49 protein-coding genes and 1 tRNA gene (1 of these 50 only partly in view) are annotated in these 50,385 nt (G+C 66.0%); 37 read left to right on the top strand and 13 right to left on the bottom strand.

The features are described 5' to 3' along the window. The 7 genes from ZRA01_RS04960 to ZRA01_RS04990 all read left to right on the top strand — a co-directional run. Positions 1 to 160: the 3' end of an LPS-assembly lipoprotein LptE gene (locus ZRA01_RS04960; RefSeq protein ID WP_141349882.1), read on the top strand. It extends 374 nt beyond the left edge of the window; only the last 160 of its 534 coding nucleotides appear in the window; its start codon lies beyond the left edge, outside the window; the stop codon is at positions 158 to 160. Beyond that, a complete protein-coding gene (holA, locus tag ZRA01_RS04965; RefSeq protein ID WP_141349884.1) occupies positions 157 to 1,182 on the top strand; it encodes a DNA polymerase III subunit delta in 1,026 nt (341 codons plus the stop codon). Before ZRA01_RS04960 ends, holA begins: the two co-directional genes overlap by 4 nt. 27 nt (positions 1,183 to 1,209) lie before the next feature. Further along, on the top strand, positions 1,210 to 2,487 hold the full coding sequence (locus ZRA01_RS04970) for a glutamate-5-semialdehyde dehydrogenase (protein WP_141349886.1): 1,278 nt from the start codon (positions 1,210 to 1,212) through the stop codon (positions 2,485 to 2,487). A 131-nt stretch (positions 2,488 to 2,618) separates the two neighbouring features. After that, on the top strand, positions 2,619 to 3,209 hold the full coding sequence (locus ZRA01_RS04975; RefSeq protein ID WP_218028654.1) for a chalcone isomerase family protein: 591 nt from the start codon (positions 2,619 to 2,621) through the stop codon (positions 3,207 to 3,209). Positions 3,210 to 3,278: 69 nt separating this feature from the next. Further along, positions 3,279 to 3,764, top strand: a complete 486-nt coding sequence (locus ZRA01_RS04980; protein ID WP_141349888.1) for a methylated-DNA--[protein]-cysteine S-methyltransferase — start codon at positions 3,279 to 3,281, stop codon at positions 3,762 to 3,764. Between the two features lie 193 nt (positions 3,765 to 3,957). Continuing rightward, on the top strand, positions 3,958 to 4,449 hold the full coding sequence (ybaK, locus tag ZRA01_RS04985; protein WP_141349890.1) for a Cys-tRNA(Pro) deacylase: 492 nt from the start codon (positions 3,958 to 3,960) through the stop codon (positions 4,447 to 4,449). Positions 4,450 to 4,588: 139 nt separating this feature from the next. Then, a complete protein-coding gene (locus ZRA01_RS04990; protein WP_141349892.1) occupies positions 4,589 to 4,978 on the top strand; it encodes an H-NS histone family protein in 390 nt (129 codons plus the stop codon). Between the two features lie 28 nt (positions 4,979 to 5,006). Here the strand turns inward: ZRA01_RS04990 and ZRA01_RS04995 are convergent, their stop codons facing one another. Next, positions 5,007 to 5,402: a dihydroneopterin aldolase gene (locus ZRA01_RS04995; protein WP_141349894.1), complete on the bottom strand. Its 396-nt coding sequence runs from the start codon at positions 5,400 to 5,402 to the stop codon at positions 5,007 to 5,009. Between the two features lie 52 nt (positions 5,403 to 5,454). Between ZRA01_RS04995 and plsY the strand changes: the two genes are divergently transcribed. Beyond that, the gene (gene plsY, locus ZRA01_RS05000; protein WP_141349895.1) at positions 5,455 to 6,072 is read left to right on the top strand and encodes a glycerol-3-phosphate 1-O-acyltransferase PlsY; all 618 of its coding nucleotides are present in this window, start codon (positions 5,455 to 5,457) and stop codon (positions 6,070 to 6,072) included. A gap of 27 nt (positions 6,073 to 6,099) precedes the next feature. On the opposite strand, the gene tsaD is transcribed toward plsY, so the two are convergent. Beyond that, positions 6,100 to 7,134 (bottom strand): tRNA (adenosine(37)-N6)-threonylcarbamoyltransferase complex transferase subunit TsaD, encoded by a 1,035-nt coding sequence (tsaD, locus tag ZRA01_RS05005; protein WP_141349897.1) that lies wholly within the window; start codon positions 7,132 to 7,134, stop codon positions 6,100 to 6,102. Between the two features lie 129 nt (positions 7,135 to 7,263). Here tsaD and rpsU point away from each other — a divergent pair, with 129 nt between their 5' ends. From rpsU to ZRA01_RS05030, 5 genes are all read left to right on the top strand, one after another. Beyond that, positions 7,264 to 7,476 (top strand): 30S ribosomal protein S21, encoded by a 213-nt coding sequence (gene rpsU, locus ZRA01_RS05010; RefSeq protein ID WP_079432811.1) that lies wholly within the window; start codon positions 7,264 to 7,266, stop codon positions 7,474 to 7,476. 140 nt (positions 7,477 to 7,616) lie between these two features. Then, positions 7,617 to 8,063 carry a GatB/YqeY domain-containing protein gene (locus ZRA01_RS05015; protein WP_141349899.1) on the top strand — a complete coding sequence of 149 codons (447 nt, stop codon included), beginning with the start codon at positions 7,617 to 7,619 and terminating at the stop codon, positions 8,061 to 8,063. Positions 8,064 to 8,102: 39 nt separating this feature from the next. Then, positions 8,103 to 9,938, top strand: a complete 1,836-nt coding sequence (gene dnaG / locus ZRA01_RS05020; protein ID WP_141349901.1) for a DNA primase — start codon at positions 8,103 to 8,105, stop codon at positions 9,936 to 9,938. Positions 9,939 to 10,014: 76 nt separating this feature from the next. Next, complete coding sequence (gene rpoD / locus ZRA01_RS05025) at positions 10,015 to 11,973, top strand: RNA polymerase sigma factor RpoD (RefSeq protein WP_141349903.1); 1,959 nt, start codon at positions 10,015 to 10,017, stop codon at positions 11,971 to 11,973. 35 nt (positions 11,974 to 12,008) lie between these two features. Beyond that, a tRNA-Ile gene (locus tag ZRA01_RS05030) sits at positions 12,009 to 12,085 on the top strand. Positions 12,086 to 12,463: 378 nt separating this feature from the next. On the opposite strand, the gene ZRA01_RS05035 is transcribed toward ZRA01_RS05030, so the two are convergent. From ZRA01_RS05035 to icd, 3 genes are all read right to left on the bottom strand, one after another. Next, on the bottom strand, positions 12,464 to 15,220 hold the full coding sequence (locus ZRA01_RS05035; protein WP_141349905.1) for a DUF2339 domain-containing protein: 2,757 nt from the start codon (positions 15,218 to 15,220) through the stop codon (positions 12,464 to 12,466). Between the two features lie 213 nt (positions 15,221 to 15,433). Beyond that, positions 15,434 to 17,671 carry an NADP-dependent isocitrate dehydrogenase gene (locus tag ZRA01_RS05040; RefSeq protein WP_141349907.1) on the bottom strand — a complete coding sequence of 746 codons (2,238 nt, stop codon included), beginning with the start codon at positions 17,669 to 17,671 and terminating at the stop codon, positions 15,434 to 15,436. 231 nt (positions 17,672 to 17,902) lie between these two features. Then, positions 17,903 to 19,147: an NADP-dependent isocitrate dehydrogenase gene (gene icd / locus ZRA01_RS05045; RefSeq protein ID WP_141349909.1), complete on the bottom strand. Its 1,245-nt coding sequence runs from the start codon at positions 19,145 to 19,147 to the stop codon at positions 17,903 to 17,905. A 340-nt stretch (positions 19,148 to 19,487) separates the two neighbouring features. Between icd and aceK the strand changes: the two genes are divergently transcribed. Beyond that, a complete protein-coding gene (aceK, locus tag ZRA01_RS05050) occupies positions 19,488 to 21,278 on the top strand; it encodes a bifunctional isocitrate dehydrogenase kinase/phosphatase (protein WP_141349911.1) in 1,791 nt (596 codons plus the stop codon). Positions 21,279 to 21,405: 127 nt separating this feature from the next. Continuing rightward, positions 21,406 to 24,057 (top strand): 3-hydroxybutyrate oligomer hydrolase family protein, encoded by a 2,652-nt coding sequence (locus tag ZRA01_RS05055; RefSeq protein WP_218028655.1) that lies wholly within the window; start codon positions 21,406 to 21,408, stop codon positions 24,055 to 24,057. A 73-nt stretch (positions 24,058 to 24,130) separates the two neighbouring features. On the opposite strand, the gene ZRA01_RS05060 is transcribed toward ZRA01_RS05055, so the two are convergent. From ZRA01_RS05060 to coaBC, 3 genes are read right to left on the bottom strand one after another with little or no spacing between them, the layout of a single operon-like run. Next, positions 24,131 to 24,559, bottom strand: a complete 429-nt coding sequence (locus tag ZRA01_RS05060; RefSeq protein WP_141349913.1) for an NUDIX hydrolase — start codon at positions 24,557 to 24,559, stop codon at positions 24,131 to 24,133. Next, positions 24,559 to 25,008 (bottom strand): dUTP diphosphatase, encoded by a 450-nt coding sequence (dut, locus tag ZRA01_RS05065; protein WP_141349915.1) that lies wholly within the window; start codon positions 25,006 to 25,008, stop codon positions 24,559 to 24,561. The genes ZRA01_RS05060 and dut overlap by 1 nt, the downstream gene beginning before the upstream one ends. Before the next feature lie 26 nt (positions 25,009 to 25,034). Further along, positions 25,035 to 26,225, bottom strand: coding sequence for a bifunctional phosphopantothenoylcysteine decarboxylase/phosphopantothenate--cysteine ligase CoaBC (coaBC, locus tag ZRA01_RS05070; protein ID WP_141349917.1), 1,191 nt, complete (start codon positions 26,223 to 26,225; stop codon positions 25,035 to 25,037). A 49-nt stretch (positions 26,226 to 26,274) separates the two neighbouring features. Here coaBC and radC point away from each other — a divergent pair, with 49 nt between their 5' ends. The 3 genes from radC (at position 26,275) to rpmG (ending at position 27,502) form a co-directional block, all read left to right on the top strand. After that, positions 26,275 to 26,952, top strand: coding sequence for a RadC family protein (gene radC / locus ZRA01_RS05075; RefSeq protein WP_141349919.1), 678 nt, complete (start codon positions 26,275 to 26,277; stop codon positions 26,950 to 26,952). A 119-nt stretch (positions 26,953 to 27,071) separates the two neighbouring features. After that, a complete protein-coding gene (gene rpmB / locus ZRA01_RS05080; protein ID WP_141349921.1) occupies positions 27,072 to 27,308 on the top strand; it encodes a 50S ribosomal protein L28 in 237 nt (78 codons plus the stop codon). Positions 27,309 to 27,334: 26 nt separating this feature from the next. Then, a complete protein-coding gene (gene rpmG / locus ZRA01_RS05085; RefSeq protein ID WP_141349923.1) occupies positions 27,335 to 27,502 on the top strand; it encodes a 50S ribosomal protein L33 in 168 nt (55 codons plus the stop codon). 205 nt (positions 27,503 to 27,707) lie between these two features. On the opposite strand, the gene ZRA01_RS05090 is transcribed toward rpmG, so the two are convergent. Continuing rightward, positions 27,708 to 27,911, bottom strand: coding sequence for a cold-shock protein (locus ZRA01_RS05090; protein WP_141349925.1), 204 nt, complete (start codon positions 27,909 to 27,911; stop codon positions 27,708 to 27,710). Positions 27,912 to 28,301: 390 nt separating this feature from the next. Here ZRA01_RS05090 and clpS point away from each other — a divergent pair, with 390 nt between their 5' ends. The 7 genes from clpS (at position 28,302) to ZRA01_RS05125 (ending at position 35,359) form a co-directional block, all read left to right on the top strand. Then, the gene (gene clpS / locus ZRA01_RS05095; RefSeq protein WP_141349927.1) at positions 28,302 to 28,610 is read left to right on the top strand and encodes an ATP-dependent Clp protease adapter ClpS; all 309 of its coding nucleotides are present in this window, start codon (positions 28,302 to 28,304) and stop codon (positions 28,608 to 28,610) included. Position 28,611: 1 nt separating this feature from the next. Continuing rightward, a complete protein-coding gene (clpA, locus tag ZRA01_RS05100) occupies positions 28,612 to 30,888 on the top strand; it encodes an ATP-dependent Clp protease ATP-binding subunit ClpA (RefSeq protein WP_141349929.1) in 2,277 nt (758 codons plus the stop codon). A 78-nt stretch (positions 30,889 to 30,966) separates the two neighbouring features. Next, entirely contained in the window at positions 30,967 to 31,446 is a 480-nt protein-coding gene (rraA, locus tag ZRA01_RS05105; RefSeq protein WP_141349931.1) for a ribonuclease E activity regulator RraA, read from the top strand. 310 nt (positions 31,447 to 31,756) lie between these two features. After that, on the top strand, positions 31,757 to 33,070 hold the full coding sequence (gene aceA / locus ZRA01_RS05110) for an isocitrate lyase (protein WP_141349933.1): 1,314 nt from the start codon (positions 31,757 to 31,759) through the stop codon (positions 33,068 to 33,070). Between the two features lie 144 nt (positions 33,071 to 33,214). Next, positions 33,215 to 34,078 (top strand): DMT family transporter, encoded by an 864-nt coding sequence (locus ZRA01_RS05115; RefSeq protein ID WP_141349935.1) that lies wholly within the window; start codon positions 33,215 to 33,217, stop codon positions 34,076 to 34,078. 62 nt (positions 34,079 to 34,140) lie between these two features. Next, positions 34,141 to 34,494, top strand: a complete 354-nt coding sequence (locus ZRA01_RS05120) for a SpoIIAA family protein (protein WP_141349937.1) — start codon at positions 34,141 to 34,143, stop codon at positions 34,492 to 34,494. 13 nt (positions 34,495 to 34,507) lie between these two features. Beyond that, complete coding sequence (locus tag ZRA01_RS05125) at positions 34,508 to 35,359, top strand: sulfurtransferase (protein ID WP_141349939.1); 852 nt, start codon at positions 34,508 to 34,510, stop codon at positions 35,357 to 35,359. Positions 35,360 to 35,408: 49 nt separating this feature from the next. Here the strand turns inward: ZRA01_RS05125 and ZRA01_RS05130 are convergent, their stop codons facing one another. Beyond that, the gene (locus ZRA01_RS05130; RefSeq protein ID WP_141349941.1) at positions 35,409 to 35,882 is read right to left on the bottom strand and encodes a YidB family protein; all 474 of its coding nucleotides are present in this window, start codon (positions 35,880 to 35,882) and stop codon (positions 35,409 to 35,411) included. A gap of 171 nt (positions 35,883 to 36,053) precedes the next feature. Between ZRA01_RS05130 and rpiA the strand changes: the two genes are divergently transcribed. From rpiA to ZRA01_RS05145, 3 genes are all read left to right on the top strand, one after another. After that, complete coding sequence (rpiA, locus tag ZRA01_RS05135) at positions 36,054 to 36,716, top strand: ribose-5-phosphate isomerase RpiA (protein ID WP_141349943.1); 663 nt, start codon at positions 36,054 to 36,056, stop codon at positions 36,714 to 36,716. A gap of 65 nt (positions 36,717 to 36,781) precedes the next feature. Next, positions 36,782 to 37,480, top strand: coding sequence for a phosphate signaling complex protein PhoU (phoU, locus tag ZRA01_RS05140; protein WP_141349945.1), 699 nt, complete (start codon positions 36,782 to 36,784; stop codon positions 37,478 to 37,480). A 160-nt stretch (positions 37,481 to 37,640) separates the two neighbouring features. Beyond that, the gene (locus tag ZRA01_RS05145; protein ID WP_141349947.1) at positions 37,641 to 38,405 is read left to right on the top strand and encodes a flagellar brake protein; all 765 of its coding nucleotides are present in this window, start codon (positions 37,641 to 37,643) and stop codon (positions 38,403 to 38,405) included. Positions 38,406 to 38,592: 187 nt separating this feature from the next. Here ZRA01_RS05145 and fliE read toward each other — a convergent pair whose 3' ends face one another. The 3 genes from fliE to ZRA01_RS05160 all read right to left on the bottom strand — a co-directional run bounded on the left by fliE (position 38,593) and on the right by ZRA01_RS05160 (position 41,514). Then, positions 38,593 to 38,913: a flagellar hook-basal body complex protein FliE gene (gene fliE / locus ZRA01_RS05150; protein WP_141349949.1), complete on the bottom strand. Its 321-nt coding sequence runs from the start codon at positions 38,911 to 38,913 to the stop codon at positions 38,593 to 38,595. A 63-nt stretch (positions 38,914 to 38,976) separates the two neighbouring features. Then, on the bottom strand, positions 38,977 to 40,374 hold the full coding sequence (locus tag ZRA01_RS05155) for a sigma-54-dependent transcriptional regulator (RefSeq protein WP_141349951.1): 1,398 nt from the start codon (positions 40,372 to 40,374) through the stop codon (positions 38,977 to 38,979). Positions 40,375 to 40,407: 33 nt separating this feature from the next. Further along, positions 40,408 to 41,514 (bottom strand): sensor histidine kinase, encoded by a 1,107-nt coding sequence (locus ZRA01_RS05160; protein WP_141349953.1) that lies wholly within the window; start codon positions 41,512 to 41,514, stop codon positions 40,408 to 40,410. A gap of 155 nt (positions 41,515 to 41,669) precedes the next feature. Here ZRA01_RS05160 and fliF point away from each other — a divergent pair, with 155 nt between their 5' ends. From fliF to fliN, 9 genes are all read left to right on the top strand, one after another. Beyond that, on the top strand, positions 41,670 to 43,373 hold the full coding sequence (gene fliF / locus ZRA01_RS05165) for a flagellar basal-body MS-ring/collar protein FliF (protein WP_141349955.1): 1,704 nt from the start codon (positions 41,670 to 41,672) through the stop codon (positions 43,371 to 43,373). Continuing rightward, positions 43,357 to 44,358 (top strand): flagellar motor switch protein FliG, encoded by a 1,002-nt coding sequence (fliG, locus tag ZRA01_RS05170; protein ID WP_141349957.1) that lies wholly within the window; start codon positions 43,357 to 43,359, stop codon positions 44,356 to 44,358. The genes fliF and fliG overlap by 17 nt, the downstream gene beginning before the upstream one ends. Positions 44,359 to 44,382: 24 nt before the next feature. Next, positions 44,383 to 45,102, top strand: coding sequence for a flagellar assembly protein FliH (locus tag ZRA01_RS05175; protein WP_246093283.1), 720 nt, complete (start codon positions 44,383 to 44,385; stop codon positions 45,100 to 45,102). Beyond that, positions 45,102 to 46,505 (top strand): flagellar protein export ATPase FliI, encoded by a 1,404-nt coding sequence (gene fliI, locus ZRA01_RS05180; protein WP_141349962.1) that lies wholly within the window; start codon positions 45,102 to 45,104, stop codon positions 46,503 to 46,505. The genes ZRA01_RS05175 and fliI overlap by 1 nt, the downstream gene beginning before the upstream one ends. Before the next feature lie 84 nt (positions 46,506 to 46,589). Next, on the top strand, positions 46,590 to 47,039 hold the full coding sequence (gene fliJ, locus ZRA01_RS05185; protein ID WP_141349964.1) for a flagellar export protein FliJ: 450 nt from the start codon (positions 46,590 to 46,592) through the stop codon (positions 47,037 to 47,039). 71 nt (positions 47,040 to 47,110) lie between these two features. Then, positions 47,111 to 48,199 (top strand): flagellar hook-length control protein FliK, encoded by a 1,089-nt coding sequence (locus ZRA01_RS05190; protein WP_141349966.1) that lies wholly within the window; start codon positions 47,111 to 47,113, stop codon positions 48,197 to 48,199. Between the two features lie 94 nt (positions 48,200 to 48,293). Next, positions 48,294 to 48,863, top strand: coding sequence for a flagellar basal body-associated FliL family protein (locus ZRA01_RS05195; protein WP_141349968.1), 570 nt, complete (start codon positions 48,294 to 48,296; stop codon positions 48,861 to 48,863). Positions 48,864 to 48,877: 14 nt separating this feature from the next. After that, positions 48,878 to 49,876, top strand: a complete 999-nt coding sequence (fliM, locus tag ZRA01_RS05200) for a flagellar motor switch protein FliM (protein WP_141349970.1) — start codon at positions 48,878 to 48,880, stop codon at positions 49,874 to 49,876. 3 nt (positions 49,877 to 49,879) lie between these two features. Continuing rightward, positions 49,880 to 50,338: a flagellar motor switch protein FliN gene (gene fliN / locus ZRA01_RS05205; protein ID WP_141349972.1), complete on the top strand. Its 459-nt coding sequence runs from the start codon at positions 49,880 to 49,882 to the stop codon at positions 50,336 to 50,338. Positions 50,339 to 50,385: the final 47 nt, after the last annotated feature.

Raw genomic sequence — 50,385 nt, forward strand, 5'->3', positions numbered from 1 at the left:
GATCTTCCTCTACCGCGACCTAGCCTTCGACGACACCCAGCTGCTCGCCAAGGAACAGGAAGAAATCCTGCTCTACCGCGACATGCAGAACGACCTGGTGCAGCAGCTGCTGCGCCGGCTCGCCGCCGCCAAAATGCCGGCCGCGGCACCCAAGCCGTGAACCTGCGCCCCGAGCAGCTCGCCGCCCAGCTCGACAAGCCGCTCGCCCCGCTCTACGTCCTCCACGGCAACGAGCCTCTGCTGGTGCTCGAGGCCGGTGACGCGATCCGCGCCGCCGCCCGCAAGCAGGGCTACGCCGAGCGCGAGGTGCTGGTGGCTGGCCAGGGTTTCCGCTGGACTGAACTGCAATCCGCCGCCGGCAACCTGTCGCTCTTCGGCGCCAGCAAGCTGGTCGACCTGCGCATCCCCAACGGCAAGCCCGGCCGTGACGGCGGCGAAGCCCTGCAGCGCTACGCCCGCCACCTCGACGACGGCGTCGTCACCCTCATCACCCTGCCCGAGATCGACTGGGCGACGCGCAAGGTCGGCTGGTTCACCACCCTCGTAGAGGCCGGCATCGCCGTCGAACTCAACGCCCCCGAGCGCGACCGCCTGCCCGACTGGATCGCCCAGCGCCTCGCGCGCCAGCAACAGCGGGCGCCGGCCGACGCCCTCGGCTTCATCGCCGATCACGTGGAGGGCAACCTCCTCGCCGCCCACCAGGAGATCCTCAAACTCGGCCTGCTCCACCCGCCGGGCGACCTCAGCCTCGACGATGTGCGCGGCGCGGTGCTCAACGTGGCCCGCTACAATGTGGACAAGCTCCGCCAGGCCCTGCTCGACGGCGATCCGGCCCGCTGCGCCCGCCTCCTCGAAGGCCTGAAGGGCGAAGGCGAGGCCCCGCTGCTCGTACTGTGGGCCCTGACCAGCGAGATCCGCAGCCTCGCCAACCTGCGCCAGGGCCTCGACGACGGCCAGCCGCTGCCGGCGCTGCTGAAGGCCGAACGCGTCTTCGACGAACGTCGCAAGCAAGGCGTGCAGCGCGCCCTGCCGCGCCTGCCCTCAAGCGCCCTGCGCACCGCCATCTTGCACGCAGCCAGGATTGACCGGATGATCAAGGGCCTGACCGGCGGCGACGTGTGGGACGAATTCCTCCAGCTGTGCCTGCGCATCACCCGCAGCCCGGCCCCCGCAGGGCGCTGACGCCGCACCACCACGAGACGAAAGACGATGGACATCAAGACCTACATGCAGACCGTCGGCCGCCAGGCCCGCAGCGCCTCGCGCAGCGTGGCCGCCGCCTCGACCGACGCAAAAAACAAGGCCCTCCTCGCGATGGCCGCCGAGATCCGTGCCCGCGCCGCGCAGCTCCTGGACGCCAACGCCCGCGACCTCGCCGAGGCCCGCGCCAACGGCCTCGAGCCGTCGATGATCGACCGCCTCACGCTGTCCGCCAAGGGCATCGAGGCGATGGCCGTCGGCCTCGAGCAGGTCGCCGCGCTGCCCGACCCGGTCGGCGAGATGACTGATCTCAAGCGCCGTCCGTCCGGCATCACCGTCGGCAAGATGCGCGTGCCGCTGGGCGTCATCGGCATCATCTACGAGGCCCGCCCCAACGTCACCGCCGACGCTGCCGCCCTGTGCCTCAAGTCGGGCAACGCCGCCATCCTGCGCGGCGGCAAGGAGGCCCTGCACTCCAACCAGGCCATCGCCGCGTGCGTCCGCGCCGGCCTCGCCGCCGCCGGCCTGCCCGAGCTGGCGATCCAGGTCGTCGAGATCACCGACCGCGCCGCTGTCGGCGAACTCATCGCGATGCCCGAGTTCGTGGACGTCATCGTCCCCCGCGGCGGCAAGGGCCTCATCGAGCGCATCTCCCGCGACGCTCGCGTGCCGGTCATCAAGCACCTGGACGGCAACTGCCATGTTTACGTGGACGAATTCGCCGATCCGGCCAAGGCCCTCGCCATCGTCGAGAACGCCAAGACCCAGCGCTACGGCACCTGCAACACCACCGAATCGCTGCTGGTAGACGCCACCGTCGCCCAGGCCCAGCTGCCCGCCATCGGCCACATGCTCGCCGGCAAGGGCGTCGAAGTGCGCGCCTGCCCCGCAACGCTCGCCATCCTGCGCGAAGCCGGCATTGCCGACAGCCAGCTCAAGGAAGCCGTCGAATCTGATTGGTCCGAGGAATTCCTCGCCCCGATCATCGCGGTAAAGGTGGTCAATGGCCTCGACGCGGCCATCGAGCACATCAACCGCTATTCGTCCGGCCACACCGAGGCCATTGTTTCCGAAAACTACACCCGTGCGATGCGTTTCCTGCGCGAGGTCGATTCCGCCTCGGTGATGATCAACGCCTCCACGCGCTTTGCTGACGGTTTCGAATACGGCCTCGGCGCCGAGATCGGCATTTCCACCGACAAGATCCACGCCCGCGGCCCGGTTGGCCTCGAAGGCCTCACCAGCCAGAAATGGATCGTCTTCGGCGACGGCCAGGTACGCGGCTGATGCCAGCCTGACCCACCGCAAAAGTCTCCCTCCCGGAAAACATCCCGGGTAAGATTCAAACGCCCGTTCGAAATCGCATACAAATACGACGGACGGGCGTTTGCACATCCACGCCAATAAAGGAGACCGCCATGCACACCACCCTGCGCCGCCTGCTGCGCCCAGCCCTGCTCGCCGCAGCCCTCGGCATCACGCTTCCCGCCACCGCAGCCGATGTCGCCGGCGTCCGTTTTGACGACAAGGCCAGCCTCGCCGGCAGCGAGCTCGTCCTGAATGGCGCGTCCCTGCGCACCCGCTTCATGCTCAAGATCTACGCGATCGGCCTCTACCTGCCCCGCAGCGGCAATAGCGCAGAAGCCGTCATGGCCAGCAGCGGGCCAAAGCGCATCCAGATCACCACCCTGCGCGAACTCGGCGCGAGCGAATTTGCCGACGCCCTCGTCGACGGCCTCAAGCGGAATCACTCGGACGCAGAGCTGGCAAAACTGCAGCCCCGCATCGACGATTTCCGGAATGCCATCATCGCCCTCAAATCGACGCCGGCCGGCAGCCAGATCCGGCTCGAATGGCTGCCCGGCAGCGGCACGCGGCTTTCCGTCGGCAACGAGGCGCGCGGAAAGGATATTCCCGGTGAAGATTTCTATCGTGCCCTGCTGCGCATCTGGATCGGTGAAAAGCCCGTCGACCAAGACCTGAAGAACGCCCTCCTCGGAAAAGCCTGAAAAAGCCGACCCTTGCCGCAAGGCCGGTGGCGGGCGCAGAATTCATTCATGTCAGCGCCCGCACCCTATATGCAAAACCTCACCGGCAAGCCCCCCTTTTCGGCGATCCTGCCAACCCCGTTCGGCGCGCTGGGCATCATCGCAGATGCCGAATATCTTCGCGAAATCATCTTCCTGCCGGGCAGTGCCGCCGCGCTGCAGCCATCCGGCATTCCCGCCGAAAAGGCCGTCGAGCAATTGGCCCGTTACCTCGCCGACCCCGACTACCGGTTCGACCTCCCGCTCGCTGAGCAGGGGAGCCACTTCCGGCGCCGCACCTGGGCTGCAATAGGCGAGATCCCCCGCGGGGAGACACGCACCTACAGCCAGCTCGCCGAATCGCTCGGCAGCGTCGCCCGCGCCGTCGGCCAGGCCTGCGGAGACAATCCGTTTCCCATCGTCACGCCCTGCCATCGTGTCGTCTCGGCCCGAGGGATAGGCGGCTTTGCCCATCACGCCGAGGGATTTCTGATCGACACAAAACGCTGGCTTCTACAACACGAAGCCGCCGCTTGAGGCGGCACGCATTCAATCCTATTGCGACCGCCGATCACTTTCGCAGACCGCTATTGCGCACGGACTCCGGCTTTGCACTTTCTTTCGCCGCCCGCCGTCGGGTGCCGACACCACGCGCCGATGCGACGTTGAACTGCCGTTTCAAGTCCGAACACGCAGCCGACACTCCATAACCCACCCATCCGGAGCCGCCATGTCACGTACTCCAGGCAATACACCAGAAACTCCCGCCACGCGCTTCCTGCGCGAGCATCGCGTCGCCTTTTCGAGCCACCCTTATGCCTACGAGGAGCACGGCGGCACCAAGGTTTCGGCGCGTGAATTGAATGTCCATGAGCATTCAGTGGTCAAGACACTCATCATGGAAGACGAAGGCCGTCACCCTCTCGTCGTCCTGATGCACGGCGACCGCAAGGTCTCCACCAAGGAGCTCGCAAGGCAATCCGGCCACAAGCAGATCAGCCCCTGCGACCCCGCGGTGGCCCAACGCCACACGGGTTATCTGGTCGGGGGCACATCGCCCTTCGGCACCCGCAAGGCACTTCCGGTATTCATGGAGCGCAGCATTCTCGATCTGCCGCTCATTTACATAAACGGCGGAAAAAGAGGCTTCCTTGTCGGCGTCCATCCCCATGACATCGTCCAGACACTCAAACCGCAGCTGGTCACCGTGGCGATCGACTGAATTGCAATAAAACACTTGCAAACACTTGCCAAGCCACCGGGCATTGGTGGCAAAATAAGCGCGTAAATAAAACCCGGGCCGACGAGCTTATTGATCAGTCGGTTCCTGCCACCAGAACAGCAAATCAAGGAAACACACCATGGATCTGTCTTCACTTTCCGTTGCGGAATTGCGCCGCCTCCAGACGAAAGTCGAAACCGAAATTCGCCGCCGCTCCGACACCGCCAAAAAAGATCTGCTGAAGCGCATGCAGAAGCTCGCCGCGGAACACGGCATGAGCCTCAATGAAGTGATCGGCCAGGAAGCCGAGAAAGCCCCCGCCGCCGCCCCGGCAACCAAAAAAGCGGCCGCAGCCAAGCCGGCCAAGAAAGCCAAGGCCGCTTCGGTGATCAAGTTCCGCCACCCGGAGAACTCCGCCATCGGCTGGACCGGGCACGGTCGCAAGCCCCAGTGGGTCATCGACTGGCTGGCCCAGGGCAAGGCCCTCGACGACCTGCGCGCCGACGCGGCAGCCGTCACCGCAGCCTGAGCCTGGCAGCGCGCAAGGCGCTGCCCGCTCAGCCGGGCAGGCCTGCCGTCGGCACGTGAGCGGGTGGAGACACCCCATTGCGGCCGCGCTCGATGAATACCCCCACACGCCGCACATCCTTCATCACGCCGATCTTGGCAATCGCCAGCTTCACCCACGGTGCACCGAATTCATCGAACAGCAGCTTTACGATGAACTCGCCGAGCGTTTCGATCAGGTTGAATTGCTGAACCGCCAGCTCTTCCCGAATACGCGCGATCACCTGCGCGTAGTCGATGGTATCGGCGATATCGTCGTGTTCGGCTGCCGCGTCGGGCACGCCAAAAGTCAGATTCAACTCCAGGGTTTGTTCGGCTACCCGCTCCCGCGGATAGATGCCCACGCGCGACTTGACCCGCAGCGCCTCGATAAAAATGAAATCCATTGCTCGTCCCGGCTAAAATCGCGCTCATTCTAGCTCGCTCCTCCACGAAACAATGCAACTCGCTCTTCTTCTTGTCGCCGCCTACCTTCTTGGCTCCGTGCCTTTTGCGGTCGTGGTGAGCCGTCTTTTCGGCATGGCCGACCCGCGCAGCTACGGCTCGGGCAATCCAGGGGCCACCAACGTGCTCCGCAGCGGCAACAAGCTCGCCGCCGTCCTCACGCTGGTGGGCGACGCCTTCAAGGGCTGGCTGGCCGTATTTGCCGCAGCAAGCCTGGCTCCGGCCATGGAGATCAGCGCCATCGCCGCACCGGCCGCCGGCCTGGCCGCCTTCCTGGGGCACCTGTTTCCGATTTTCCTCGGCTTCAAGGGCGGCAAGGGCGTCGCCACCGCCGCCGGCGTGCTGATCGGCGCCAACGGCTGGCTCGGCCTCGCAACCCTGGGGGTGTGGCTGGGGGTCGCCTTCACGCTGCGCTACTCATCCCTGGCCGCCCTCTGCGCAGCCCTCGCGGCGCCAGCCGTCGCCTTCGTGCTCGGGCTCGACGCTTACTGGGTGCTCGCCTGCAGCGCCATGTCAGCCCTGCTGATCTGGCGCCACAAGGACAACATCAAGCGCCTCGTCGCGGGCCAGGAAAGCCGCATCGGCAGCAAGAAGAAAAGCCCCGGCGCCTGACGCGGGCCGGCGCGCGCCAGTTATTGATCACGCTGCGGCCTGCGGCGGCGTGATCTCCTGCAGGCTCCAGCGCGGCCGCACCGCAAAGCGGCCGTCCGAGGCCTCCACCTGCTCGCCGGCCATCAGGCGCATGGCCCCCGCAAAGGCAATCATCGCGCCGTTGTCGGTGCACAGTTCGAGCTCCGGGTAGAACACCCTCGCCTTGCGCTTCGCCGCCGCAGCGTCGAGGGCGGCACGCAGGGCCAGGTTGGCACCCACACCACCGGCGACCACCAGCTGGCGGAGACCACAGTGGCGGAGCGCCGCCATCGCCTTGGCGACCAGCACCTCCACCGCCGCTGCCTGAAACTCGGCGGCCAGATCAGCCCGGTCTTCCGGCGCAAAACCCGGCGCCGTCGCGGTGGTCAGCACCGCCGTTTTAAGGCCGCTGAAACTGAAATCGAAATCCTTGCTGTGCAGCATCGGGCGCGGCAGCTTGAAACGCCCGGGCGTTCCCTCGAGGGCCAGCTTTGCCAGCACGGGCCCACCCGGATACGGCAGGCCGATGAGTTTCGCGGTCTTGTCGAAGGCCTCGCCGGCGGCATCGTCCACGGTTTCGCCCAGGAGCGCGTAATCACCCACACCCGAGACCCGCATCAGTTGCGTATGGCCGCCCGAGACCAGCAGCGCTACGAAGGGAAACGCCGGCGGATCGGCCGACAGCAGCGGCGAGAGCAGGTGCCCTTCCAGGTGATGCACCGGCAGGGTCGGGATGCCGAGCGCCACGCCCAGCGCCTCGGCCACGCTGGACCCCACCAGCAGCGCACCGGCCAGCCCCGGCCCGGCGGTGTAGGCGATCGCGTCCACGTCACGCATCGAAAGCCCGGTCAGGGCCAGGGTTTCCCGCAGGAGCAACGGCAAGCGACGGACATGATCGCGGGACGCCAGCTCAGGCACCACGCCGCCGTAGGCCGCGTGGAGGTCGATCTGGGAGTGCAGCCGGTGGCCGAGCAGGCCCTTGTCGGTGTCGTAGACGGCAACACCCGTCTCGTCACAGGAGGTTTCGATACCCAGAACGCGCATGATCGGCCCGCACAAAAATCGGATTTTACCTGCCTATCGACAACAAAGCTAAAAAGGGGCTTGGTAGTCGCTGGGGACTTCGTTATACTCTTCGCCTTTCCGTCAAAAGAATTTTCGAGGAAGCACGCAATGCCGGGTATCCGCGTCAAAGAAAACGAGCCGTTTGAAGTTGCCATCCGTCGCTTCAAGCGCACCATCGAGAAAGTGGGCCTGCTGCCCGAACTCCGCTCCCGCGAGTTCTACGAGAAGCCGACCGCCGAACGCAAGCGCAAGCTGGCCGCCGCCGTCAAGCGCCATCACAAGCGCCTGCGCAGCCAGACCCTGCCGCCGAAGATGTACTAAGCAACACCCCGAGTACACGCTTCCCAACCGCCACGCGATACGCGCTTTTGCGCGAGCGCGTGGCGTTTGCGTTTTGGTTTGCGTCACACCACCACAGCGCCCGCCCATCTCGTAGCCCTTCGCCAGGAACCTCATCCACCATGTCCCTGAAAGTCCGCATCAACGAAGACATGAAGGCCGCCATGCGCGCCAAGGAAAGCGCCCGCCTGTCCGCCCTGCGCCTGCTGCTCGCAGCCGTCAAGCAGCGGGAGATCGATGAGCGCATCGAGCTGGACGACGCGGCCGTGCTCGCGGTGGTGGACAAGATGCTCAAGCAGCGCCGTGACTCCGTCGCCCAGTACGAAGCTGCCCAGCGCTTCGACCTGGCCAACGCCGAGCGCTTCGAGATCGACGTGCTGTCGGCCTACAAGCCCGCCGGCCTGAACGCCGACCAGATCGCCGCCGCCGTCGACGAAGCCATCAAGGCCACCGGCGCCAGCGCTGCCGCCGACATGGGCAAGCTGATGGCCGTGCTCAAACCCCAGCTGGCCGGCAAGGCCGACATGGCCGAGGTCTCCAAGCTGGTGAAATCGCGCCTGAGCAACTAGGATTCATGAGTACGGCGCCCTCCGCGCCGGCCGCCCTACATGATCCCGCAATCCTTCATCCAGGATCTGCTCGCTCGCGTTGACATCGTCGAAGTCGTCGAACGCTACCTGCCGCTCAAAAAGGGCGGCGCGAACTATTTCGCCTGCTGCCCCTTCCACGGCGAAAAATCCGCCTCCTTCTCGGTGAGCCCCACCAAGCAGTTCTACCACTGCTTCGGCTGCGGCGCCCACGGCAGCGCGATCAGCTTCCTGATGGAATACAGCGGGCTCGGCTTCATCGACGCGGTCAAGGAGCTCGCCGGCACGATCGGCATGGAAGTCCCCCAGGACGACTTCAAGCCCGACCTCAACCACGCCCGCAACCAGTCGCTGACCGAGCTCATGGCCCAGGCAGCGCGTTTCTACAAAGATCAACTGAAGCGCAGCCCGGTAGCCATCGACTACCTCAAGCAGCGCGGGCTCACCGGCGAGATCGCCGCCCGCTACGGACTGGGCTACGCTCCCGAAGGCTGGCAGGCGCTGCAGGCCGCCTTCGCCGACTACAAGGCCGCCGGCCTGCTCGAATGCGGCCTCGTCCTGGAGAACGAGGACGGCCGCCGCTACGACCGTTTCCGCGACCGCATCATGTTCCCGATCCAGGACCAGCGCGGCAACGTGATCGGCTTCGGCGGCCGCGTCCTCGGCAAGGGCGAACCCAAGTACCTCAACTCCCCCGAGACGCCGCTCTTCGAGAAAGGGCGCGAGCTCTACGGCCTCGTGCATGCCCGCCAGAGCGTCCGCGACCAGGAATGCGTGCTGGTGGTGGAGGGCTACATGGACGTGGTCGGCCTCGCCCAGTTCGGCGTCGCCAACGCCGTGGCAACCCTCGGCACCGCCGCCACGCCGCACCACATCCAGAAGCTGCTGCGTCTCACCGACAGGGTCGTATTCTGCTTCGACGGTGACGCCGCCGGCCGCCGCGCCGCCGGGCGGGCCCTCGAGGTCAGCCTCGAACACCTGGCCGACAACAAGACGCTGAGCTTCCTGTTCCTGCCCGAAGAGCACGACCCGGACAGCTTCGTCCGCGCCGAAGGGCCCGACGCCTTCCGCGCCGCAATGAACCGCGCGCTGCCGCTGGCCGAATTCCTGCTCGCCGAACTCAAAAAAGACGTGGATCTCGGCACCGCCGAAGGCTGCGCCAGGCTCATCCACGAGGCCAAGCCGCTGGTCACCCGCATCGCCGCCCCGCTGCTGCGCCTGCAGGTCATCAAGATGCTGGCCGAGGCCGCCGGCTTCACCCAGGCCGAGGTCGAGCAATCCTTCGGCCTCAAGGCCGCCGCGCCGCCGCGCCGCTTCGACGACAACCCACCCTTCGAAGGCGGCTTCAAGGGGCGGCGCGACTTCAACGGCCGCCAGGGCCGCAACGCCCTGCCCCGCCTGGCGCCGCGGCAGCGCCCACTGTCGGCCATCGAGACTCTGCTCAAGCTGGTCATCCAGCACCCGGTGTGGGCCGCCCGCCTACCCATCGACCTGCTCCCCGACGACAGCCCCGAAGGCCTGGCACTGCGTGCCATCGTCGACGCCCTGAGCGTCGGCGACCTGCCCACCCACGGCATCGGCGCCCTGCTCGAACACTACCGGGGCAGCCCCCACGCCGAAGCCATCGACCGCATGGCCGGCCAGCTCGCCGACAGCCCCTTCGACGAGGCCACGATTGAACCCTTGCTCAACGACACACTCAAGAAGCTGGAAGCGGATGCCGTCAGTCGCGAGATCGATGCATTGAACGCCCAGGAGCGGGAACGAGGACTGAACGCAACGGAAAGACGTCACCTCGCCGAATTATTTGTGCGCAAACAGAAACTTCAAGCCCGCACAAAAGCACAAGATTCGTAATATAATTTTCGGTTTCGCGAAATTCGCTCGCCGAGACCTACCAGACAACAGCTCGGACGACCAATCGAGGACAACCATGACCACGGAAAAGCCCAAAACACCGCGCAAAGCGCCTGCCAAGCCGCGAGCAGCGAAGGTCAAGGACAAACTTGCCCCGATGATCGCCGAGGCGCCCACCGCTGAAGAGGCAGAAGTCCGCCGCACGCGGCTCAAGACCCTCATCGCGCTGGGCAAGGAACGCGGCTACCTCACCTACGCCGAGATCAACGACCACCTGCCCGACGACCTCGTCGACGCCGAGCAGATCGAGTCCATCATCAGCACCTTCAACGACATGGGCATCCAGGTCTTCGACGTGGCCCCGGCCGCCGAAGACCTGCTGATGTCCGAAGTCGCGCCCACCGTCGTCGACGACGAGCAGGCCGAAGCCGAAGCCGAGCAGACCCTCTCGGCCGTCGACTCCGAGTTCGGCCGCACCACCGACCCGGTGCGCATGTACATGCGCGAAATGGGCACCGTCGAGCTCCTCACCCGCGAAGGCGAAATCGAGATCGCCAAGCGCATCGAGGAAGGCCTCAAGCACATGATCCAGGCGATCTCCGCCTGCCCCACGACGATCGCCGACATCCTCGAGGCCGCCGACAAGATCTCCAAGGACGAGATGCGCATCGACGAGCTGATCGACGGCCTGATCGATCCCAACGCCGTCGAGGACATCGAAGCCATGTCCGAGAGCGAAGACCTGGACGTGGACGAAAGCGAAGAGGAAGACGAAGAAGCCGACGGTGACGGCGGCGGCGCCCAGTCGGCCTCGCTGATCAAGATGAAGGCCGAAGCCCTCGAGCGCTTCGCCAACCTGCGCAGCCTCTACGAAAAGATGGCCACCGCCCTCCAGAAAAAGGGCTACCAGGACAAGGCCTATCTCAAGCTCCAGGAGCAAGTCTCCACCGAGCTGATGAACATCCGCTTCACCGCACGCACCACCGAACGCCTGTGCGACGCCGTGCGGCACATGGTCGACCAGGCCCGCAGCCACGAACGCAAGATCCTCAACCTCTGCGTCGACAAGGCCGGCATGGGCCGCCCGCACTTCATCAAGAGCTTCCCGGGCCGGGAAACCGACCTCGACTGGCTCAAGAACGAAATCGCCGCCGGCCCGGCCAACTCCGCCGTGCTGATGCGCATGCTGCCCGCCGTCCTCGAGGAGCAGCAGAAGCTGATCGACCTCGAGGCCCGCATCGGCATCCCGCTCAAGGAACTCAAGGACATCAACAAGCAGATGTCCACCGGCGAAGCCAAGGCCCGCCGCGCCAAGCGCGAAATGACCGAGGCCAACCTGCGCCTCGTGATCTCGATCGCCAAGAAGTACACCAACCGCGGCCTGCAGTTCCTCGACCTGATCCAGGAAGGCAACATCGGCCTGATGAAGGCCGTTGATAAGTTCGAATACCGTCGCGGCTACAAGTTCTCCACCTACGCCACGTGGTGGATCCGCCAGGCCATCACCCGTTCGATCGCCGACCAGGCCCGCACCATCCGTATTCCGGTGCACATGATCGAGACGATCAACAAGATGAACCGCATCTCGCGCCAGATCCTGCAGGAGACCGGCAACGAGCCCGACCCCGCGACCCTGGCCGAGAAGATGGAGATGCCCGAGGAGAAGATCCGCAAGATCCTCAAGATCTCCAAGGAGCCCATCTCGATGGAAACCCCCATCGGTGACGACGACGACTCCCACCTGGGCGACTTCATCGAAGACAACGCCACCCTGGCCCCGGCCGAGGCGGCGCTGTACTCCAGCCTGCGCGACGCCACCAAGGAGGTGCTGGATTCCCTCACCCCGCGCGAGGCCAAGGTCCTGCGCATGCGCTTCGGCATCGAGATGAACACCGACCACACGCTGGAAGAAGTCGGCAAGCAGTTCGACGTGACCCGCGAGCGCATCCGCCAGATCGAAGCCAAGGCCCTGCGCAAGCTGCGTCACCCCAGCCGCTCCGAGCGCCTGCGCAGCTTCCTCGACAACGAGGCGTGACACACCGGGCCGCCGCCGCGGCCCCACCGTTTTTCGGGCCCATAGCTCAGTTGGTTAGAGCAGGCGACTCATAATCGCTTGGTCGCGGGTTCAAGTCCTGCTGGGCCCACCAGCAACATCAAGCACTTAGGCCAGCCTCACGAGGGCTGGCCTTTTGCTTTTCAGCCCCGGGGAAGAACAGGGTGAGGAATCGAGAAAGTTGGCCGAAATTCGGCACCACCGCCATGTGTCGCAAGCCTTGAGGGCGAAGAGCCCCAACGAGCGGCCGAGGGCCATCATCAACGAGGTGCGAGCCATCAACAGAAGCGTCATGAGGCAGGCCGAGACGCTTGAGTGGGAAACATGGCTCCCATGCAACCATGGTCGGCCGGGCGTCGCCCTTACAAGGCGAATGTCGGCGGCGTGCCGACATGGCGCCGAGCGCCGCATGCATCGCAGCCATGGCGCAGAGCCACGGAAGCCTGCAACGCAAGACTGGCAGAAGCTCGCGTCACCCTCGCGCCTGCTCCGGCGGGGCCTCCGCCCGGGGTGGCAGCGGGGAAAAATAGCTTGCGGCCAACACCAACAGCGCGACGCCGATCAGGGTTAGCGTCCAGGTCACGGTGCCGCGTCCGCTGGCATCGAAGAGCAACAGCTTGCCCCCCACCACGGCCAGCAACGCAAAGCCGGCGAACCACTGCTCCCGCAGGTGGCGACGGGAAGCGTGGATCATTGTGGCGATCGCCGTAACCGTCCAGAAGAGTGTCAGCACCGCCTGGAAGAGGCTGGAAGCCATCAGTGCCGCAAGTTCGAAGGGCACGCTCCCGAAATGATGGGCAAGCCGTCCCGCCAGCGCCGACAGCCACAGGAAGGCGAGCGCCATGATGCCCATTCGTGATGCCCCGCGCCACGCAGGAGCAAGCTGCCGGGCAGTGAGCGACAGGGCCGCGAAGCCGATGCCCTGGACCAGGTCGAAGACGCTGAGCACCGGCAGATAGGGCACTCCGCTACCCCCCCCCGACAGGCTGAGGTTGCCCCACCCCAGCAACAGCGCCAGGCCGGGTACCAGCGGCGCGACACCCAGCGGCACGTAGCGGGCCGCCACCACCCGGAACGGCCACCAGCCGCGCGCCTGACCGATCAAGGCCCCGCCCAGCGCAGCGCCTGCGGCAAGCGTCCAGATCACCCACGACCACAGCTCGACACCCGGCGCGAGCCGCCCGACCCGCCAGTCGAGCTCGGCGGGGAGCAGCCAGACCAGCAGCCACCAGACGCTCAGATGCCGGAACATCACGAGGTCTTCGAGAAGAACCGCGACGGCCGGCTCTGCGGGCTGCTCGGCCCCCCGCTCGTGGGCCCGCAGCAGCAAGCCATGGACGACGATCGCAGCCGGCAGCGCGGCAGCCATCCAGCCGGCCAGCGGATGCCCACTCCGCACCACGCTGAGCATCACCGCCATCAGCAGGCCCGCCGGCAACAGCGCCGCTCCGGCTCGGAGCCCGCCCCAACGCCACCCACGGGCCAGCCCCTCCAGGATCAGCACCGTCAGCGTGACGAAGCCGAGCCCGATCGGCGCCTGCAGATCGGCCGGTGCAAAACGCTGGATCTCGTCCACAGCCCCGCCGAACCACCAAAGCAGCGCCCACGCCAGCGGCAGCCAGGCTGCGACAAAAGGCTGCGCCACACCGCGCAGCACACGGGCGGAGAACAGCCCGGCAACGGACAGCAGCAGCGCGCCGAAGACTGCATCGTTGGCCACCGGCAGGCGGCGCGCGAGGACGTCCCAGTCGAGCAATAGGGCCGCCCCGGCCAGGATCTGCACCCCCAGCCCTGCCGCCTGCACCAAGGGCCGCCCTTGACGCGCGCCGAGCCACAAGACGGCGGAGCCCTCGAGCGCCCACAGGGCAGAGGTCAGCAGCGCCCCGAAGGCCAGCGGCACGGCGATCGTCAGCAACACCCCCGCAATGCCCAGGCAGGCCTGCTCAAGGAGCGCATTCGCGGGCGCCCGCCTGCGCAGCAGCAGGCCACCGAGCATGAAATACCACAGTGAGCCGACCAAGGCGCTCCAGGCGAGGCCATACTCCAGATCGCCTACCAGGGCCACCTGCAGGCCAACCCCTGCCAACGGCACGCCAAACAGCAGGATGCCCTCATGCCAGGCCGCCAGCCCGGGCACCTGCAGAAGCGCAGTCGCGACGGGCATCGCCGAGTAGGCTGCCAGGAAGAGCACCACAAACGCCTGGGTGACGAGATAGTGACTGAGCCGATAGTGGTCCACACCCCAGGCCATGCCGATCAGCAAAGTCAGCACGAAGCCCGCGATATTGAGCGAACGCCACGCCTTGAACCAGTTCACCCCCAGTACGAAGACATTGAGCAGCGTGAAATAAGAGAACAAGGGCAGCGGCGTGTCGCTGCGCCCTCCCGCCAGAACCGGCGCCAGGAAGGCGCCGGAGATGCCGAGCACCGCCAGCGCAGGCCCGTCCTGGCGAGCCGCCAGCAGGACGCAGGCCACGCCGAGCACGGCGAACAACACGAAGGCAGGCCCCTCGCTCAGCATGCCGTAGCGGGCGAGCATGAAATAGCCGGTCAGGTAGAGCACCGCAAAGCCGCCCCCTTGCAGCGCCAGGCCGAAGCCGCGGTGGGCCGCTTCACGGGCCTTGCGAAAGCCGAAGGCGATCAGCACCACACCAACCACGGCCACCAGCGCGAGCCGCAGCCAGACCGGAAAAAGGCCGTGCTCGATGGCCAGCTTCAAGCCCGATGCGACCCCGAAGAACAGCAGCACGACGCCGATCTTGGCGAGCGGATTGCCGGCAGACAGACGAGACAGCCACCCGGGTACCTCGATCGCCCGCCCCCGGTCCTCATCCTCCTGCCGCACGGGCTGGGGCTGGGGCTGGGGCGCTGGCGGCGATATCGCGACGGCGTCAAAAGCTGGCTCGAGCGGCGCGGCAAGCGCCGGAACGGGCTCCGACTCAGGCGCGCTCGCGGCGGGAATCGGCTCGGGCTCGGCTGCAGCGCCGACATCCTCGTTCGCAGCGGGCGCTCCACCGCCCCGCAAACGTTCGACTTCGTGACGCAGCCGCCGGACGTCCTCTTCGAGCACCGCGACCCGGCTTTCGAGCTCATCCTGCGGCGTCGGCACCAACCTCGTTTTCAGGAAATGGGCGGCGAAACCGCCGGCCAGCGCCCCGACGAGCAAACCCGAATCACCGAGGACCAGACCTCCAAAAACGAGCCCGAGCAAGGCACCGAAAAACCACATTGAAATTCTCCCCCGCCGATCGGAGCAAACCCCAAAGCATGACGATAGGCTCAACCCGGGAGATGGGCAACCGTGTTGCAGCAGCGGCGAGCGCGATTACGGCACGTTGCGGGGCTGCCGAGGGACGAAAAAAACCCGCCTCGCGGGCGGGTTGAGCTTTGTGGGCCGGGCCGACGGATTCGCCGGCCCGGCGCAGCAAGGCTTAAACGCAGCTCAGACGCGGGCGGCCTTCAGCGCGGCGTTGAGCGTCGGGCTCGGACGCATCACGGCCTTGCACTTCTCGGAGTCGGCCTTGTAGTAGCCACCGATATCCACCGGCTTGCCCTGCACCGTCTTCAGCTCGGCCACGATCTGGGCTTCGCTGTCGGTCAGCGCCTTGGCGAGCTTGGCGAAGTGGGCGGCCAGTTCCAGGTCTTCGGTCTGGTTGGCCAGCTCCTGGGCCCAGAACATCGCGAGGTAGAACTGGGAGCCACGGTTGTCGAGCTCACCGGTGCGCGGCGACGGCGACTTGTTGTTGTCGAGCAGCTTGCCAGTGGCGGCGTCGAGGGTCTTGGCGAGGAGCTTGGCACGCGGGTTGCCGTCCTTGATGCCGAGGTCTTCGAGGGACACGGCCAGCGCCAGGAACTCGCCGAGGGAATCCCAGCGCAGGTGGTTTTCTTCGGTGAGCTGCTGGACGTGCTTCGGCGCAGAGCCGCCAGCGCCGGTCTCGTACATACCGCCGCCGTTCATCAGCGGGACGATGGACAGCATCTTGGCCGAGGTGCCCAGCTCCATGATCGGGAACAGGTCGGTCAGGTAGTCACGCAGGATGTTGCCGGTCACCGAGATGGTGTCGAGGCCACGGATGACGCGCTCGAGGGTGTAACGCATCGCGCGGACCTGGGACATGATGTGGATGTCGAGGCCGGTGGTGTCGTGCTCCTTGAGGTACTGGGTGACCTTCTTGATGAGCTCGTTCTCGTGCGGGCGGTACGGGTCGAGCCAGAAGACGGCCGGGGTGTTGGAGTTGCGGGCACGGGTGACGGCCAGCTTGACCCAGTCGCGGATCGGGGCGTCCTTGACCTGGCACATGCGCCAGATGTCGCCGGCTTCGACGTTCTGGGTGAGCAGTACCTCACCGGTGTCGACGTCGACGATGTTGGCGATGCCGTCCTCGAGGATCTCGAAGGTCTTGTCGTGGGAGCCGTATTCTTCGGCCTTCTGGGCCATCAGGCCGACGTTCGGCACGGAGCCCATGGTCTTCGGGTCGAAGTTGCCGTTGGTCTTGCAGAAGTTGATCATCTCCTGGTAGATGCGGGCAAAGGTGGACTCCGGCATCACGCACTTGCTGTCGTACTGCTTGCCGTCGGCACCCCACATCTTGCCGCCCTGGCGGATCATCGCCGGCATGGAGGCATCGACGATCACGTCGTTGGGCGAGTGGAAGTTGGTGATGCCCTTGGCGGAGTCGACCATCGCCAGCTTGGGGCGGTGCTCCTGGCAGGCGTGCAGGTCGCGGATGATCTCGTCGCGCTTGGATTCGGGCAGGCTCTTGATCTTCTCGTAGAGATCGACCATGCCGTTGTTGACGTTGATGCCGAGTTCGTTGAACAGGTCGCCGTGCTTCTCGAAGGCTTCCTTGTAGAAGATCTTGACGCAGTGGCCGAAGACGATGGGGTGGGACACCTTCATCATCGTCGCCTTGACGTGCAGCGAGAACAGGATGCCGGACTCGCGGCAGTCCTCGAGCTCCTTCTCGTAGAAGTCGCACAGCGCCTTCTTGCTCATGAACATCGAGTCGATGATCTCGCCTTCGAGCAGCGCGACCTTAGGCTTCAGCACGGTGATCTTGCCGCCGTTGGCGATCAGCTCCATGCGCACGGTGCGGGCCTTGTCGAGGGTCATCGACTTTTCGCCGTGGTAGAAGTCGCCGCTGTGCATGTGGGAGACGTGGGTACGCGACCACTGCTTCCATTCACCCATGGAGTGCGGGTTCTTACGGGCGTAGTTCTTGACCGCGAGGGGCGCGCGGCGGTCGGAGTTGCCTTCGCGCAGCACCGGGTTGACCGCGGAGCCCAGGCACTTGCCGTAGCGGCTGGCGATGGACTTCTCCTCGTCGGTCTTCGGGTCTTCCGGGTAGTTCGGGATGGCGTAGCCCTTGGCCTGCAGTTCCTTGACGCAGGCTTTCAGCTGGCTGACGGAGGCGCTGATGTTCGGCAGCTTGATGATGTTGGCGTCCGGCTCGAGGGTCTTGGCGCCCAGTTCGGCCAGGGTGTTCGGCACTTTCTGCTCATCGCTCAGGTACTCGGAGAACTCGGCGAGAACGCGGGCCGAAACGGAGATGTCCGCCTTTTCGATCTCGATCCCGGCCGGGCCGGTGAAGGTCCGGATGATGGGAAGAAATGCGCATGTAGCCAGGAGCGGCGCCTCATCCGTGAGCGTATAAATGATCTTCGATTTCCCTGCAGCCATTTAACTTCCCTCTATTTTCATTATCCAAGGACCAAAGCAGCGGTGATCCGTTGTCTCCGCGTAGATGGGCTCGCATCGGGTACGCGCCCAACCATAGAAAATATCATGGATTTAACTACCCTGCAGCGAAACCGCGGCGGGCGCGAACCCGCCCGGCTGGAGCACGGCGCATGGGGCAGCGGCCCCTCGCATCCCTGTCGGGCGCGAAGGGCCGCCGCGGCCACGAGATGCCTACATTCTGGCGATCATCGCGTCACCGAAGGCCGAGCATGAGAGCTCGGTGGCGCCATCCATCAGGCGGGCGAAGTCGTAGGTGACCTGCTTGTCGCCGATGGCGGCCTCCATGGATTTGATGACCAGCTCGGCGGCCTCGCGCCAGCCGATGTGGCGCAGCATCATCTCGGCCGAGAGGATCAGCGAGCCGGGGTTAACCTTGTCCAGGCCGGCGTACTTGGGCGCGGTGCCGTGGGTGGCCTCGAAGCAGGCGTACTTGTCGGAGATGTTGGCCCCCGGCGCGATACCGATGCCGCCCACCTGGGCCGCCAGGGCGTCGGAGATGTAGTCGCCATTGAGGTTGCAGCAGGCGATCACGTCGTATTCGGCCGGGCGCAGCAGGATCTGCTGCAGGAAGGCGTCGGCGATGGCGTCCTTGATGACGATCTCGCGCCCGGTGTTCGGGTTCTTGAACGAACACCACGGCCCGCCGTCGATGGGCTGGGCGCCGAATTCGGTCTGGGCCAGCTTGTAGCCCACATCGCGGAACAGGCCCTCGGTGAACTTCATGATGTTGCCCTTGTGCACCAGGGTCACGCTCTTGCGGTCGTTGTCGATGGCGTGCCTGATCGCCGCCCGCACCAGGCGCGAGGTGCCCTCCACCGACACCGGCTTGATGCCGATGCCGCAGTGCTCGGGGAAGCGGATCTTCCTGACCCCCATCTCGTCCTGCAAAAACTTGATGACCTTCACCGCGCCGTCCGAGTCGGCCTGCCATTCGATGCCGGCGTAGATGTCCTCGGTGTTCTCGCGGAAGATCGCCATGTCGGTCTTGGTCGGGTCTTTCAGGGGCGACGGCACGCCCTTGAAATAACGCACCGGGCGCAGGCACTGGTAGAGGTCGAGCTCCTGGCGCAGGGCCACGTTGAGCGAGCGGATGCCGCCGCCCACCGGGGTGGTCATCGGGCCCTTGATCGACACCGAATACTCCTTGAGCGCGTCGAAGGTCTCCTTGGGCAGCCACTCGTCGGGGCCATACAGCTGGGTGGATTTTTCGCCCGCGTACACCTCCATCCAGTGGATCTTCTTCTTGCCGCCGTAGGCCTTTTCAACGGCCGCGTCGATGACCTTGATCATCACCGGGGTGATGTCGACGCCAATGCCGTCGCCTTCGATGAAGGGAATGATGGGGTTGTCGGGAACCGCCTGACCGGGAATGATTTTCTGGCCGCCTGCAGGTACCTTGATGAATGAAGAACTCATTTCAACTCCCTCGAATGGATCACGCGTGTGTGGATGTAGCGGCCGGCTGAAGGCAGGCACCGTGCAGCTGCCAAGGGGCAAAACTGCACGACGGCCCTGCTGCGCCCTGCTCGTGTCCGACACCGCCCAGCGAAGGGCGGCAACCGGTTTTTTGATTATGGACGAAACCGCAAAGCGCTAAAAGCGCAATGGCAACAGGGATTTACGACGCTGCAGCGCAGCATGAGGCAATCCGTTCCAGGTACGCGGGCCGGTGCTAGTATCTGCAGCCACAAGCGGGCGGGAGCAGCCCGGCGATCACACGCGGCACATCCGGCAAGCCGCTAGTGGAGGAGCACCCATGGACGTCCAGCGCAACGAAAACCCGGTCGCCCTGGCCATCGCCCAGGCGATGATCGAAGGCTTCAACAAGCACTACCGGATCTTCCGCGAGACCTCCCGGCGGGCCAAGGAGAGCTTCGAGGCCGCCGACTGGCAGGGCCAGCTGGCCGCGGTGCGCGACCGGGTGCAGTTCTACGACGACCGGGTGAACGAGGCAGTGCAGCGCCTGCACGAAGAGTTCGACGCCGCCTCCATCGACGACGCCACCTGGCAGGCCGCCAAGCTCCAGTACATCGGGCTCTTGATCAACCACAAGCAGCCCGAGCTCGCCGAGACCTTCTTCAACTCGGTCACCACCAAGATCCTGCACCGCGACTACTTCAACAACACCTACCTGTTCGCCCGGCCGGCGATCTCCACCGACTACATCGAATCCTTCCCGCCCACCTACTCCAGCTACTACCCGGCCGACGAGGGCCTGCGGGCAACGATCCGCCGCCTCATCGAAGACTTCGACTGGCAGCGCGCCTTCGAAGACCTCGACCGGGACATGGACTACCTGATGCGCACCGTGCAGGCCCACCTCGGCGGCGCGTGGCCGAAGATGGAGGTCAACTGCCAGATCCAGGTGCTGTACTCGGCCTTCTACCGCAACAAGACCGCCTACATCATCGGCAAGGCGATCAACGGCTACGAGGAAACGCCCTTCGTGATCGCCGTACGCCATGGTGCGTCGGGCATGCTCTACCTCGACACGGTGCTGCTCGACCGCTGGCGGATCTCGCTGCTGTTCTCGCTGTCCCGCGCGTACTTTCTGGTGGACATGGAGGTGCCCTCCGGCTACGTGCAGTTCTTGCGCAGCATCATGCCCAACAAGCCGCGCTCCGAGCTTTACACCATGCTCGGCCTGGGCAAGCAGGGCAAGACGAACTTCTTCCGCGACCTCATCGCCCACCTGCGCCATTCCAACGACCAGTTCATCGAGGCACCGGGCATCCGCGGGCTGGTGATGCTGGTGTTCACGCTGCCGTCCTACCCCTACGTGTTCAAGATCATCAAGGACAAGTTCGGCAGCTCGAAGAACATGGACCGCGCCACCGTCAAGCGCAAATACCAGCTGGTGCGCCAGGTCGACCGGGTCGGGCGGATGGCCGACACCCTCGAATTCTCCAACGTCGCGCTGCCCCGCAGCCGCTTCCACCCCGACCTGATCGCCCAGCTCCGCGAGCTCGCCCCGTCGGTGATCGAGGAAGTCGGCGACTCGCTGGTCGTCAAGCACGTGTACATCGAGCGCCGCATGACGCCCCTCAACATCTACCTCGCCAAAGCCACCGACGCGCAGATCGAAGAGGCCGTGCGCGAATACGGCCAGGCCATCAGCGAGCTGGCCATCGCCAACATCTTCCCGGGCGACATGCTGTGGAAGAACTTCGGGGTCACCCGCTACGGCCGGGTGGTTTTCTACGACTACGACGAGATCGAGTACATGACCGACTGCAACTTCCGCAAGATCCCGCCGGCTCCCAACGAGGAGGCCGAGATGTCCAGCGAGCCCTGGTACAGCGCCGGCCCGATGGATGTCTTCCCCGAAGAGTTCGCCACCTTCCTGCTCGGCCAGCCCAAGATCCGCAAGGCCTTCCTGCAGCACCACCGCCAGCTGCTCGACCCCAGGTTCTGGCAGGACGCCCAGGCCAAGATCCGCAGCGGCTATGTGGAAGACTTCTACCCCTACCCCGCCGAACTGCGCTTCTGCAACGCCTTCGCAGGCGACACCCCGGCGGCGGGCCAGCCCCCCACCGCCCACACCTGAGCCCCGCGTCGGGAGCGCCGCCCGATTCACGTAAACCCCAGTGTCATCCCTTGCCGGCAGGCCGCAACATGCCAACAGGAAGTGGCCACTCCGGGCCGCCTCCAACACCACGACAAGGAGGAGACACATGGATAAGCATTTTCGTCTTCGGGCCCTGACCCTGGCCGTCAGCGGCGCACTGATCCTGGCTGCCTGCGGGGGCGGCGAGGGCAGCGCCAGCGCGCTCAGCGGCACCGCCGCCGAAGGCCTGGCCATCGCCAACGCCACCCTCACCGCGCGGGATGCCGTCGGCAACACCCGCAGCACCACCACCGATGCCAGCGGCAACTACAGCCTCGACACCGCCGGCCTCCGCTTTCCGCTGATGCTGCAGATCACCGGCAGCAAGGGCGTCTGGCATGCGCTGGTCAGCACCGATGACACGGGCCGCACCGCAAACGTCAACAACGCCACCGACAGCGTGGCCCTCCTCGCCCTCGGGCTCGGCTCCAGCGCGGCCCTGCAGAACGCATTCACCAACGGCAGCTTCCGCGAGGTCAGCGCCGCCCGCATCGCCGAGGCCGACGCCAGGCTCCTCGACGCCCTCGAACAAGAACTCGGCACCCGCCCGGCCAGCCTGCGCAGCGCCCGCTTCACCCCCGCCACCGACGACAGCCCCGGCGACGAGACCGACCGCCTCCTTACCCTCGTGGGCACCCGGCCGCAGGGCGCCGGCTTCGCCACCTACAACCTGATGCCCGAGAACGTGTGGGCCGACAGCTACACCGCGCAAACCTACGACGGCAGCAGCGACGACCTGCTCACCGCCGGCCTCGGCAAGACTGGCCTCGCCAGCGCCACCGCGCCGGCCTACGCCAACGCCGCCGCCCCCACCGCCGCCGAACTGCGCCGCAATGCCATCTACAACAACTACCGGGCGCTGGTAGACGCCAACAAGGGCACCGGCGGCTATGGCAGCCTGTATGGCCCCAACATCGACACCCGCGGCGCCGACACTCTGGGCGAAGGCAAGATCGCCGGCCTCGAAGCCATCGCCTACTCTGGCGACCGCAGCGGCAAGCGCAAGGCCGTGCTGATGGTCCAGGTGCCTGCCAGCTTTAACCCTGCCCAGCCCTGCATCGTCACCGCCACCTCGTCCGGCTCCCGCGGCATCTACGGCGCCATCGGCACCGCTGGCGAATGGGGCCTCAAGCACGGCTGCGCGGTGGCCTACACCGACAAGGGCAGCGGCAACGGCATGCACGACCTGGCCCGCGACACCGTCAACCTGCTCGACGGCACCGTCGCCGGCGCCTCCCAGGCCGGCAAGCACGCCCACTTCAGCGCCGGGCTGTCGGCCACCGAGCGCGACGCCTTCAACCAGAGCTTCCCCAGCCGCATCGCCTACAAGCATGCCCACTCCCGCCAGAACCCCGAGAGGGACTGGGGCCGCAACACCCTGGACGCCGTCGCCTTCGCCTTCTACGTGCTCAACGAGAAGTACGCCACCGCCGACGCCAGCGGCAAAAAACCCCGCCTGATCCGCCCCGCCAATACCCTGGTGATCGCCTCGTCGGCCTCCAACGGCGCCGGCGCCGCGCTCATGGCCGCCGAACAGGACAAGCTCGGCCTCATCGACGGCGTGGCGGTGAGCGAACCGCAGATCCAGCCGAAGAGCCTGGGCAGCCTGGCCATCAAGCAGGGCAGCACCACCGTGAGCACCGCCGGCAAGCCGCTCCTCGACTACTTCACCTACGCCAACCTCTACCAGCCCTGCGCGGCCCTCGCCGCCACCGGCTCGCCGGGCGCCGCCTTCATCGCCGGCTATGCCACCAACCGCTGCACCGCCCTCAAGGCCAAGGGCCTGCTGAGCGGTGCCGACACCGCCGCCCAGGCCACCGAGGCGCTGCAAAAACTCCACGCCTACGGCTGGAGCGCCGAGCACGACGTCTTCCACGCCTCCCATCACGCCCTCGCCACGCCGTCCATCGTCGTCACCTACCTCAACACCTACGGGCGTTTCAGCGTCACCGACAACGTCTGCGGCTTCAGCTTCGCCACCACCGCACCGGCCGGCACGGTAACGGCGACCAGCGCGGCGGTTCAGGCCGGCATCTTTGCCGTGGGCAACGGCGTGCCGCCCACCGGCGGGATCAACCTGGTCTACAACGACGCCAGCGGTGGTGCCAAACGGGACGTGCTGGCGGTGTCACCCTCCACCGGCCTCGCCGACGCCGCCCTCGACGGCGCCCTGTGCGCCCGGGCGCTGGTCACCGGCAGCGACCCGGTCAGCGGCGCCGCGCTCACCGGCACCCTGCTCGCCCAGTCGGAGCGCGTCCGCCAGGGCATCCGTGAAGTCCAGGCGGACGGCCGGCTCGGCGGCAAGCCGACGATCATCGTGTCGGGCCGCTCCGACACCCTGATCCCGGTCAACCACGCCTCCCGCGCCTACTACGCGATGAGCCGCCAGGCCGACGGCGCCGCCAGCCGGCTGCATTATTACGAGGTCACCAACGCCCAACATTTCGACGCCTTCATCGACAATGCCGCGCTGCCGGGCTACGACACCCGCCTCGTGCCGCTGCACGTGTATTTCAACCAGGGGATGGATCTGATGTACGCCCACCTCAAGAACGGTGCCGCGCTGCCCGCCTCGCAAGTGGTGCGCACCACGCCGCGGGGCGGCACGGCGGGGTCGGCGCCGGACATCAGCGCCACCAACCTGCCACCGATCGCGGCCACGCCGGCCGGCGCCGACAGCATCGCCTTCAGCAACGGAGTGCTCGCCGTACCGGAGTAAGCCGCCTGCCGACGGGCCCGGCGCAAGCAGCGCAAAACCCGGCTCCCCGCGAGCCGGGTTTCGTTTCAGCCGCTCAACCCCAGCCGGACTCGGATATCCACGGCCCGGCACCGGCCGTGAGGGCATCGCGCACATAGGGCACGATGGCCGCCGGCAGGGCGTTTCGGGCAAACCAGCGCAGGTCGTCGCACTTGTTCGGCTCGGCGATCTGCGGCTCACCGAGCCACGCCTGCGCCCGCAGGAAGAAATCGATGCGATTGGTGTCGGAGCGCCGATGCACCACCCCGAGCACCTCCAGGCTGGCCTCGGCCAGCTCGATGCCGAGCTCTTCGCGCATCTCGCGCACAGCCGTGGCGCGCAGGGATTCGCCCTCCTCCACGTGCCCGCCGGGCAGGCTGTAGAGGCCATCGAAAAAGCCGGTGCCGGCCCGCCGCATCAGCAGCACCTCGCCGCCCCTCTCGAGCAGCACATGCACGCCGGTGGGAATGCCCGCGTGACGCATCAATGCTTGCCCGTGCTGCCGAAACCGGCCGCACCGCGCTCGCTCTCGTCGAAGGAGTCGACCACGTTGAAGGCCACCTGCAGCACCGGCACCACCACCAGCTGGGCGATGCGCTCGAGGGGCTGGATCGTGAAGTGCTCGTGGCCACGGTTCCAGGTGGAGACGAAGATCTGCCCCTGGTAGTCGGAATCGATCAGCCCGACCAGGTTGCCGAGCACGATGCCGTGCTTGTGGCCCAGCCCCGAGCGCGGCAGGATCATCGCAGCCAGCCCCGGGTCGGCCAGGTGGATCGCGATGCCGGTGGGCACCAGCACGGTGTGGCCTGGCGCCAGCACCAGTGGCGCGTCCACGCAGGCCCGCAGGTCGAGCCCGGCCGAGCCGCTGGTGGCGTAGGCCGGCGGCTGGTCTTTGAGGCGTTCGTCGAGAATCCGGATGTCGATACGGTGCATGGCTTGAACCTCAGTGGAAATCGGAGTCAGTTCCTGGGCAGCAGGGCCGCCAGGTGGGCGACGATGGAGCGGGCCACCTCGGGCTTGGGCGCCTTGGGCAGCGGGTGGCGGCCGGCTTCGTCGAACAGCACGACTTGGTTGTCGTCACCGCCGAGGCCGTCCTGCACCAGGTTGCCGACCACCATCGGCAGCTTCTTGGCCTTGCGCTTGCCCTCGGCGTATTCGTCCAGATTGCGGCTCTCGGCCGCAAAACCCACGCAGAAAGGCGGGTTCGGGAGCGCCGCGACCTCGGCCAGGATGTCGGGGTTCGGCGTCAGGGTGATCGCCAGCTCGGCGCCGGATTTCTTGATCTTGTGCTCCGCCGCGGCCGCCGGGCGGTAGTCGGCCACCGCCGCCACGCCGATGAACACGTCGCTGCCGGGCACAGCCGCCAGCACCGCCTCGCGCATCTCGAGGGCGCTCCGCACGCTCACCCGATGCGCGCCCATCGGCACCGGCAAGGCCACCGGCCCGCTCACCAGCACCACCTCGGCGCCGGCCTGCACGCAGGCCCGGGCGAGGCCGTAGGCCATCTTGCCGGAGCTGGAGTTGGTGATGCCACGCACCGGGTCGATGGGCTCGAAGGTCGGCCCCGCCGTCATCACCACGCGCCGCCCGGCCAGCAGCTTGGGCTGGAAGAAGCCGATCACCGCCTCGCAGAGCTCCTCGGGTTCGAGCATCCGCCCCAGGCCGACCTCGCCGCAGGCCTGCTCGCCGGCGGCCGGCCCGAACAGCGTCACGCCGTCGGCCGCCAGCTGCGCCGCGTTGCGCCGGGTGGCGGGGTGCTCCCACATCTGCCGGTTCATCGCCGGCGCCACCAGCAGCGGGCAGTCGCGGGCCAGGCACAGGGTGGTCAGCAGGTCGTCGGCCAGGCCATGGACCAGCTTCGCCATCACGTCGGCGGTGGCCGGGGCGATGAGGATCGCATCGGCGTCGCGGGTGAGGTCGATGTGCGCCATGTTGTTGCCCATGCGCGGGTCCCACAGATCGGTCCACACCGGGTTGCCCGACAAGGCCTGGAAAGTCACCGCCGTGACGAAGCGCGCGCCGCCCTCGGTGAGCACCACATGCACGTCAGCCCCCGCCTTGCCCAGCAAACGCACCAGCTCGGCCGCCTTGTACGCCGCCACGCCGCCGGTCACCCCCAGCACCAGTTTCCTGCCCTTCAGCTCGCTCATGCTAATGGTATTATCCGAAACTCACATAGAAGCTGGAATTGTACACACCATGGCAATCACCGACTGGCCCGCCGACGAACGTCCGCGGGAGCGCCTGCTGGCCCGGGGCGCCGCCGCCCTCTCCGACGCCGAACTGCTGGCACTCTTCCTGCGGGTCGGCATCCGCGGCAAGAGCGCGGTCGACCTCGCCCGCGACCTGCTCACCCACTTCGGCAACCTATCCACCCTGTGCAACGCCTCGGCATCGGCCTTCGCGGCCATTCCAGGCATGGGCCTCGCAAAATACGCCCAGCTCCAGGCCGTGCTCGAACTCGCCCGCCGCGCCCTGGGCGAAGAGATGGCCCACCGCGACGTGCTCGACTCCCCCGCCACGGTGCGCAACTGGCTCCGCCTGAAGCTCGCCCAGCTTCCCCACGAGGTCTTCATGATCCTGCTCCTCGACGCCCAGAACCGGGTCATGGGCTGCGAGGAACTCTTCCGCGGAACCCTCGCGCAAACATCGGTCTACCCACGCGAAGTCGTCAAGCTGGTGCTGGAGCGCAACGCCGCAGCGGTGATCCTGGCCCACAACCACCCTTCGGGCGTCGGCGAACCCAGCCACGCCGACCAGGCCCTGACCGACACCCTCAAAAAAGCCCTGGCGCTTGTGGACGTGCGGGTTCTGGACCATTTCATCGTCGCCGGAAACGCGCCCCCGGTGTCCTTCGCCGAGCGCGGACTGCTCTAGTCGGGCGGCCCCGCAGCGGGCAAGATTCACAAGAATTACACCAAGCGCTTGATTCCACCACACTTCTTCTTATAGAATCGACGGTCTTACCGAATCAAAACCAAAGTTTGGAGCAACAAATGGCTCGCGTTTGCCAAGTGACCGGAAAAGCACCGATGGTTGGGAACAACGTTTCCCACGCCAATAACAAGACCAAGCGCCGCTTCCTGCCGAACCTGCAAAACCGCAAGTTCTGGAGCGAGGCCGAGAACCGTTGGGTACGCCTGCGCGTCACCAACGCTGCCCTGCGCACCATTGACAAAAAAGGCATCGACGCCGTCGTCGCAGAGCTGCGTGCTCGCGGCGAAAAGGTCTGATCCTTTAAACCTGGAGATAGATCGATATGGCAAAAGGCGGCCGCGAAAAGATCAAGCTCGAGTCCACTGCTGGGACCGGGCATTTCTACACCACCAACAAAAACAAGCGCACGACCCCGCAGAAGCTGGAATTCAGCAAGTATGACCCGGTCGTTCGCAAGCACGTGCCGTACAAGGAAGTGAAGCTCAAGTAATCGTCCCCGGCACGCGGCGATCGCTTGTTGAACGCTTGCTACATTAAAAAAACCCGCATCAAGCGGGTTTTTTTATGTCCGGCGCCAGCCCACCGTAGACAGCCTCCGCGACGGCCCCTCACAAAACAAAACCGCCGACGCACTTTCGCACGTCGGCGGCTGGATCACGACGCCAAAGCCCAGGGGCCCCGGTCAGTCGGAAGGATCAGGCACGCTGGATGTTCGACGCCTGCTTGCCCTTCGGGCCCTGAGTGACGTCGAACTGAACCTTCTCCCCCTCCTTCAGCGACTTGAACCCGCCCATCGAGATCGCGGAGAAGTGCGCGAACAGATCTTCGCTACCATCGTCCGGCGTGATGAAGCCGAAGCCCTTGGCGTCGTTGAACCACTTAACAGTACCAGTTGCCATATTGCTCATTCCTTCGTGATTTCAGTAATACGATCCGGAAACCGGGTCTGTGGTCGTTTCTATACATGAGAGGTGTCTTTTGCGGCACTTTGGCAAGCGCCAGTTAAAAGCCACCGCAACCGTCATGGAACGATCACATCTCAACTTTTACGTGACTCGTCTTATGCAGTCAACGCATTTTTGGGCAAGCAATCTTGCTGCAATACAGCATAAAAACGGCTTTTCAGCCCTTTGCTGGAACCTCTGAACCGACAAAAAATCAAAGCCCGTCGGGACTTAGTTTTTCGTATTGCACCGCACAAAACACGCCAACCCACGGCGCACCGCCACCATGAAAAACTGTGCGACTTCTCTCTTGCACAATCATCGAGCTTGTTTAGAATGAGGCGCATGGTCATCAAAAAACAGGACGAATCGGTTCTTGAATCAGAGGTCACGCGGCTCAAACCGCCTCCCCTCTATAAGGTCATGCTGCTCAACGACGATTTCACCCCGATGGATTTCGTGGTGACCGTGATTCAGAAATTCTTTGGGCTGGACCGCGAACAAGCCACGCGGATCATGCTCAAAGTCCACAGAGAGGGCGTTGGTGTGTGCGGGGTATTCCCGAGGGACGTCGCAGCCACCAAGGTCGAGCAGGTCAGCACATACGCGCGCCAGCACCAGCACCCGCTGGCATGCGTCATGGAGGAAAACTGAAATGATCGCGCAAGAGCTTGAAGTCAGTCTGCACATGGCCTTTGTCGAAGCGCGGCAAAAGCGCCATGAATTCATCACGGTCGAGCACCTTCTTCTTGCGCTGCTGGACAACCCGTCCGCCGCGGAGGTGCTGCGCGCCTGCGCTGCCAAGATCGAAGAACTCCGCAAGGAGCTCACCAACTTCGTCAACGAGCACACGCCGCGGGTCGAAGGCACGGAAGACATCGACACCCAGCCGACCCTCGGTTTCCAGCGGGTCATCCAGCGGGCCATCCTTCACGTTCAGTCGTCCGGCAAGAAAGAAGTTACAGGCGCCAACGTGCTGGTGGCGATCTTCGGAGAAAAAGACTCCCACGCGGTGTATTTCCTGCAGCGCCAGAACATCTCGCGCCTCGACGTGGTGAACTTCATCTCCCACGGCATCACCAAGACACCCCAGGCCGGCGCCGCACCGGCGCGCCCGGCCGGCGAGTCCGAGCAGGGCGAACAGGAACAGGAAAGCGCCGGCCCGGGCGGCGCCCTCGAGAACTACACACAAAACCTCAACCAGCAGGCCCTTCTCGGCAAGATCGATCCGCTGATCGGCCGCGAAAAAGAGGTCGAGCGCGTCATTCAAACCCTTTGCCGGCGGCGCAAGAACAACCCGCTGCTGGTCGGTGAAGCCGGTGTCGGCAAGACGGCCATCGCAGAGGGCCTGGCCCACCGCATCGTCGAAGGCCGGGTGCCCGAAATCCTCGCCGACGCCCAGGTTTACGCCCTCGACATGGGCGCCCTGCTCGCCGGTACCAAATACCGCGGCGACTTCGAGCAGCGCCTGAAAGCCGTCCTCAAGCAGCTCGTCGAAAACCACAACGCAATCCTCTTCATCGACGAGATCCACACCCTGATCGGCGCCGGCGCCGCATCGGGCGGCACGCTGGATGCCTCCAACCTGCTCAAGCCGGCCCTGTCGTCCGGCCAGCTCAAGTGCATCGGCGCAACCACCTATACCGAGTTCCGCCAGATCTTCGAAAAAGACCACGCGCTGTCGCGGCGCTTCCAGAAGGTCGACGTGGTCGAGCCTTCGGTCAACGAGACCATCGAGATCCTGAAGGGCCTCAAGTCGCGCTTCGAGGAGCACCACGGCATCAAGTACTCCTCCTCGGCCCTGTCGAGTGCCGCCGAGCTTTCTGCGCGCTACATCAACGACCGTCACCTGCCTGACAAGGCCATCGACGTCATCGACGAGGCCGGCGCCGCCCAGCGCATCCTGCCCAAGTCGCGCCAGAAAAAACTCATCGGCAAGACCGAGATCGAGGAGATCGTCGCCAAGATCGCCCGCATCCCGCCGCGCAACGTCTCCAACGACGACAAGGCCGCCCTCAAAACCCTCGACCGCGACCTCAAGAACGTCGTGTTCGGCCAGGACGCCGCCATCGAAGCGCTGGCCAAGGCGATCAAGATGTCCCGCTCCGGCCTGGGCAACCCGCAGAAGCCGATCGGCGCCTTCCTGTTCAGCGGCCCCACCGGCGTCGGCAAGACCGAAGTTGCCCGCCAGCTCGCCTACACGCTGGGTATCGAGCTGGTGCGCTTCGACATGTCCGAATACATGGAACGCCACGCCGTCTCGCGCCTGATCGGCGCGCCGCCAGGCTACGTGGGCTTCGACCAGGGCGGCCTGCTCACCGAGCAGGTCAACAAGAAACCGCACTGCGTGCTGCTCCTCGACGAAATCGAAAAGGCCCACCCGGACATCTACAACATCCTGCTGCAGGTGATGGACCACGGCACGCTGACCGACAACAACGGCCGGCAGGCGGACTTCCGCAACACCATCCTGATCATGACCACCAACGCTGGCGCAGAGGCCATGCAGAAGTCGGTGATGGGCTTCTCGGCCAAGCGCGAGGCCGGCGACGAGATGGGCGAGATCAAGCGCCAGTTCTCGCCGGAGTTCCGCAACCGACTGGATGCGACCATCTCCTTCAGCGCCCTCGACCCCGAGATCATCATGCGGGTCGTCGACAAGTTCCTGATGCAGCTCGAGGCCCAGCTCCACGAGAAGAAGGTCGATGCCCTGTTCACCGAAAAGCTCAAGGAATGGCTCGGCAAGAAGGGCTTCGACCCGCTGATGGGCGCCCGCCCGATGGCCCGCCTGATCCAGGACACCATCCGCTCGGCCCTCGCCGACGAGCTGCTGTTCGGCCGTCTGTCGGGGGGCGGCAGCGTCACCATCGACGTGGACGACGATGGCAAGGTGCTGCTGCAGTTCGAAGAGGTCGCGGAAGTTACGGTATAGTCCCGGCCGTCTCACACGTCATGACCGCGGGCGGCCACGAGGCTGCCCGTTTTTTTTGCCCATCTCACGGAGTAAGCCATGGATTTCCAGACCACCGACCTCTGCGACGCCAACGAAGGCAAGGTTCGCGCCGTCGCCCCGATGTTCCGCAGCTTCGGCGGCAAGCAGCGTTTTGCCGGCCCGATCCGCACCCTCAAGGTTTTCGAGGACAACGCCCTGGTGCGCAGCACCCTCGAGGGCCCGGGCGAGGGCAGCGTGCTGGTGGTCGACGGCGGCGGCTCGATGCGCTGCGCGATGGTCGGCGACCAGCTGGCCCTGCTGGGCGTCAAGAACGGCTGGGCCGGCATCGTGGTGTATGGCTGCATCCGCGACTCAGGCCCGATCGGGGGCATGGAGCTCGGCGTCTTCGCCCTTGGCACCCACCCCATGAAGAGCATCAAGAAAGGCGCCGGTGACCGGGACATCCCCGTCACCTTCGGCGGCGTGACCTTCACCCCCGGCAACTGGCTGTACGCCGACGAAGACGGCGTGATCGTTTCCGAGGCGCCGCTGCTGTAAACCCTGCGGGTTACGACGCGCCGCAACGATTTTTTGTTTCACCAAACCCAAAGATATTTCACGATACAGAATTAAGATGCTAGACATCTGTTTTATAAAGACTATTTATTTCTTATGTCTTATATAAGACCTATTGCTGCCGTGCAAGATCTTGCCTATACTCCTTCTTACTGATCGTCGTAACGGAAGCGCCTCCCCGACGCCCCGCAAGCCGGTCAAACCGCTGAGGTGAGCGCGCAAAATCCGGCCCCCGGGCCGGCGCTTCCGCCCCCAGGTTTTCTCTTCCCCTCTATTTGTAAAGGATGACAGCATGTCTCTGACCCGCGAACAGCAAATCGCCGCCCTGGAAAAAGAATGGGCCGAAAACCCCCGCTGGAATGGCGTCAAGCGCGGCTACTCCGCTGCTGACGTCGTGCGTCTGCGTGGCAGCCTGCAGCCCGAGTACACCCTGGCTCAACGCGGCGCCAAGATCCTGTGGGACAAGGTGAACGGCGGCGCCAAGAAGGGCTACGTCAATGCCTTCGGCGCGATCAGCGCGGGTCAAGCCATGCAGCAGGCCAAGGCTGGCCTGGAAGCCGTGTATCTGTCCGGCTGGCAGGTCGCCGCCGACGGCAACACCTCCGAAACCATGTACCCGGACCAGTCGCTGTACGCCTACGACTCCGTCCCCACCATGGTTCGCCGCATCAACAACACCTTCAAGCGTGCCGACGAGATCCAGTGGTCCCGTGGCATCAACCCCGGCGACGAAGGCTTCATCGACTACTTCCTGCCGATCGTGGCCGACGCGGAAGCCGGTTTCGGTGGCGTGCTGAACGCCTTCGAACTGATGAAGAACATGATCACCGCCGGTGCCGCCGGTGTTCACTTCGAAGACCAGCTGGCCGCTGCCAAGAAGTGCGGCCACATGGGTGGCAAGGTGCTCGTCCCGACCCGTGAAGCCATCGAAAAGCTGATCTCCGCCCGCTTCGCCGCCGACGTCATGGGCGTGCCGACCCTGATCCTGGCCCGTACCGACGCCGAAGCCGCCAACCTGATCACCTCCGACTACGACGCCAACGACAAGCCCTTCCTCACCGGCGAGCGCACCCAAGAGGGCTTCTACCGCGTCAAGAACGGCCTCGAGCAGTCGATCTCCCGCGGCGTTGCCTACGCCCCGTACGCCGACCTCGTCTGGTGCGAAACCGGCGTGCCCGATATCGGCTTCGCCCGCGAATTCGCTCAAGCCGTGCAGGCCGCCTGCCCGGGCAAGCTGCTGTCCTACAACTGCTCGCCTTCCTTCAACTGGAAGAAGAACCTGTCCGACTCGCAGATCGCCTCCTTCCAGGACGAGCTGTCCGCACTGGGCTACAAGTACCAGTTCATCACCCTGGCCGGCATCCACATCAACTGGTACAACACCTTCCAGTTCGCCCACGCCTACGCCCGCGGCGAAGGCATGAAGCACTACACCGAAATGGTTCAAGAGCCGGAATTCGCTGCTCGCGAAAAGGGTTACACCTTCGTGTCCCACCAGCAGGAAGTGGGCACCGGCTACTTCGACGAAGTCACCACCGTGATCCAGGGCGGCTCCTCCAGCGTCAAGGCCCTCACCGGCTCCACCGAAGAAGAACAGTTCCACTAAGACCCGGATCGCCGGTTTCCCTCACCGGCACGCTTGGTTGATAAACCCCCGCGGGCGCAAGCCCTCGGGGGTTTTGTTTGATGCAGCGCAAGACGAGCACGGGGTGCAGGCTAGAATGCTGGTTTCGTCGCATCAGCCTCGCCCATGCAATCCCTCTGGATGATCGTCGCCAGCCTTCTTTTCGCCTGCATGGGCGTCTGCGTCAAGCTGGGCTCGGCCCACTTCTCCACCGGCGAGCTGGTCTTTTACCGGGGCTTCGTCGGCTTGCTGCTGATGGCCTTGCTGGCCCGCTGGCAGGGCATCGCCTATCGCACGCCCCACTGGCGCCGACAGCTGTCCCGCGGCCTCTCGGGCACCGGGTCGCTGATGTGTTATTTCTTCGCCCTCGGCGCGCTGCCGCTCGCCACCGCGGTCACCCTCAACTACACCTCGCCGCTGTTCGTCGCGCTGCTGCTGGCGCTGTGGTTCCGCGAGCCGGTCGGGCGCAGCCTGTTTGGCGCGGTGGCGCTGGGTTTCATCGGCGTCGTGGTGCTGCTGCAACCCACGCTGCAGCCGGAACAATGGCTGGGAGCCGTCGCCGGGCTGGGCTCGGGCATCGTCGCCAGCCTGGCCTACATCAACGTCCGCGAACTCGGCCGCCTCGGCGAACCCGAAGCACGCACCGTGCTCTGGTTCTCCCTTGTCACCAGCCTGCTCGGGCTGCCCTGGGCGCTGGCGTCCGGCGCACTTCACGGCCTGAGCTTCGAGGGCGCGGCGATCCTCCTCGGCGTAGGCATCTTCGGCGGCTGCGCCCAGCTTGCCATGACCCGCGCCTATCGCTACGGCAAGACGGTGGTGGCGGCCAACCTGTCCTACAGCACGGTGATCTTCTCCAGCCTGTTCGGCGTGACCCTGTGGGGCGAAACCCTGCCCTCGACCTCCCTGATCGCCATCGCGATCATCATCGCCAGCGGCGTGATGGTCTCCGTCGCATCGCGGAAACCCGCGCCGGCCATGGACTCCGACTGACGCCACGGCCAGCGGGGCTGCTACACTGGCGGCATCCAGTCCGCACAGAAGGGAAAGCGACGATGATCACCACCGATACCCAGGAAAGCCGCATCAACGTCACCGTGCTCGGCGAGTTCACGCTGGCCGACTTCAAGGAGTTCGAGGAGGTCGTCATGAAACTCGAAAGCACCGTCGACCTGTTCGTCGATCTGCGCGAGATGAACGGCTTCACCGTCGACATGGCCCTCGAGGAGATCCGCTTCGCCCGGGCCCACCCCAACGACTTCGCCCGCATCGCGGTGCTCACCGAAGACCAGTGGGTCAGCTGGAGCGCCTGGCTGTCGCAGATCTTCCTGAACGCCGACGTGCGCGTCTTCAACGACGCCGACGACGCCGAAGCCTGGCTGGCGGGCACCGAGTCACCCGCTGCCTGAGAAAGCCACCGCCGTGCAGAAGCCTTTCACCTGCCTCGTCAGCGTCCAGGAGCTGGCCGAATCCGCCACCTCGTCGTGGCGGATCTTCGATTGCCGCTTCCGGCTCGCCGACCCCGCGGCCGGCAAGCGCGCCTACGCCGAGGGCCACCTTCCAGGCGCCATGTTCCTCGATCTCGAGGAAGACCTGTCAGGCCCGAGATCCGGCCTCAACGGCCGCCATCCCCTGCCCGACCCACAGCACCTGGCCGCCAAGCTCGGCAGCCTCGGCGTGGGGCCCGGCACCCAGGTCGTCGCCTACGATGACATGGGTGGCATGTTTGCGGCGCGCCTGTGGTGGCTGCTGCGCTGGCTCGGCCACACCCGGGTCGCCGTGCTCGACGGCGGCCTGCAGGCGTGGGCATCGAGCGGCAAGCCCATCGACACCGCCATTCCCGAGCCCGTCGCCTGCCACTTCGAGGCACAGCTGCAGCGCGACATGAAGGTGAACGCCGATTACGTCCTGAGCCACCTCGACGACCCTGAGGTGCTGATCATCGACGCCCGCGCGCCCGACCGCTTCCGCGGCGAGAACGAAACACTCGACCCGGTAGGCGGGCACATCCCCGGCGCCATCAACCGCTTCTTCCAGGACAACCTGGACGCCAGCGGCTGCTTCAAGCAGGCCGCCCTGCTGCAGGAAGAGTTCGGCAAGCTCATCAAGGGCGGAGACGCCCACAAGGTCGTGGCCCAGTGCGGCTCCGGCGTCACCGCCTGCCACAACCTGCTGGCCATGGAAGCCGCCGGCCTCGACGGCGCCCGGCTTTACGCGGGCTCGTGGAGCGAATGGTGCGCCGACCCGGCGCGGCCCATCGCCACCGGGCCCTGAAAACACTCACGGCCCCAAGCGGGGCCGTGAGCGGGTAAAACCTGGCGGGTCACCCGCGCCCGAGCATCGCCGCAAGCCCAGCCAGCGCATCGCCCAGATCAGCACCGCCCGCAGCCGGCAGCTGGCCGCCGGGGGTCAGGCCGTCGATGACCTGAGGCAGCAGATTCGCCAGATGGCCGGCCACCTGCTCGCTCGGCATGCCGAGCTGCGCCGCCATGTCGCCCAGCGCCGAATTGCCAAACACCTGGCTGATCTGCTCGGCGCTGACCGGCAGATTCTGCCCCGCGCTCACCCACGAGTTCGCCTGCTCAGCCAGGCCCGCCTGACCAAAGCGCGCCACCAGCCCGCCGATAAGCCCGCCGAGATCAAGCTGACCCCCTTGACCCCCCAGACCGCCCTGGCCCTGGAGCAGGCTCATCGCCAGTTGCAGCAGCACTGCCTGGCCACCACCACCCTGCTGCTGGCTATCGCCACCAGCCAACGAACCCAGCACCTGCCCCGCCAGTTGATCGAGCAAACCCATGATCTTCCTCCAATGAATACCGTAAAAGTACGCTGCCCCACCGGGATGTCCCTGCGGCGGCAAACCTTTTTCACTTTACCTGCCGATACGCCGTTGTGGCGAAGTTTTGCAGAATCTGACCACATCCCTTTGCCCGGTTAGAATCATGCTTTTGGCTGCAGGCACATCACCATGACCCAGGACGAACTCAAACAACAGGCGGCGTTGCGGGCCCTCGATTACGTGATCGACGGCAGCATCGTCGGCGTCGGCACCGGCTCGACGGCCAATTTCTTCATCGACGGGCTGGCAGGTATGAAAGACCGCATCGTCGGCGCAGTGGCCTCCTCCGAAGTCTCGGCGCGCCGCCTTGCCAGCCACGGCATCCGTCTGTTCGACATGAACGACGTGGACGACATCCCGGTGTATGTGGATGGCGCCGACGAGATCAACGGTGGCCTCGCCATGATCAAGGGCGGCGGCGGTGCCCAGACCCGCGAGAAGATCGTCGCCGCGGTGGCCCGCAAGTTTGTCTGCATCTGCGACGCCAGCAAGCGGGTGGAGCGCCTCGGCCGCTTTCCGCTGCCCGTCGAGGTGATCCCGATGGCCCGCGCCCAGGTCGCCCGCGAACTGGCCCGCCTGGGCGGCCGGCCGGTGCTGCGCGAGGGCTTCATCACCGACAACGGCAACCTCATCCTCGACGTGCATGGCCTCTCCATCACCGACCCGGCCGCGCTCGAAGCCACCATTGACGGCATCGTCGGCGTGGTGACCAACGGCCTGTTCGCCAAGCGCGGTGCCGACGTGCTGCTGCTCGCCACCCCCGGGGGCGTGCAGACATTCGAACGTACTTGAAACAAAAACGTCATCTAGCCCTGTTAACCTGCAACGCTTGTCAGCCTTGAGGCACCGCTTTCACCATGAACGAGCACACTTCCAAGAAATTTGACGCCGAACTCGAAGGCATCCGCACGCGGGTGCTGCAGATGGGCGGCATGGTCGAACTGCAGATCGTGAAGGCCATGGAAGGCCTCACGGGCGGCGATCTTCTGCTGATCGATCAGGTCATCGAAAACGACAACCGGGTCAACCTCCTCGAGATCGAGCTCGACGAGGCCTGCAACCAGGTGATCGCCAAACGCCAGCCCACCGCGGTCGACCTGCGCATGGTGAGCACCGTTCAGAAGACCATCACCGACCTCGAACGGATCGGTGACGAGGCCAAGAAGATCGCCAAGACCGCCAAGCAGCTCCACACGGCCACTTCCAACTTCGCGCCGCAGATCCGCCTCAGCCACATCGCCGATGCCGTCGTCGACATGCTGCGCACGGCTCTCGATGCCTATGCCCGCCTCGACACCATCTCGGCGGCCCAGGTGGTCCGGCACGACAAGGAGGTGGATGCCGAGTTCAAGGGCATCATGCGCCAGCTGATCACCTACATGATCGAAGACCCGCGCACCATCTCCCAGGCCATCGAGCTGATGTTCGTCGCCAAGTCGGTGGAGCGTATCGGCGACCACGCCAAGAACATCGCCGAGTACGTGGTTTACATGGTCAAGGGCCGCGACGTGCGCCATACCAGCCTCGAAGAGATCGAACGCGAAGCCACCCGCTGAGCAGCGCGGCTTTCGCACACGGGGGACGGCACGCCGTCCCCTTTTTTTGGGCCTGGCTACAGGGCAAGCCCTGGACACCGGGCCGGCCGATGGCGCCAGCCGGCAGCGGGGCTGCTAGAATTGTCGGCTTACTCCGTTTCAGCCGGACGCCATCACCGCCATGTCGCTCAAGTTTGAACTCCTGCAGGCCGACGATTATTCCCGCTACCTGCTGCGGGGCCGGACGGACATCCTCTTCAACCTGCGCGGCATGATCCAGAAGCGGGCGATGCTGTCGGCCTTCATCGACGCCAGCGCCGACTCCTTCCTCACCGCCATCGTCGCCCTGTCCCCCGACGAGAACCACCTGGTGCTCGACGCGGCCAGCGACGAAACCGTGAACCGCCGCGTCGAGGCCGCCGAGCAGCTGATCTGCGTCACCCAGCTCGACCGCATCAAGGTGCAGTTTGCCGCCCGCGGCATCCAGCGCATCCAGCACGAAGGCCACGACGCCTTCCGGGTGCGGGTGCCCGAGGTCATGCTGCGCCTGCAGCGGCGGGAATATTTCCGGCTCACCGCGCCGAGCTCCCACAGCCTCACCTGCCTGATCCCGATGACCATCGGTGGCGAGCAGCGCGAGATCTCCGTCGAGGCCAGCGTGCTCGACATCAGCGGCGGCGGCCTGTCGATCACGGTGCCCTCCGAGGGCATGGTGGTCGAACCCGACATGGAGTTCGCCAACTGCCGCCTGATGCTCCCGGAGACCGGCGCCATCGTGACCTCCCTGCGCGTCCGCAACCTCTTCCGCGTCACCAACCGCGACGGCAGCATCACCCTGCGCGCCGGCTGCGAGTTCATCCACCTCTCGAGCAACATGGCCTCGACGATCCAGCGCTACATCCTGAAGGTCGAACGCGAACGCAACGCCCGCGAACGCATCCGCTGAAGCATCCTCCAGACAGCACAAAGCCGGCAATCGCCGGCTTTTGTTTGTTACAGACCTCATCAGGGACAAAAGGCTTCAGGAATCGTAGCGAGCGGTCAGAGGTCGCAACGAGGAGCGGAAACGTACAAGCGTACGTTGAGCACCGGAGTTGCGAGATCTGGCCGCGCAGTAGATTCCTGAAGCCTTTTCAGACGGACATGTTCATCATGTCTTGATACGCCGTCACCAGCTTGTTGCGCACCTGTACCATCTGCTGGAACGAGAGGCTCGCCTTTTGCAGGTTCACCATCACATCCTGCAGATTCACATTCGGGTCGCCCGCCGAGAAGCCCTTGGCCATCTCCTGGGCCTGCATCTGGGCAGAACTCACCTGGTCGATCGCCGACTTGAGCACTTCACCGAAATCGGTGCCGCCTGCAGCACTCGCAGCCTGGGTGGGCTTGCCCGCGGCCACCTGTGAGGTGGCCCGCAACTCCGACAACATCTGATCGATTCCGCGGGTATCCATGATCCGGCTCCTTTTTCTCCACTATAGCAGAGCAAGCCACGTGCCAAGCGGCACAAGGATGCGTCAACCCGAGAACAGCCCCTCTTCCCGGTACTGCTGGAGCTTGTAGCGCAGGGTGCGTTCGGAGATGCCGAGCTGCGCCACCGCGCGTTTGCGCGACCCGCCGACCTCGCGCAGCACTTTCAGGATGTGCTCCCGCTCGAGATCCTTCATGTTGGCAGGGCGCTCGGCCGCCGCCAACGAGGGGGTTTCGTCGGCAGAATTTGCCGTCTCCGCGGCAAAAACCGCCGGCACCAGCGGCGCAGGCAAGGGCGAGCGAAGCGGTTCGCCGTTCCAGTGGGGCAGGCACAGGCGGATCGTCTCGGGCGAAACGGCCTGCCCGCTGCTGAGGATCAAGGCTCGCTGCACGGTATTCTCGAGCTCACGCACATTGCCCGGCCAGTGGTAGGTGACGAGCACCGCCTCGGCCTCGGGGGAGAGCTGCGCGCTGCGCCGCAGGCGCACCCCGTGGAGCAGCGCGAAGTGCCGCGCCAGCGGCACGATGTCGCCCGGCCGCTCGCGGAGCGAGGGGATCGCCAGCGGGAACACGTTGAGGCGGTAATACAGATCTTCCCGAAAGCGCCCGGCTGCCACCTCCTTGGCCATGTCGCGGTTGGTGGTGGCCAGCACGCGGATGTCCAGCGGGATCGCCTTCTTGGCGCCCACCCGCTCCACCTCGCGCTCCTGCAGCACGCGCAGCAGTTTGGCCTGCAGGCCGAGGGGCATCTCGGAGATCTCGTCGAGGAGCAGCGTGCCGCCCTCGGCCTGCTCGAACTTGCCGGCCTGGGCCGAGCTGGCGCCGGTGAAGGCGCCTTTCTCGTGGCCGAAAAGGGTGGCCTCGAGGAGGGTGTCGGGGATCGCCGCACAGTTGATGGCCACGAAGGGGCCGCGCTTGCGGGGCGAGTGTTCGTGCAGATAACGGGCAAAGACCTCCTTGCCGGTGCCCGATTCACCGGTGAGCAGCACGGTGGCGTCGGTCTCGGCGACCTTGTCGGCCAGGGCCAGCAGCTTGCGGGTGTGCGGGTCGGCCGCGATCATGCCCTCGTCCTGGCGGGTGACTGCGTAGCGCCGCACGTGTTCGAGCAGCACCTTGGGCTCGAAGGGCTTCATCAGGAAGTCGCAGGCGCCGCCGCGCATGGCATCGACGGCCTTCTCGACGTCGCCGAAGGCGGTCATCAACAGCACCGGCAGCTGGGGCAGGCGCTGGCGCAGTTCGGCCAGCAGCTGCAGGCCGTCCATGGGCTGCATCTTCAGGTCGGAGAGGACCAGGTTGAAGGCCTCCTTTTCCACTTCGGCCAGGGCTGCCGGGCCATCCCCCACCCCGGTGACGGCGTGGCCGGCCACTTCGAGGGTCAGGCACACGGCGTCACGCAAGGGGGCGTCGTCTTCGACAACCAGGATCTTGAGGGCTTCTTCGGGCATGGGGTGTCTCTCTGTTACGGGTGCTGTCGGGCGTCAGGCGCCCATGGCGAGGGTCAGCGTGAAGGTGGTGCCGCGGCCGGGCTCCGAGTCGATCCGGATGTCGCCGCCGTGGGCCCGCGCCACCCCCCGCGCGATCGCCAGGCCCAGGCCAGTGCCGTCGTGGCGGGTGGTGAAGAACGGCTCGAAAAGCCGTGACTGAAGGGCCGGTTCGATGCCGCGGCCGTTGTCGGACACCGCAAAGCGCGCCAGCGGGCCGTCGAGGCTGGCGTCGAAATGGATCGTGCCGCCCGCATCCAGGGCCTGCACGGCGTTTTCCAGCAGATTGGTGAGGGCGCCGGCCACCGCCTTGCGATCACCGACCACCCGGGTGTCGCCGCAATCGCAGTCGGCGCTGAAGGCGATGCCCTTGGCGCGGCTCAGGGGCTCGACGGTCTGGGCCAGCTCGGCCACCAGCTCGCAGATGCCGAAGGGCTCGCGGCCCAGGGTTTCGCCGCGGGCGAAGAGCAGCATGTCGCGGATGAGTTTCTCGAGGTGGCGCAGGCGCTCCATTGCGCGGTTGCCGATGCGCTCCCGGTCGGCCGGGCCCATTTCCTGCTGCACGAGGTTGGCGGTGTAGAGCAGCGCCGCGGCCAGCGGGGTGCGCAGCTGGTGGGCCAGCCCGGCCACCATCTCGCCCATCGCGGCGAGCCGCTCGTTGCGCTCGGCGGCCAGGCGCATCTGATGGGCCTCGGTGACGTCGCTGAGGAGCACGATGCGGCCCTCGCCGGATTCAAGCGGCGCGTCGACCCGGCTCACCCGCCGCAGGGCCCCCTGCATCTCGAACTGCCACTCGCCCGGCGTTTCGGTGGCGGCGAGGCGGGCAGCGCAAAAATCGGCCCAGTCGACACCGGCCAGCGCGGCCTCGAACATTGCCTCCACCGCCCGGTTTGCCTGCACCACGCGGCCGTCCCGGTCGAGCACCACGACACCGGCCGGCAGTGCGCCCATCAGCACGCTGAGACGCTCGGTCAGCTGGGAGACCTGGGTCTGCAGGCCGGCGTAGGCGCCCGTGAGGGCCTCCGAGGCCTCGCTGAACTGGCGGAAGGCTTCGGCCAGCTGGCGGGCATCGAGACGTTCATCGGCGGCGGCAGGGAGAGTCATGAATGGGCGAGGATGAATTTCACCGTTTCGCAGCTTAGGCCTGCCCGGCAAGGGGCAAGGCGGCAAATAGGCGGCAAAAACCGCCGCTAATCCTGCCGCCGGAAACCCTCCGCCGCGGCCAGAATGCGTGCATCCGAAAAAGGGGGAATGTTTCCATGGCAGCAGAAGACGCCGCCGCTCCGGTACCGCCCGCCTCACCGTTCGCGCAGGTGCTGGAAAACATCCGCAATCTGTCGCAACGCCAGAAGATCGCGGCCGGCGCGGCGCTGGCCTTTGCCATCGCGCTGGTGGTCGGGGTGATCCTGTGGAGCCGTCAGCCCGACTACGCCGTGCTGTTCTCCAACCTCGCCGAAAAGGACGGGGGCGCCGTGGTGGCCAGCCTGCAGCAGCAGAACGTGCCCTACAAGTTCTCCGACAACGGCAACGCGATCCTGGTGCCCACCAACCAGGTCCACGACCTGCGACTGCGCATGGCCGCCCAGGGCATCCCGAAGGGCGGCCTGGTCGGCTTCGAGCTGATGGAGAACCAGAAGCTCGGCATCTCCCAGTTTCACGAACAGGTCAATTTCCAGCGCGCCCTCGAAGGCGAGCTGTCGCGCACCATCTCGGCCATCGCCAGCGTCGCCGGCGCCCGCGTGCATCTGGCGATCCCCAAGCAGACCGCCTTCCTGCGCGATGAGCAGAAGCCCACCGCCTCGGTGATGGTGAACCTGCATACGGGCCGCGCCCTCGACCCGACCCAGCTTGCCGGCATCGTGCACCTGATCTCCTCCAGCGTGCCCCAGCTCACCAACGACAACGTGAGCGTGATCGACCAGAACGGCAACCTGCTCACCAAAAAACCCGACCCGCTGCGCAACGCCTCCCTCGACGCGAGCCAGATCATCTACACCCGCGAACTCGAGGAGGGCTTCATCGAGCGCGTCAACGCCATCCTCACGCCGCTCTTCGGCAAGGGCAATTTCCGCGCCCAGGTGTCGGCCGATGTGGATTTCAACGTCACCGAGCAGACCGCCGAAACCTATCGCCCCAACCCGTCCCCCGAGCAGGCCATCCGCAGCCAGCAGAGCAGCGAGAGCCAGACCCGCGACCAGGGGCCGCAGGGCGTACCCGGTGCCCTCACCAACCAGCCGCCGGTGCCCGCCACGGCCCCCGTCACCACCCCGCCCGTTGCCGGCGCCCCCGGGCCGGGCCAGCAGCCGCCGCTCACCACCAGCAAGAACGCCACCATCAACTACGAGGTGGACAAGACCGTCCAGCACACCCGCAAGGCCCTCGGCCAGGTGCGCCGCCTGTCGGTGGCAGTGGCGGTCAACCAGCGCGAAGAGAAGGACAAGAGCGGCGCGCTCAAGCCCGTCCCGCTGGCCGACGACGAGCGCCAGCGCATCGAGAAGCTGGTCGGCGACGCGGTCGGCTATAACAAGGAAAGGGGCGACACCATCAGCGTCGCCAGCAGCCCCTTCGTCGCCAGCGCCGAACCCGAGACGCCGCTGTGGAAAGACCCTGAGAACCAGGCCCTGATCAAGGAGCTCATCAAGTACCTGGTCATCGCCGGCGTGATCGCCTTCGTGGCCTTTGGCGTGATCCGGCCGCTGCTCAAGCAGGTCATGCCCCAGCCCGAACCCAAGGAAGAAGAGGCCGAAGCGGCCGCCGCAGCGGCCAGGGAAGGCGAGGAGGCCGGCGAAGGCGAGGAAGGCGAAGAGGAAGAAGGCGCCGAGGTCGAACTCTCCCCCGAAGCAGCAGCGCGCCTCGCGTACGAAGAGAAACTCACCAAGGTGCTCGAACTCGCCAGGCACAACCCGAAGGTGCTCGGCAACCTGATCAAGGAATGGATGGGAAGCAATGAGCAGCAACGATGAAGGGCTCGACAAGAGCGCCCTGCTCCTGATGGCCCTGGGCGCCGACGAGGCCGCCGAAGTGCTCAAGCAGCTCGGCCCCAAGGAGGTCCAGAAGCTCGGTGCCGCGATGGCTGCGATGCCGGCCCAGAGCCGCGAGAAGCTCGAGGAGATCCTCGACGAGGTGCTGCTGTTCGCCGAAAAGGGCACGCCCATCGAGGCCGACCACGATCACATCAAGGCAATGCTCACCAAGGCCCTCGGCGACGAGCGCGCCAACCACCTGATCGGCCGGGTACTGCAAGGCTCCGACACCGCCGGCATCGAGAGCCTGAAGTGGATGGACGCCCCCACCGCCGCCGACCTCATCAAGAACGAACACCCCCAGATCATCGCCACCATCCTGGTGCACCTCGAGTTCGACCAGGCCGGCGAGATCCTCAAGCACTTTACCGAGCGCCTGCGCAACGACGTGCTGCTGCGCATCGCCACCCTCGACGGCGTGCAGCCGGTGGCCCTGCGCGAACTCAACGAAGCCCTTACCCGCATGCTGTCGGGCGCCACCACCGTCAAGAAGACCGCCATGGGCGGCGTGCGCCACGCGGCCGACATCCTCAACTTCGTCGGCTCGGCCGCCGAAACGGCGATCCTCGACAACGTGCGCGAATACGACCCCGACCTGGCCCAGAAGATCCTCGATGAAATGTTCGTCTTCGAGAACCTCATGGACCTCGACGACCGCGGCATCCAGACCCTCCTGCGCGAAGTCCAGAGCGATTCGCTGGTCATCGCCCTCAAGGGCGCGCCCCCCGAGATGCGCGAGAAGATCTTCAAGAACATGTCCCAGCGGGCCGCCGAAATGCTCCGGGAAGATCTCGAATCCCGCGGCCCGGTGCGCCTCTCCGAGGTCGAGGCCGAACAGAAGGAGATCCTCAAGACCGCCCGCCGCCTGGCGGAAGAAGGCCAGCTCGCCCTGTCCAGCAAGGGAGGCGACGATGCCTTCGTGTAAGCGCTCGCCCAGCGAGGCCTGCAGATGAGCCACCACCAGGCCGCCGGCGCCTACCGGCGCTGGAGCCCACCCTCCTTCGACGAACCCGCCCCGCAGCGCACGGCGCCCCCGCCGCCACCGCCCCCGCTGCTTGAGCCCGTCGAGCCCGAGCCCCCCGAACTCCCCTTCGAGCCCGAACCGCTGCCGGTCGTGCCGCCGCCGCTGCCCGACACGGCGCCCGACATCCACCTGCCCACCGCGGAGGACATCGAGCGCATCCACGAAGAAGCCCGCAAGGAAGGCTACGACGCCGGCTACGAAGAAGGCACCGCCCGCGGCCGCGTGGAGGCGATGAACATCCACGGCCTGCTCCAGGGCCTGGAAGACTCCCTCACCCGCCTCGACCAGGAGGTGGCCGAAGAGATCCTGTCCCTGTCCATCGAGGTCGCCCGCCAGATGGTGCGCCACCACTTTGCCGCCCACCCCGAATCGGTCGCCGAGCTGATCCGCGAAGCCCTGCTGCAGATGCCCCAGGCCCACGCCATGGTGCACCTCAACCCCGACGACCTCGAACTGGCCCGCGACTACCTGGGCGAGCAGCTCACCCACGCCGGCCACCGGCTGGTCGAGGATGCCAGCATAAGCCGCGGCGGCGTGCGCATCGACGCCGGCGGCAGCCAGATCGACGCCACCGTGCAAACCCGCTGGCGCCGCATCCTCGACAACCTCGGCCGCAACGTGGCCTGGGACGGAGACGGCAGCTGATGCAACACGGCACCGAAACCTGGAAAGCCTTCCTCGCCGACGGGCGCAAGCTGGTCGGCGCCACGCCGCCCTACCAGATGTCCGGCCGCCTGACCCGCATCAACGGGCTGGTCATGGAAGCCTCCGGCCTCAAGCTGCCCCTCGGCTCGGGCTGCCGCATCAACATCCCGGGCGGCAGCTCGGTGGAGGCCGAGGTGGTCGGCTTTCACGGCGAGAAGATCTTCCTGATGCCCACCGACGACGTCTTCGGCCTCGCGCCCGGCGCCCAGGTCTTCCCGGTGGAGCCCACCCAGCCGCCGCTGGTCGCCGGCGAGCGCATCGAGCCGCGCCGGCGCGCCTCCGACCGGGCCAAGCACCTGCCGATGGGCGACGAGCTCCTCGGCCGCGTTGTCGATGGCGCCGGCCGGCCCCTCGACGGCCTCGGCCCGCTCACCGTGCGCCACTCGCGCCCGCTCCAGTCGCGCCCGATCAACCCGCTGCAGCGCGCCGCCATCAGCCAGTCGCTGGACGTCGGCATCCGCGCCATCAACGGCCTGCTCACGGTCGGGCGCGGCCAGCGGATGGGCCTCTTCGCCGGCTCGGGCGTGGGCAAGTCGGTGCTGATCGGCATGATGGCCCGCTACACCGCCGCCGACGTGATCGTCGTCGGGCTGATCGGCGAACGGGGCCGCGAAGTGAAGGAGTTCATCGAGCACAACCTCGGCCCCGAGGGCCTGGCCCGCTCGGCGGTGATCGCCGCGCCCGCCGACTGCAGCCCGCTGATGCGCCTCCAGGGCGCCTCGTACGCCACCACCGTGGCCGAATACTTCCGCGACCAGGGCAAGCAGGTGCTGCTGATCATGGACTCGCTCACCCGCTACGCCATGGCCCAGCGCGAGATCGCCCTCGCCATCGGCGAGCCGCCGGTCACCCGCGGCTACCCGCCGTCGGTGTTTGCGCGCCTTCCGGCGCTGGTCGAGCGGGCTGGCAACGGCCCCGAGGGTGGCGGCTCGATCACCGCCTTCTACACCGTGCTCGCCGAGGGCGACGACCAGCAAGACCCGATCGCCGACTCGGCCCGGGCCATCCTCGACGGCCACATCGTGCTGTCGCGCAACCTTGCCGACCAGGGCCACTACCCGGCCATCGACATCGAACAATCGATCTCCCGGGCCATGCACAACCTCGTCAAGAGCCAGCATTTCGACGTGGTGCGCCGGTTCAAGCAGCTCTTCTCGCGCTACCAGCGCTCCCGCGACCTGATCGCCGTGGGCGCCTACCACGCGGGCTCCGACCCCGTGCTCGACCAGGCCGTGGCCATGTACCCGCGCCTCGAGACCTACCTGCAACAGCGCATCGACGAGAGCGAACCCTACGAATCGGCAGTGGAAAAGCTCCATGCCCTCTTCGGAGCGAGCCCATGACCCTCCTCCTCCGCCCGCAAGCCTTTTGTACCCCGGCCCTAAAGAATCCCGTCACCCGCCCGTTAAGGGCAAAGGAACGTGAAGATGACTGAGCCGTTCCCGCTGCAACCCCTGCTCGATCTGGCCAACAGCCGGATGGATGACGCCGCGCGCAAGCTCGGCGAGCTGATCGCCAGCGAACAGGCCGTCGAAGACAAACTCACGCTACTGCAGGCATACCGCAAGGAATACCAGGACCGCTTCGTCGAGGCGGCCCGCAACGGCATCGGCCCCGACGCATGGCGCAATTTCAGCGCCTTCCTCGGCAAGCTCGATGACGCCATCGCCCAGCAGCAGTTGATCGTCTCCGACTCCCGCCAGCGCACGGTGCAGGGCCAGCAGGAATGGGTGGACCAGCGCAACAAGGTGAAGGCGTTCGACACCCTGTCGCACCGACACCAGAGCGTGCAGGCCCGCAAGGAGGCCAAGCAGGAACAACGGCTCACGGACGAACACGCCGCCAAGCAATTCCGCGACCGCGACCGCGAGGAGTGATCGCCGCCAGGCTCGCCTGGCACGTGGCTTGCTGATCGGCTGGTGTCAGCATCCTCACCAGGAACCCCATCATGCCCGGACCGGCCTTGACCCCGATCGCCACGCCTCTCCCTGCCGCGCCCACCAAAGGCCCGGAAGGCGCTCGCCCCGACGCCGCGGCCTCGGGCCGGGAGGCCGAAGCCCCCGACACGGGCTTCGCCGGTGAACTCCAGCGCCGCATGCAGGGTGATGCGAGCAGCGAAACCGACACCACCGCCAAACCCGAGCACACCCAGGCCGAAGACGAAACTGCCACCCTGGCCGACGCCGCGCCCCAAGGCCTCGCCCCGCAGCCCGAGCTGGCTGCCCTGCTCGCCGGCCTCGTCAAGCCTCCCACCGCCCCCGACACCGCCTCGAGCCCGGCCGACACCAGCGCCGCCTCGCTGCTCGCCTCGGGCGGCGGCCTGGAGACGCGCCCGGGTCTTGCCGGCGTGGCAACGGAGGCCGCTGCAGACAAGGGTCGCATCCCGCTGGCCGTGCCGGCCGCTGCCGGGCAAGCGGCAAATCTTGCCGATACGGCAGGCGACGCTGCCGGTAAGCCCGCCAGCCCTGCCGCCCTCGAAGCCGCCGGCAGCCTGCGGGAAAGCCTTATCGAACGCGGGCCGGACACCGCCGCCACGCCGACCAACAGTTTCGCCGCGATCCACGCCGCCGCCTTAGCCAACCTGCGGGGCGAGCCCACGCAAGCCGCCCAGGCACCGCTCCCCATCCACGTGGCCACCCCTGCGGACAGCCCCGCCTGGCCCGAAGAGGTCGGCCACCGGGTAAGCTGGATGGTCGGGCAGCACGAAAGCCAGGCCGAACTCACCCTCACCCCGCCGCAGCTCGGCAAGATTGAAGTGTCGATCACGATCAGCGGCGAACAGACCAGCGCCCAGTTCGTCACCGCCACGCCGGCCGCGCGGGAGCTCATCGAACAAAGCCTGCCGCGCCTGCGTGAGATCCTCGAGCAGAGCGGCATCAGCCTCGGACAGACCGACGTGGGCACCTCGGGCGAGCGCGGCGATGGCGGCGGCCAGCACACCCGCGGCCGCACCGGCGGCAGCGACACCAACGCAGCACACCCCGGCGCGCCCCTCTGGCAGCGCCGTGGAGAGGGATTGGTTGATACGTTTGCCTGAAAACCCTGAAAATGGCGGGCTCCCATGCCCCTATTCCAGGCTTGTCGGGCGGGCGTGATGGATAACAATGCAGTGAGATAAGGAGTGATCCAGCATGTCGAAAGCACCGGCCAAGGCCGAAGCCGCAGAAGGCGAAGCCCCTGCCAAGGGTGGCAAGAAAAAACTCATCATCATCATCGTCGCAGTGCTGATCCTCGCGATCGCCGGCGGTGCGGCCTTCATGCTGATGGGCAAGAAGAAGCACGCCGACGGCGAAGAGGCTGAAGAGGACGTCTCCCACGAGCCCCCGAAGATCAAGGTCGACCCCTCCAAGCCCCCCGTCTTCGTGCAGCTCGAACAATTCACCGTCAACCTCTCACCCGACGAAGGCGAGCACTTCCTGCAGTCCACGATGGTGCTGCGGGTGTCCGACGCCAAGATCGGCGACTCCCTCAAGCTCTACATGCCCGAGCTGAAACACCGCATCATCATGCTGCTGTCGTCCAAGAAGCCCTCTGAGCTCGCCACCGCCGAAGGCCGTGAGACCCTCGCCGACGAGATCAAGGAAGAAGCCAACGACGTGCTCGGCTACGCTCCCAACCCCAAGAAGAAGAACAAGCGCAGCCGCCCCGAAGACGACGGGCCGGTGCTCGCCGTGCTGTTCAACCAGTTCATCGTCCAGTAAGGGATCTCCCCGCCATGGCCCAGGACTTTCTCTCCCAGGAAGAGGTAGACGCCCTCCTGAAGGGCGTCACCGGCGAACCCGACGAGCAAGAAGCCGAGGAGCACAGCGGAGACGGCGTACGCCCGTACAACCTGGCCACCCAGGAACGCATCGTGCGTGGGCGCATGCCCACGATGGAGCTCATCAACGAGCGCTTCGCCCGCTACCTGCGGATTGGCCTGTTCAACTTCATGCACCGCAACGTCGAGGTGTCGGTCGGCCCGATCAAGGTGCAGAAGTTCAGTGAGTTCGTGCGCAACCTGGTCGTGCCGACCAACCTCAACCTGCTCACCGCCAAGCCCCTGCGCGGCACCGGGCTGGTGGTGCTCGACCCGAACCTGGTCTTTCTGGTGGTGGACAACCTCTTCGGCGGCGACGGGCGTTTTCACACCCGGGTCGAGGGGCGCGACTTCACGCCCACCGAGCAGCGCATCATCCAGGGCCTGCTGCGGGTCACCTTCGACGAATACGCCAAGGCCTGGGCGCCGGTGCAGAAGCTCGACTTCGAGTATGTGCGCTCCGAGATGAACCCCCAGTTCGCCAACATCGCCACCCCCAGCGAGATCGTCGTGGCCTGCTCGTTCACGCTGGAGTTCGGCGGCTCCCAGGCAGAGATGCACTTCTGCTTCCCCTACTCGATGCTCGAGCCGATCCGCGAGACGCTCTACTCGACGATGCAGAGCGACCACATCACCCAGGACAACCGCTGGGTGAGCATGATGGGCAAGCAGCTGCAGAGCGCCGAGGTCACGCTCACCGCCCACCTCGGCACCACGCGGATCACCCTGCGCGACATCGTCAACATGCGGCCCGGCGACGTGATTCCCCTCGACATCCCCGAAACCATCCAGGCCGAGGTTGACGGCATCCCCTTCATGGAATGCCGCTACGGCGTCCAGCGCGGGCAATACGCCCTCAAGATCGAACGCTTCCTCGCCCAGGAAGACGAAACCCCGGCGGCCAGCCAGGAGTAAACCATGTCCGAAACCGACACCCCCGACGACAACCAGATCAGCGACGACGACTGGGCCGCCGCCATGCAGGAGCAGGCCGCCGCCGAGGGCCTGACCGACACCGCCGAGCCGGCGCTGGGGGGTGAATCCCCCTTCCAGGCCAAGCCCGCCAGCCAGCTGTTCCCCGATTTCGGGCAGGCCGGCGCCAAGGGCGGCACCCTCAACGACTACGACATGATCCTGGACATCCCGGTGCAGCTCACCGTGGAACTGGGGCGCACCAAGATCGCCATCCGCAACCTCCTGCAGCTGGCCCACGGCTCGGTGGTCGAGCTCGACGGCCTCGCCGGCGAGCCTATGGACGTGCTCGTCAATGGCACCCTCATCGCCCAGGGCGAGGTGGTGGTGGTCAATGACAAGTTCGGCATCCGCCTGACGGACATCATCACGCCCGCCGAACGCATCCGCAAACTGCGCAACTAGCCGCCACACCCAAGGCTCGCAGCACACCAGGCCAGACCGGCCTCGAT

The sequence above is a fragment of the Zoogloea ramigera genome (assembly GCF_006539865.1).
GTDB classification, from domain to species: domain Bacteria; phylum Pseudomonadota; class Gammaproteobacteria; order Burkholderiales; family Rhodocyclaceae; genus Zoogloea; species Zoogloea ramigera.

Coding starts and splice junctions, on each gene's coding strand:
- icd (WP_141349909.1), bottom strand. CDS start 19,147: ATGAGTTCTTCATTCATCAAGGTACCTGCAGGCGGCCAGAAAATCATT.
- ZRA01_RS04995 (WP_141349894.1), bottom strand. CDS start 5,402: ATGGATTTCATTTTTATCGAGGCGCTGCGGGTCAAGTCGCGCGTGGGC.
- ZRA01_RS04970 (WP_141349886.1), top strand. CDS start 1,210: ATGGACATCAAGACCTACATGCAGACCGTCGGCCGCCAGGCCCGCAGC.
- ZRA01_RS05130 (WP_141349941.1), bottom strand. CDS start 35,882: ATGGGTTTGCTCGATCAACTGGCGGGGCAGGTGCTGGGTTCGTTGGCT.
- fliJ (WP_141349964.1), top strand. CDS start 46,590: ATGACTGAGCCGTTCCCGCTGCAACCCCTGCTCGATCTGGCCAACAGC.
- ZRA01_RS05055 (WP_218028655.1), top strand. CDS start 21,406: ATGGATAAGCATTTTCGTCTTCGGGCCCTGACCCTGGCCGTCAGCGGC.
- clpS (WP_141349927.1), top strand. CDS start 28,302: ATGGTCATCAAAAAACAGGACGAATCGGTTCTTGAATCAGAGGTCACG.
- rpoD (WP_141349903.1), top strand. CDS start 10,015: ATGACCACGGAAAAGCCCAAAACACCGCGCAAAGCGCCTGCCAAGCCG.
- phoU (WP_141349945.1), top strand. CDS start 36,782: ATGAACGAGCACACTTCCAAGAAATTTGACGCCGAACTCGAAGGCATC.
- ZRA01_RS05015 (WP_141349899.1), top strand. CDS start 7,617: ATGTCCCTGAAAGTCCGCATCAACGAAGACATGAAGGCCGCCATGCGC.
- ZRA01_RS05145 (WP_141349947.1), top strand. CDS start 37,641: ATGTCGCTCAAGTTTGAACTCCTGCAGGCCGACGATTATTCCCGCTAC.
- coaBC (WP_141349917.1), bottom strand. CDS start 26,225: ATGAGCGAGCTGAAGGGCAGGAAACTGGTGCTGGGGGTGACCGGCGGC.
- ZRA01_RS05060 (WP_141349913.1), bottom strand. CDS start 24,559: ATGCGTCACGCGGGCATTCCCACCGGCGTGCATGTGCTGCTCGAGAGG.
- ZRA01_RS05175 (WP_246093283.1), top strand. CDS start 44,383: ATGAGCCACCACCAGGCCGCCGGCGCCTACCGGCGCTGGAGCCCACCC.
- ybaK (WP_141349890.1), top strand. CDS start 3,958: ATGTCACGTACTCCAGGCAATACACCAGAAACTCCCGCCACGCGCTTC.
- rraA (WP_141349931.1), top strand. CDS start 30,967: ATGGATTTCCAGACCACCGACCTCTGCGACGCCAACGAAGGCAAGGTT.
- fliE (WP_141349949.1), bottom strand. CDS start 38,913: ATGGATACCCGCGGAATCGATCAGATGTTGTCGGAGTTGCGGGCCACC.
- ZRA01_RS05120 (WP_141349937.1), top strand. CDS start 34,141: ATGATCACCACCGATACCCAGGAAAGCCGCATCAACGTCACCGTGCTC.
- ZRA01_RS04975 (WP_218028654.1), top strand. CDS start 2,619: ATGCACACCACCCTGCGCCGCCTGCTGCGCCCAGCCCTGCTCGCCGCA.
- clpA (WP_141349929.1), top strand. CDS start 28,612: ATGATCGCGCAAGAGCTTGAAGTCAGTCTGCACATGGCCTTTGTCGAA.
- fliF (WP_141349955.1), top strand. CDS start 41,670: ATGGCAGCAGAAGACGCCGCCGCTCCGGTACCGCCCGCCTCACCGTTC.
- ZRA01_RS04990 (WP_141349892.1), top strand. CDS start 4,589: ATGGATCTGTCTTCACTTTCCGTTGCGGAATTGCGCCGCCTCCAGACG.
- ZRA01_RS05155 (WP_141349951.1), bottom strand. CDS start 40,374: ATGCCCGAAGAAGCCCTCAAGATCCTGGTTGTCGAAGACGACGCCCCC.
- ZRA01_RS05190 (WP_141349966.1), top strand. CDS start 47,111: ATGCCCGGACCGGCCTTGACCCCGATCGCCACGCCTCTCCCTGCCGCG.
- ZRA01_RS05115 (WP_141349935.1), top strand. CDS start 33,215: ATGCAATCCCTCTGGATGATCGTCGCCAGCCTTCTTTTCGCCTGCATG.
- rpmG (WP_141349923.1), top strand. CDS start 27,335: ATGGCAAAAGGCGGCCGCGAAAAGATCAAGCTCGAGTCCACTGCTGGG.
- ZRA01_RS04980 (WP_141349888.1), top strand. CDS start 3,279: ATGCAAAACCTCACCGGCAAGCCCCCCTTTTCGGCGATCCTGCCAACC.
- fliI (WP_141349962.1), top strand. CDS start 45,102: ATGCAACACGGCACCGAAACCTGGAAAGCCTTCCTCGCCGACGGGCGC.
- ZRA01_RS05090 (WP_141349925.1), bottom strand. CDS start 27,911: ATGGCAACTGGTACTGTTAAGTGGTTCAACGACGCCAAGGGCTTCGGC.
- ZRA01_RS05040 (WP_141349907.1), bottom strand. CDS start 17,671: ATGGCTGCAGGGAAATCGAAGATCATTTATACGCTCACGGATGAGGCG.
- aceK (WP_141349911.1), top strand. CDS start 19,488: ATGGACGTCCAGCGCAACGAAAACCCGGTCGCCCTGGCCATCGCCCAG.
- radC (WP_141349919.1), top strand. CDS start 26,275: ATGGCAATCACCGACTGGCCCGCCGACGAACGTCCGCGGGAGCGCCTG.
- ZRA01_RS05195 (WP_141349968.1), top strand. CDS start 48,294: ATGTCGAAAGCACCGGCCAAGGCCGAAGCCGCAGAAGGCGAAGCCCCT.
- rpmB (WP_141349921.1), top strand. CDS start 27,072: ATGGCTCGCGTTTGCCAAGTGACCGGAAAAGCACCGATGGTTGGGAAC.
- fliM (WP_141349970.1), top strand. CDS start 48,878: ATGGCCCAGGACTTTCTCTCCCAGGAAGAGGTAGACGCCCTCCTGAAG.
- dnaG (WP_141349901.1), top strand. CDS start 8,103: ATGATCCCGCAATCCTTCATCCAGGATCTGCTCGCTCGCGTTGACATC.
- ZRA01_RS05160 (WP_141349953.1), bottom strand. CDS start 41,514: ATGACTCTCCCTGCCGCCGCCGATGAACGTCTCGATGCCCGCCAGCTG.
- aceA (WP_141349933.1), top strand. CDS start 31,757: ATGTCTCTGACCCGCGAACAGCAAATCGCCGCCCTGGAAAAAGAATGG.
- rpiA (WP_141349943.1), top strand. CDS start 36,054: ATGACCCAGGACGAACTCAAACAACAGGCGGCGTTGCGGGCCCTCGAT.
- tsaD (WP_141349897.1), bottom strand. CDS start 7,134: ATGCGCGTTCTGGGTATCGAAACCTCCTGTGACGAGACGGGTGTTGCC.
- ZRA01_RS05035 (WP_141349905.1), bottom strand. CDS start 15,220: ATGTGGTTTTTCGGTGCCTTGCTCGGGCTCGTTTTTGGAGGTCTGGTC.
- plsY (WP_141349895.1), top strand. CDS start 5,455: ATGCAACTCGCTCTTCTTCTTGTCGCCGCCTACCTTCTTGGCTCCGTG.
- fliN (WP_141349972.1), top strand. CDS start 49,880: ATGTCCGAAACCGACACCCCCGACGACAACCAGATCAGCGACGACGAC.
- fliG (WP_141349957.1), top strand. CDS start 43,357: ATGAGCAGCAACGATGAAGGGCTCGACAAGAGCGCCCTGCTCCTGATG.
- rpsU (WP_079432811.1), top strand. CDS start 7,264: ATGCCGGGTATCCGCGTCAAAGAAAACGAGCCGTTTGAAGTTGCCATC.
- dut (WP_141349915.1), bottom strand. CDS start 25,008: ATGCACCGTATCGACATCCGGATTCTCGACGAACGCCTCAAAGACCAG.